This is a genomic window from Mesorhizobium erdmanii USDA 3471, assembly GCF_000472705.1.
GTDB lineage: Bacteria > Pseudomonadota > Alphaproteobacteria > Rhizobiales > Rhizobiaceae > Mesorhizobium > Mesorhizobium erdmanii.
This window is the reverse complement of the sequence record NZ_AXAE01000021.1, coordinates 7501-63877: the sequence shown is the minus strand read 5'-3', so window position 1 is coordinate 63877 and position 56377 is coordinate 7501. Positions and strand designations below refer to the sequence as shown.

Below are 56377 nucleotides of genomic sequence, written 5' to 3'. Positions count from 1 at the left end.
CTGGCAGACCTGCCGCCTGGATCATCGGCGCGGTTTCCAGGCCGTAGAAAAGGACGGAATCACGCCGGACGACATTCGGGATATCCAGACGCCAGCCGCTGGCTTCTGTAAACAGGGCTTCCAGAAGGACAGCCAACTCTGCCCGCGCAACGTGCTGACCAAGGCAGGCGTGAAGCCCGGTGCCGAATGCCAGCGCAGATGAAACACCCGAGCGCAGATCGAGGCGGTCGCCGGCCGGGAAGACCGAAACATCCCGGTTGGCGCTCGCCAGCACCGGTACAACCGCTTGGCCAGCCGTGATGGTCGCGCCGCCGATCTCCAGGTCCTGCGCGGCAATGCGGGCCCCGGCAAAATGCACCGGCGCACAAAAACGAAGCAGTTCCTCCGCTGCAGCCGACCAGCCGACAGTCCCGCCTTCGAGCAACGACAATTGGTCCGGGGCCTCTGCCAGTGCGGCCAGCGCATTGCCAAAGGTATCGACCACAGTGGCTTGTCCGGCAAAGAGCAGGAAGACGATGTTCGCAATGGCGTCGTCTCTGCGCCAGCGACCAGCCTCAACCTCGGCGAGCATCTGGGCCGAAATGCCGTTTGGGCGCACGCCGCCTCCCTCGATGGCTTGCGACGCCCATGCCTCCAGCCGGCGGCAGGCCTCATTGGCGTCGTTGTCGACATTCCCGGTGCGGATATCCAGGGCCTTGGCCATGCGCTGGGCGTCGCTTCCGATCAGCCAGGGATCGTCGATATCGATGCCGAGGATCTGTTCAAGGCCCGAAAACGATAGCGGCAAGCCTATGTCGCGAATCGCGTCGAACCAAGGCTTGCCCGCCGCTGCCCGGGTCAGCTCCGATGCCTTGGGCATGAGCTGGCTGAACAGCCCTTTGCCGGCGGAAAACGTCAGGGAGCCAGCCAGGGGACGCCGCAGATGCATGTGTCGCGGCGGGTCGGACAGAAGCATCGAGCGTGTCAACAAATCCAACGCCGGATTGGCGCTGATCTTCTGCCTGACTTCCTGGTAGGTGCCTGGAGGTGCCTGCAACAAAAAGGGGTGTTTCAGGGCCTCGGATACGAGAGCGTGGCTGAACACGTACAAGGCCACGCCGACCTCCGGATAGGGAGGCTTGCCCCAACTGGCGCCACCCTCTGCCCGACGACGAGCGAATTCAGGAAAAGGATCGCTGCCAAGGGCGAAAGGATCGAAAAGATCGGGCTGGATCGTCATGGGGCGAGATCAACGGCAAAGATGACGCGAAACCCGCCAGAACTGATGTCCTGCGGCAGAAAATCGGGCGCTAGGTGAAGGAATTCGCACTGCAGAACGCGCCTGTAGAACCGCAGCAGCGGGTCCCTCGTTAGAGCCTCGACCGCGGGCGTCACGCCGGTCCGATGCCAATGGTCGATGGTCCGGCGAAACGCTGGATTCGGCCGAACCTTGTCGGGGAAATCGTCCTGGGCTCCCGCATAGGACGGACATCGCCCATCGCCGACCAGCCAGCGGGCTCCAACCCGACGGCCGTGCTCGGTCAGTTGCGACAAGAGGCGGCGTGCCATGTCGGTGCCGCGAAAGTCAGGCCGCAAACCAAGGTTGTAAACGTAGAGCGATCTGGCCGGTCCGGTCCGGGCTAGCGAAGAATAAGCGGAGAAGGTTTTCGGGAATTCTTCCCTGTCGTGAGGGTCCTGGCTGGTCTCCACGAAACCGATAGCGCCGGCAACGAGATGTTCGGCCACGGCGATGATCGTTGTATGTCCCAAGGAAAGACGGCGCCTGATCGTTTCTTGGCTGGCGCCGAGAGGCCCCCAGGCCGCCGCCTCCATCGCGGCCATGTCTGGAATATCATTTTCAACGAGCTGACGAAAAATGACAGGTCCCATCGTGGAATGCGGCCTCACCAATCCGCCGTTGAATGATTTACATTAGCTGCTAGTGAGTCCATGGGGAGGGTGTCCAGTGATTTTCTATTTATGCCATCGCCTACATGCCAACACGCTCGCAAGTCTGCTCATCTATTTCCGGCCCGACCTCCAGGATTTTGTCCGCATTGTTCCTTATGAAGAGAGGAATCACCTGCTGGCGATATCCAGTGCTACTGTCATCTGGACCGATTTGGATCGCCTGAGCCAATCCGAGATACAGTCGGGCGCCGAACTCAGCGAACAATTGAGGATAAGGCAACCTGATATTGTGCAGCTCAATCACCCGGCAAAGACCCTCCAGCGGTTCGACCTGCTGCGTTTGCTCTACGCCGACGGCAGCAACCGCTTCAACGTGTACCGACCGGAAAAGCTGCCTGACGAATTGCGTTTTCCTGTGTTTCTGCGCGACGAGGCAGGCGCGACGTACAAAACGCCAAGGCTGTTGAATACCCCGGAACAACTCCGCGTCGAGATCGCCAATCTGGGCGCCGCGCGCTTTGTGCGCCCGATGGTGGTGGAATTTGAATCGAAGCCTCTTCGCGACGGGTATTACCGGAAATACGCCGCCTATCGCATCGGTGACCACAGCTATGCGCAGCACTGCTTCGCCAGCCGGGACTGGTTCATCAAGGATCCAGGCAAGGGGATGGCGGGAGCGCATCTGGCAGAGCATGCGGCCTATGTTCGTGACAACCCGCACGCGGCCGAGTTAATGCCCATTTTCGAAAAGGCTGCGGTTTCCTACGGCCGTATTGATTACACCATCGTCGATGCGCGCATCCAGGTGTTCGAGATCAATACCAACCCAACCGTGCTGAACTATCCGCCGACCATTTTCGATTCGTACGATTCGTTGCCTTACGCCAACATGCATGCCGATGCCTTGATGCGTCTCCCGCATGCGCAAGACCGCGTATCCCATCCTGACATCGACAGGGCTCATCTGCACCTTCTCGGCCGCCTGCGCACAAAGTACCGCAGGCGACGGGTCAAGCTGACGGTGCGCAAGGGCTTCAGCTTGTTCAGGGACACTGTCCTGGGAGCCAAGGCGTCGACGGATACGGGCAATCAAAGCAGATGACGCGCCGACGTCAGGCGCGGCCCCTCAAACTTTCTTGATTTGCCGGTACTTTGGCTTGGACATTATTTCGCCGGCCACGTAACAAATCAGTGCCGAGGCACGAAATCGGGGGAGTGAACTCTTGTGAGCGGCAAGGACGAGGCCGAACTTTCCCGGCTGTTGCGGGCCGCGATCGCCGGAGATGAAAAGGCCTATGCCGACTTTCTGCATCGGATTGCCGCGCTGATGCGCGGCTTTATCCGGCGCAAGATCGTGCAAGGCGGAGTCGATCCCGAGGATGTCGTGCAGGAAACCTTGCTGGCCATTCATGTGAAACGGCATACCTGGCGCCAGGATGCGCCGGTGCTGCCGTGGGTCTATGCGATCGCCCGCTTCAAGCTGATCGATGCGTTCCGGCGGCGCGGACGGCGCATCGAGATCGATGTCGACGATATCGCCGAGACCTTTGCCGAGCCGGAAACCGAAACCGCCAGCGAGCGCGACATCAACAGGGCCCTGGACGGGCTGCCGCCGGCCCAGCGTTCCGTGGTCTCGGCCGTGTCGGTGGAGGGCCGCTCGATCGGCGAGACGGCGGCGAAGTTCGGCATCAGCGAGACGGCTGTGCGTGTGTCGCTGCATCGCGGGCTTGCCGCGATAGCCAGGCGATTCGGGCAGGGCCGAGTTGGACGGGAATGACATGAGGACCGAGGATCTCATCAAGGCGCTCGACGCCGATGCAAGCAGCAAGGCGATGCCATTACGCTCGGCCTGGTGGCTGGCCGCCGGCGCCGCCATTGTCATGGCGGCGATCGTCTTCATGCTGACGATCGGCCCGCGCCCCGACTTCATGGTCGCCGCGCACACGATACGCTTCCTCGCCAAGTTCGTTTTCACCATCGTGCTGGCCGTCAGCGCCTTCGCCTCGATCCGGGCCTTGTCGACGCCAGGTGCCTCGACAGGCCGGGCGATGGCGTGGATGCTGGCCGCGCCGCTGCTGGTGGCCGTGGCGGTGGTGCTGGAGCTTTTCATGGTGCCGGAGGCGTTGTGGGGCACGCGCATGGTCGGCTCCAACATGATGATCTGCATGGGCTTCATCCCGCTGATCGGCATCGGCCCGCTGGCCATCTTCCTGTGGATGCTGCGCTACGGTGCACCGACGCGGCCTGTGCTTGCCGGCGCGGTCGCCGGTCTGCTTGCCGGCGGACTGGCGGCGACCTTCTATGCCGCGCACTGTTTCGACGATTCGCCACTCTTCGTCGCCACCTGGTACACGATCGCGATTGCGGCACTTGCCCTGTTTGGCGCGCTCGGCGGGCGGTTTTTCGTGCGCTGGTAGCAGCCTATCCGCGACCACGGCCCCATGCACACCGATCCTTAATCATGCCGGCAATTGTTTGCCGGTTATCCCTGTCGCCAGAACTCCGGGCGCAACCTTTCCTTAAAATCGATCCTTCAGGGTTTTAACGGGAAAAGGCGATTGCCCACGGGGGTGGCACGGATCGTGACTTTGCGTGGAATGATTGGGCCGGGACCCTACAGGCGTGCAGCGCTGGCGCTGCTTGTGGCTGGTTTTGGCGTGGTGTCGGCGTTGCTTGCGCTGTCGAGGCTGGACCTTGGCGCGGAAGCGCTCAGACTTTGTCTTCAAGTGTCGGTAGTTGTGACAGCGGGCGCGCTTTTCCTCGCCGGCCTGTTTGTCGTTCGCATGTCGGACGACCGGCGGCAGATCGCGCGGAGCGAGCAGCGCTTCCGCCGGGCCATGCAGGATTCAGCGATCGGCATCGCCATTGTCGGGCTGGACGGGCGCATTATGGAAACCAATCCGGCCTTCGCCTCGATGCTTGGCTACAGCCGTGAAGAGATCGAGGCGCTGACCTTTCTCCAGATCACCCATCCTGACGACCTGCACATCGGGCGGGAAACCATGGAAGGCATCGAAGCGGGCACGGTCGACGCCTTCCAATTCGAAAAGCGTTACCTCAAGAAGGACGGTACACCCGTCTGGTCGCATCTCGCCGGCTCGGTCATTCGTGACGACAAAAACGGGCGCCCGCTCTACCTGGTCTCTCAGATCGAGGACATCGACGCGCGCAAGCAGGCCGAGGCGCGCATCGCCGAGGCGGAGACGCGCTGGAACTTCGCACTCGCCGGCGCCGGCCAGGGCGTCTGGGACCTCGATATGCGAAGGGGTGGCACGACCTACTCGTCGACGTGGGTCAAGATGCTGGGTTATGACGACGGCGAACTTAATGGCGATCCCGACCATTGGCTGACGATGATCCATCCCGACGATCGCGAGGCCGTCGCCGACGCTGATCGCGAGCACCTTGCCGGGAAGACCGATTTTTTCGAAGCCGAGTTCAGGATGCGTCACAAGGATGGCCGCTGGATCTGGATTCTCGACCGCGGCAAGGCCATCGAGCGCGACGGGGACGGGCGTCTGATCAGGGCCATCGGCAGCTTGACCGACATCACGCGGCGCAAGGAGACCGAGGAGCGCCTGACGGTGTCGGCGGCGATGCTAGCCGACGAGAAGGAGCGGCTCCGGGTGACGCTGCAGTCGATCGGCGACGCCGTTATCTGCACCGATGCGGCCAACCGCGTCACCTTCATGAACCCGGTTGCCGAGAAGCTGACCGGCGTTTCCGGGGAGGCGGCTCTCGGCAAGACGCTCGGCCATGTCTATTGGGCGGTCGACGAAGAGACGGGTCACAGGATCGGCGTGAGCCGGCCGGCGATCGGCGCGGAGGTGCCCTCCGACCAGAACAGCCGCGCCGTGTTGATCCGCCGCGACGACACACGCTGCAGCATCCGCCAGGTCGTGTCGCCGATCATGAACGAGCGCCACGAGTTCTGCGGGCTGGTCATCGTATTCCAGGATTTTACCGATGCGCGCGCCCTGCAGCGGCAGCTGGCCCACGCCGCCGCGCATGATGCGCTGACCGGCCTTGCCAATCGCTCCAGTTTCATCCGTACGATGGAGGAGATCGTCGATCAGGCGCGCAAGGATGCTGCCGCGACCGGCAGTAGCGGGCGTCAGTTCATGTTCATCGACCTCGACCATTTCAAACTGGTCAACGACACGGGTGGTCACGCCGCGGGAGACGCCTTGCTCAAGCGAGTCGCCGAGGCCATGCGCGGCGTGCTTGGGCCAGAAGACATCGTCGCGCGCCTGGGCGGCGACGAATTCGCGGTCATCCTGAAATCGGGTTCGACCGCCAGCGCCAGGATCGCGGCACGCTCGGTCCTCGATGCGATAGCCGGACTGAACTTCACGTGGGATGGCCGGCCGCACGCGATCGGCGCCAGCATCGGGCTGGCGGCCATCAATTCCGATTGCGGCGAGGCGGACGAGATCATCGCAAGGGCCGACGCCGCCTGCTATGCGGCCAAGGCCTCTGGTCGGGGATGCGTTTGCGTGGCGCCGGACGGGATGATCACAGACGACAGGTCGGAACGGCCGCTAGCGGCCGCGTCGTGAGCGCCGGGCCGGACAAGGATCGTCTGGCTCAGCGCGTCGGAACGGGATGCTCGCCGCGATAGTCGTAGAAGCCGCGCCCGGTCTTGCGGCCGAGCCAGCCGGCTTCGACATATTTCACCAGCAGCGGGCAGGGGCGGTACTTGGAATCCGACAGGCCGTCATGCAGCACCTGCATGATCGACAGGCAGGTATCCAGGCCGATGAAATCCGCCAGCTGCAGCGGTCCCATCGGATGGTTGGCGCCGAGCCGCATGGCGGTGTCGATGGCGTCGACCGAGCCGACGCCCTCATAGAGCGTGTAGATCGCTTCGTTGATCATCGGCAGCAAGATGCGGTTGACGATGAAGGCCGGGAAATCCTCCGAGACCGTGATCGTCTTGTCGAGCTGCTTCACATAGGTCTTGGCCGCCTCGAAGGTCTGGTCCTCGGTGGCGATGCCGCGCACCAGTTCGACCAGCTTCATCAGCGGCACCGGGTTCATGAAATGTATGCCGATGAAGCGCTCCGGCCGGTCGGTCTGCGCCGCAAGCCGCGTGATCGAGATCGATGAGGTGTTGGTCGCGAGTATGGCTTCGGGATTGAGCTGCGGACAGAGCTGCGCGTAGATCTTGCGCTTGACCGTCTCGTCTTCCGTCGCCGCCTCGATCACCAGATCGGCGCCGGCCAGATCAGCCATCGCCGGTGCCGAAGCAATTCGCCCCATCGCCTCGTTGCGCAGCTTTTCGTCAAGCTTGCCGGACCCAACCTGGCGGGCCATGTTGCCGCTGATGGTGGCGATGCCCTTCTCGATACGGTCGGGCGAAATGTCGTAGATGAGCACCTTGTAGCCCGAAAGCGCGGAGACGTGGGCGATACCCCCACCCATCTGCCCTGCGCCGATGATGCCGATCGTCTCGATCTTGCTCATTACACCGATCCCGTCGAAAAAGGCCTTTGCGGCCTGCTTTTTGTGCGGTGCAAACTAAAAGGGCGGGGCGACTTCGTCTACCCCACCCCAGGCATTTAATACGCTTTGCCAGACAGCGTCAAAGCGCCTTCTGCAACTCCGGCAGGACGACGAAGAGATCGCCTACGAGGCCGTAGTCGGCAACCTGGAAAATCGGCGCCTCTTCATCCTTGTTGATGGCGACGATGACCTTGGAGTCCTTCATGCCGGCGAGGTGCTGGATGGCGCCGGATATGCCGACCGCGATGTAGAGATCGGGAGCGACGACCTTGCCGGTCTGGCCGACCTGCCAGTCGTTCGGAGCGTAGCCGGCATCGACCGCCGCGCGCGAAGCGCCGACCGCCGCGCCGAGCTTGTCGGCGACGGGCAGGATGACCTCCTGGAACTTCTCCGAGGAGCCGAGCGCGCGCCCACCCGAAATGATGATCTTGGCCGAGGTCAGTTCCGGGCGGTCCGTCTCCGAGAGCTTGTTCTCGACAAAGGTCGAGAGGCCGGGATTGGCCGCCGCCTTGACGGTCTCGACCGCTGCCGAACCGCCCTCGGGCGCTGCCTGGAAAGAGGCGGTGCGCACGGTGATGACCTTCTTGGCGTCGGTCGACTGCACGGTCTGGATGGCGTTGCCGGCATAGATCGGCCGCTTGAACGTGTCTGGCGAGACCACTTCGATGATCTCGGAGACCTGCGCGACATCGAGCAGGGCCGCGACGCGTGGCGCGACGTTCTTGCCCGACGAGGTCGCCGGCGCGATGATGGTATCATAGCCGCCGGCCAGCGACACGACCAGTGCGGCCGTCGGTTCGGCGAGGCGCTCGGCGAGTTCGTCGGCTTCGGCGAGCAGCACCTTGGTGACGCCCTTGAGCTTGGCTGCGGCATCCGCTGCACCCTTGGCGCCCTTGCCGGCCACCAGCACATGCACGTCCGAGCCGATCTGCAGGGCGGCCGAAAGCGCCTTGGCGGTCTGGTCGGAAAGGCTGGCGTTGTCGTGTTCGGCGATGAGGAGAATTGCCATTTTATCTATTCCTTCCGATCTCAGAGCACGCCGGCTTCGTTCTTGAGCTTGTCGACCAGTTCGGCGACGCTCTTGACCTTGACGCCCGCCTTGCGGCCGCTCGGCTCCTCGGTCTTGATGACCTTGAGGCGCGGCTTGACGTCGGCGCCGTAGTCGGCGGGCGATTTCTCGTCGAGCTGCTTTTTCTTGGCCTTCATGATGTTGGGCAGCGAGGCATAGCGCGGCTGGTTGAGGCGAAGGTCGGCGGTGACGATCACCGGCATCTTCAGTTCCACCGTCTGCAAGCCGCCATCGACTTCACGCGTCACTTTGGCCTTGTCGCCGTCGATCACCACCTTGGAAGCGAAGGTGCCTTGCGCCCAGCCGAGCAGCGCCGCCAGCATCTGGCCGGTCTGGTTCGAATCGTCGTCGATCGCCTGCTTGCCGAGGATGACGAGGCCGGGCTGTTCGGCATCGACAACACCCTTCAACACCTTGGCGACGCCGAGCGGCTCGGTCTGTTCGTCGGTCTTGACCAGGATGGCGCGGTCGGCACCCATGGCGAGCGCGGTGCGCAAGGTTTCCTGCGCCTGCTGCGGGCCGATAGAGACGACGATGATTTCCTCTGCCTTGCCGGCTTCCTTGAGACGGATCGCCTCTTCGACCGCGATCTCGTCGAACGGGTTCATCGCCATCTTGACGTTGGCGAGTTCCACCGCCGAACCATCAGCCTTCACGCGAACCTTCACGTTCGCATCCACAACCCGCTTCACGGGCACAAGGATCTTCATTTGCCTGTCACCTCTTCACGCTAGTTGGGCGCGCTATAACAGCTTGCGCCCTTTCTGAGTTGTCGAAAGCCGACATTCCTGACGGAATTCCGGCCAGACGGAATTCCGGCCGGATGGAAATTCTGGTCTCTGCTCGCCTTGGGCTGCTCCTTAACAACCTTGGGCTCAGACGGAGACGTTTCCGTAGTTGGGGCAATCCCTGACGTCAATACGCTGCAAGCGCCTCAAATCGGTTCAGTTTGAGCCAGAAGGGTTTCCCCGGCCCCAGCGCGCCGCGGTGGCCGGCGGCTCGGGCGCCGCCGGTTCGGCGGCAACCGGCGGCTGGTCTGGGGTGGGAACCACGGCATCCTCGTCGGCGGCGGCAAAAAGCGGCACGCCACGGCTGCGCAGGACAAGCACCAGCACCGCACCGGCGATGATGCCGCCGATGTGGCAGGCCCAGGAAATCTGGTCCTCGCCACCGGTTGCGAACATGACGACCTGGAACAGCACCCACAGGATGAGCGGGATGAACGCCGGAATGCGCAAAGGGATGCGGGCAAAGGCCAGCACCCAGACCTTCACCCTGGGATAGAGGATGAGATAGGCGACGACGACGCCGGCGATGGCGCCGGAGGCGCCGATCAGGGGCACTTGCGAATCCCAGGCGACGAGCCCTTGGAAGGCAGCGCCGGCGACCGCACACAGGAGATAGAAGATCAGGTAGCGGACGTGACCGAGCGCGTCCTCGACATTGTCGCCGAACACCCACAGGAACAGCATGTTGCCGCCGAGATGGAGGATGTCGGCATGCAGGAAGGAATAGGTTAGGTAGCTCAGGCTTTCCGGGATGACGACGAAGCGAGGGTCGAGCTCGGCCGTGTTGTGAACGACCGATGGAATGAAGCCGAGGCCAAGCACCGCCGCATTGGTGAAATTCTCGCCACCGAGTGCGGTGGCGCAATAGACCAGCGCGTTGAGCACGATCAGGCCGATTGTCACATATTGCAGGCGGATATGGCGCAGCCTGTTGGTATCGTAAAGCGGGATGAACATCGGTCGCCGGCCCCCTCCGCTTTTCGATCCGTTCAGCGGTTCTTGCCGGGAACCCATAGCACGTCGGCATTTCCATTGTCATTGACCGCCCGGGCGGCGACAAACAGGAAATCCGAGACGCGGTTGATGTATTTCAGCCCGTCCTGGTTGACATGTTCCACCGGATTCTGGGCGAGCGCCACCATCAGACGTTCGGCCCGACGTGCCACTGTGCGGGCGAGATGCAGTGCCGCCGCCGCCGCCGTGCCGCCGTTGAGCACGAAGGATTTGAGCGGCTGGAGGTCCTTGTTGAGGAGGTCGATGTCCTTCTCGACGCGGTCGGTCTGCACGGCCACGATACGCAGCGGCTCATAGCCGAGCGGCTTGCCGTCATCGGGCACGGCAAGGTCGGCGCCGAGGTCGAAGAGATCGTTCTGGATGCGCGACAGCATGGCATCGATCGCCGGGTGGCTGGCTGCCGTGTGCACGCGCGCCATGCCGATGCAGGCGTTGGCTTCGTCGACCGTGCCGTAGGCATCGACCCGCAGGTCGGATTTCAGCCGCCTTTCGCCGGTGCCGAGACCCGTCGTGCCATCGTCGCCGGTGCGGGTGTAGATCTTGTTGAGCTTGACCACGTCGTCTCCCCCGCCGCCGATATTCTTACTTGCGCGTGAAATACACGGCCAGCAGGATCAGCACCAGCGCCACGGCCTGCAGCATGACGCGCGCCTGCATCAGCTTGTTCGAAGTGACGCCGGAACCGCCACGCATCATGTTGATCAGGCCTCGGATCAGCACGATCACCACGGCGGCCATGACCAGAATGGCGAGGATGTTGAAGACGGTTGCCATTGTTGCGTTTCCAGTTGTTTCGCGTTCAGGCGCGCTTGGCCATCAGGCGGTAGAGTATCGATGCCGGCAGGAAGCGTTTGAGCGCCGCGCCGATCTTGGCCGGCACCGTTACCACATAGTGCGGGCGCGGGCGCCGCGACAGAAGTGCATGTCGCAGAACCTTGTGGACCACTTCCGGTCCAGGCTTCAGCGCCGATTGGCTGCCGCCGGCGCGCAGCCGTTCCAATTGCGCGGTATAGTCGGCGCGGTGCACGGAATTCTCGATGTCGATGTTTTTCAGGAACCAGGGCAGGCCGTTGCTGGCGATCCTCGATTTCACCGGCCCCGGTTCGATCAGCGAAACATGGACGCCGCTGCCTTCCAGTTCCTGGCGCTGGCAGAGCATCAGCGCCTCGAGCGCGTGCTTCGATGCCGAATAGGCGCCGCGAAAGCGCACCGGCACCAGGCCAAGGATCGACGAGCAATGGACGAGACGGCCATGGCCCTGGCGGCGCATCACCGGCACCAGCCGGCGGGTCAGGTCGTGCCAGCCGAAGAAATTGACCTCGAATTGCCCTTTCAGCGCGGCCACCGAGAGATCCTCGACCGCGCCGGCCTGGGCGTAGGCGCCGTTGTTGAAGAGTGCGCCAAGCCTTCCGTCCGTGCGGTCGAGCACCGAAGTCACCAAAGCGGCGATGGAGTCCGGTTCGCTGTAGTCGAGGTAGAATGCCTCGATACCGTCCGCTTCGAGCGCGGCGATGTCTTCCGGCTTGCGCGCCGTCGCGAACACCCGCCAGCCTTCCGACTTGAGCGCCCGGGCGCAATAGGCGCCTATGCCGGAGGACGCACCGGTGACGATGATGGTGCGCAACTCTGTCGCTGGCGAATTCGTGGTTTGATGAAGGGTTGCCATTTGCCGCATTCACTTCCCATATTCGCGGCGTCGAGACAATCGAAGGGAGCGCGGGTTCTTGCTGCGGAATATTGTCGCCCTGCGCCGCGTGCTCTACGACGCGCTCGGTCATTTCAACACCGACGACGGCTGGGCGATGGCCAGCCATCTGGCTATCACCTCGCTGATGGCGCTGTTTCCGTTCCTGATCTTCGCCACGACGCTGGGCAGCTTCCTCGGCGCCCAGGCCTTCGCCGACACGGCGGTGCACCTGGTCTTCGACACCTGGCCGGACCAGATCGCCAAGCCGATCGCGCACGAGGTGCTGAACGTGCTGACGGTACGGCGCACCGACCTTTTGACCTACGGCGTGCTGCTGGCCGCTTACTTCGCATCAAACGGCATCGAGGCGCTGCGCACCTCGCTCAACCGCGCCTATCGGGTCACCGAAACGCGCGGCATCATCTACCGCCGGGTGCAGAGCATCTTCTTCGTGCTGATCGCGACGGCCGGGTTCCTGGCGATCAGCGTGCTTTTGGTGTTCGCACCCTTGCTGGCGCGGTTGGCGGAAGCCCATTTCGAATGGATCAAACCCTATACCGGGACGATCACGCTGTGGCGTTACGTCATCGCCTCAGCCGTCATCATCGGCGGGTTGTTTGCCGTGCATTACTGGCTGCCGGCCGGCAAGCGCCGCTTCGTCTCGCTGGTGCCGGGCATCATCTTCACACTGGCCGCATGGCTTGTCGGCTCGACGATGTTCGCCACCTATCTCGACCATTTCTCGTCCTATGTGACAACCTATGCCGGTCTCGCTTCGATCATGATCGCGGTGGTTTTCCTTTACATCGTCTCGGCGATCTTCATCCTCGGCGGCGAGCTCAACGCCGCGATCAGCCGCTATCTGGAGGCGCGCGCGCGGGTTGGGTGAGGCGATAGCGGCGCCAGAAACGGCTGTTAATTCCTCAACTCTCTCTTTGCCTGCCGCGCCGTTGCCAGGCCGACGCCGAAGGTGGTGATCGCCATGCCGACAATCTGCAGCGCGTTGAGCTGCTCGTCGAACAAGGCCCAGGCAATGATCGCCGTCACCGCCGGCACCAGGTAGAACAGCGAGGCGACTTTCGACATTTCGCCGTCGCGGATCATCACCATCAACAGGAAGATAGCGCCGAGCGACAGCACCAGCACCAGCCAGGCCATGGCGAAGATCAGTTCGCCGTTGATGACGACGGTGTGCGTTTCGAAGGCGAGCGCGGCCAGGATCATCAGCGCGGCGCCGCCGACATATTGCCACATGGTCGCCGCCACGAGGTCGCCGCCGGAGGCAAAGCGCTTCTGCCAGATGGTGCCGGCGCTCATGCCGAGCACCGAGACCAGCGAGGCGGTCAGCGTCGCCGTAGTGACGCCGCCGCTAAGCGCCCCGAGCTTTGGCCACAAGACGATGACGATGCCGATCAGGCCGATGCCAAGGCCAAGCCAATGGCGCGGCAGGATGGCCTCGCCCAGAAACTTGCCGGCAAGTACCGCGGTGATCAGCGGCTGCAGGCCGACGATCAGGGCTGAAAACCCGGCCGGCATGCCCCTGTGGATGGCCCAGAAGACGGCACCGAGATAGACGCCGTGCATCAGCACGCCGGCGCCGGTGGCGTGCAGCGCCTCCTCGCGGGTGGCCCGCTTCGACCCCAGCACCAGCATCAGTACGGCCAGCAGGATAGCGGCGATGACGAAACGCGCGGCAAGGAAGGTGAACGGCTCCGCCCAAGGCATGGCGTAGCGCGCGCCGATGAAGCCGGTCGCCCACAGGACAACGAAGGTGGCGGGGATGAACCGCTTGATGCTGTGCATTTTCCGGAAACCGCGACGCTGGTGAGACCTGACCGTGGCGTTGCTCTAGTCCGGTTCAGCCGGGCGCGCAAAATGAAACGATTGATCCATGCATCACGGGAATTCAATCGCTGGTGAAGGCCCCCCGTGTTTTTCCCGGAATTTCGCCGGATCAGAGGCCAATCATCCGCCTGATGTCGTCAGGTGTCGCCCCGGCCCCGCGCAGCGTGGCAAGTCCGGTGTCGCCGAGGCTCTTAGACAGTTTTCGGCCGTCCGGTCCGAGGATGAGCCGATGGTGGAAGTAAGCGGGCCGCGGCAGGCCAAGCACTTCCTGCAGCAGGCGCTGCACGCCGGTGGCGGAAAACAGATCCTGGCCGCGCACGACATGGCTGATGCCCTGCAGCGCATCGTCCATGACGACGGCGAGGTGGTAGCTGGTCGGGATGTCGCGGCGCGCCACGATCACATCGCCCCAGTCCTGCGGGCGGGCCTCGACCGAACGCGTCGCCGATAGCGTCTCGTCGGTGAATTCGGCCCATGCGAGATCCCTGCCGACACGCGCCATGACAGCATCGGTATCGAGCCGCCAGGCGAAGGGTTCGTTATCGGCGATGCGCCGTTTGCGTTCCTTCATCGTCAGCGCCTTGTCGGACGGGGGGTAGAGCGGCACGCCGTCGGGGTCGCGCGGCCAGTCGCGCCCGCGCCTTTCGCTGTCGGCGATGAAAGCCCTGATGTCGCCACGGCTCATGAAGGCGGGATAGACCAGTTCCTCGCCGATCAACTGCTGAAGCACCGCCTGGTACTCGCCAAAATGCTCGGACTGGCGGCGGACCGGCTGTTCCCAATCAAGGCCCAGCCATTTCAGATCGGCGAGCACGCCGGCCTCGAATTGCGGCGTGCAGCGCGCCATGTCGATATCCTCGATACGCAGCAGCAGGCGGCCGCCGCCGGCCCTTGCCAGCTTCTGGTTGAGCAGCGCCGAATAGGCGTGGCCGAGATGCAGGTCGCCATTGGGGCTGGGCGCGAAGCGGAATGTCAGGAGCGTCATGTCTCGAGCGGCAATCGGGTTGTGCAGCGGTTTTGGCCGTTGCTACTTTGCGGCACATTCGCGGACAAGGATATCATGCAACGCATCGCGACACTGGACGACATTGCGCGCGGGCTCGATGCGCTTTGCATCATCGATCCGCGCCTGGAAAAGGTGCGCGGCATGGCCGGCGAAGTCCCACTCAGGCTTTCCGAACCAGGATTCAGGAGCCTGGCCTCGATCATCGTCTCGCAGCAGGTCTCCCGCGCCAGCGCCGATGCCATTTTCGGCCGGCTGACGAAGCTCGTCGATCCGCTGACGCCGCAGGCGATCCTGGCCGCCGGCGAGGACATGTTTCGCGAGGCCGGCCTGTCGCGGCCCAAGCAGCGCGGCCTGATCGCGGTTGCCGAGGCCGTTGCCGGCGGGCTCGACCTCAACCATTTGTGTTCGCTCGATGCAACCGAGGCGATCACGACGATGACGGCCGTGCCGGGTATCGGCCCCTGGACGGCGGAAGTGTACCTTCTGTTCGCCGCCGGGCACCCCGACATTTTCCCGGCGCGCGATGTCGCGCTGCAGAGCGCGGTCGGCCATGCGCTCGGCATAGATCCGCGTCCGCCGGAGAAAACACTGATCGCACTGGCCGAATCATGGAGCCCGTGGCGAGGTGTCGCATCGCGGCTTTTCTGGTCCTATTATCGCGAAACCAGGGGCAGGGACGCCGCGCCGCCGTCCTGAATCCGCAAAAAAGCATAAAAATCGAGGGTTTTTGACGCTTCGGGCAAACGACAATCCGCTTCACATCCCTGTCATGTCGGGCTTACAGTATCCGCGCCGTTCGGGTCTAGAACCAAGGAGGTAAACACGTGACGGTTGCCGTATCTCCGGATGGGCTTCCAGCACTGGTGCTGAATGCGGATTACCGTCCGCTCAGCTATTACCCCTTGTCGCTCTGGTCCTGGCAGGACGCCATCAAGGCGGTGTTCCTCGACCGGGTGAACATCGTCGCCGAATACGAGCACGCGGTGTCCTCGCCGACCTTCTCGATGAAGCTGCCGAGCGTGGTCAGCCTGAAGGCCTATGTGAAGCCGTCCAGGCACCCGGCGTTCACCCGCTTCAACGTCTTCCTGCGCGACCGCTTCCAGTGCCAGTATTGCGGCACGCCCGACGATCTGACCTTCGATCATGTCATTCCCCGCCATCGCGGCGGCGCCACGACCTGGGAGAATGTCGTTGCCGCCTGTTCGCCCTGCAATTTGAGGAAGGGCGGCATGATGCCGGCGCATGCCAAGATGTGGCCGCTGCAGAAGCCGTACCAGCCGACCGTGCATGACCTGCACAACAATGGCCGGCTGTTCCCGCCCAACCATCTGCATGAAAGCTGGATGGATTATCTATACTGGGATGTCGAACTCGAACCATAGAGTTCGGCACAAATTCGCCATGCTGGCCGCCTGACGCGGCTTTCTGCGCTTTCGCGTTCTACTGCGTCGCAGTAGAACCGAGCTCACGTACTTCAGTAAGCTCCGCTCCAGTTCTCGAAAGCCGCGCCATTCGACTCAGCCTTCCGAATTTCTGGCTGCCGATTTCTGGACGAACTCTGCGCCGCGCCGGTTCAATCACGGGCCAGCGCGCCGCGGAAGGCGACGGCCGCCAGTATAAGGCTGGCGATGGCGTTCCAGCCGGCGAGCGACAGGCCCAGTATGCGCAGGGCGGCCTTGTCGCAGGAGGGCGGCACGAATTTGTCGAGCGCGTCGAGAACGCCCTTGCCACCGGTGTCGACCGGCCCGGCGCCCGCCGTGCAGTCGGTCGGGCCGGCCCACCACTGCCATTCGACACCGGAATGGTAGACGCCGAGATAGAGGCCGTAGAGCATCAACAGGCCGCCGACAGCCAGCAGGCCGCGCGTCAGCCAGGCCGGCGCGCGCAGCATCGAGGCAATCACCGCCAGCACCATCAAAGGCGCGCCGACATAGTAGGGAGTGCGCTGTTCCAGGCAGAGGTGGCAAGGGATATAGCCGCCAATGTACTGGAAGCCGAGCGCCGAACCGACGGTCGCGGCCATCGCGACCGCGAGAAACAAGGCTGCCCGCGTTCGCTGGCGTCCGGTGTCGGCAGTCATGGTCGCTGTCATGGTTCTTTTGTCCGTTGAATTCGTCGGCCGCCTAAAATGCGTATCTGACGAGGATATAGAGCAAAATCAGGGCAGCGGCGCCGGCCCCGACAATCAATCCCAAGCGCTTTTCGATGAACTCCCGGATCGGTTCGCCATAGCGGCGCAGCAGCCAGGCCAGCAGCAGGAAGCGGGCACCGCGCGCCAAGATGGCCGAGACGACGAAGACAACAAGATTGACGTGAAGCGCCCCGGCCAGAATAGTGACCACCTTGATCGGCGGCAGGTGCGCAGCGCCGGATGTTACGAGCAGCACCAGCATCAGCCCGGTGCCGGACGACTGCCACTTCTCGAAAGTGGCAATGCCGCCGAAGTGCTCCAGGATCGGCCGTGCTATCGTGTCATAGGCATAGTAGCCGATCAGCCAGCCGGCAATGCCGCCCAGAACGGACGCAACAGTGGCGGTCAGCGCGTAGCGATAGGCACGTTCGGGGCGCGCCAACGCCATGGGCAGGAACAGCACGTCGGCCGGTATGAAAAACACCGAGCTTTCAACGAAAGCGATGAAGGCCAGCCACCATTCCGCGGATTTGCGCGCCGCCAGCGACAGGGTCCAGTCATACAGTCCGCGAAGCATCGGCTCTCCTATGCGTGTCGCCCAAAAGTCGTCAGATGCCCGAGGCAAAAGCATGCGCCGCCTGTCTAGAAAGATTTTCCGCGCTGCACAATGGCAGCACTGTCACCAAATCAAAAGGCGAAGATTGGTCGCAGCCGGGGCAACTGAGAATTGGCCAGTTGACGAACAGGCCTCCAACCGTATAGTCCGCGCCCATCCAGGCCGTCCGGCCTGAGCCCCTATGGCGGAATTGGTAGACGCGCTCGACTCAAAATCGAGTTCCGCAAGGAGTGCTGGTTCGATCCCGGCTAGGGGCACCACCCTTCGCTCTCCGAGCTTCGGATGGCGAGCCACTCGCTGACGTCGTAAATATCGCGCACTTGCCTAGGGCTGCGGCAGGCCTTTTCCGCAACCGGCTGCGACACGCGTTCGAGGCAGGCCTCTTGGCGGAATGCCGCCCTACCGCATGTTGCCGGTATGGCCCTGCGAGTATCTGCCGGGCTGAGGCCAGACCGTCAGTCCATGAGGCTCGACGCCAACCGGAATCTTCGTGACAGCGCCCGACATGGTGTCGATCATGTAGACCTCGCTGTCGAAGCGGCCGGATAGCCACAATTGCTTGCCGTCGGCGCTGACATTTCCCATGTCGGGGCTGCCGCCACCCGGTATGGGCCATTGCGCGATGACCGAACGGGTGGCGAAATCGATGACGGTCACGCTGCCGGGCCCCTTTGCACGGCCTTGCTCCATCTTGTGCGAGCCGCGGTTGGAAACGTAGAGCTTCGTTGCGTCACGGCTGACGACAAATCCATGCGTGCCGATGCCGGTGGCGATGAAGCCGATCTCGGAAAAGCTGTCTCCGTCGATCAGGAACACGCCGTCGTTCATCATGTCGGCGACATAGAAGACCTTGCCGTCGGGGGAGAGCCTGACGTCCTGCGGCATGCCCATCTTCGACAGTGCGAGGTGGCCGAGCACCTTCTGATTTTTCAGGTCGACCTTCAGAAGGCCGCCGGCGCCATATTCGCAGGTGAAGATGGCATAGGCGTTGTCGGCTGAAAAATCGGCGTGATTGATGCCCGGGCAGGTTGGCGTCGGGATGGTTGATTTCAGCGCCATGGTCTGCGGATCGCGCAGGTCGAGCCGCTGGTAGGCTTCATCGACAATGATCGCCGAACTTCCATCCGGCATGAAGTATATGTTGTAGGGATCATCGACCGGAATTTCGTGACCCGCCTTGGCGGTCTTGGGGTCGATGGGCGTCACGCTGCCCTTGCTGGTGCCGCTGGCATTGTTGGCGACCCAGAGCGTCTTCAAATCCCAGGACGGAACGACGTGCTGGGGTCTGAGCCCGACAGTGAACCTGTCCACTTCCTTCAGGGTCGTCGTGTCGATGACCGATACGCTGTTGGACGAACGGTTTGGCACATAGACGCGTGGCAACGCGCCGGCGGTAGCTGGGCTCAAATGATCGGCCGTCGTCTGGCTGTAGATGTTGACGGGATGGCGCGAAGGCGGGGGCTCGCTACAATCCTCTGGGCATGAGCCAGCCGAGGCCGGCGCCGACAAGAGCGCGAGCGACAACACGAGCGGCGCGCAGAAGCTCGTGAAACACCGGTATGTCTTGATCATTTGGGCGGCTGCTTTGCGATGAACCCGCGGATTGCTTCGGTCGTGCCATTGACGATCAGATCCACGCCGATCTGGCCAAACTCGGCCGATGATCGTGCCGGGTCGCCACCATAGACGCCGTCGCTGGCATCGAGCTTCGGCGTGGCCTCGAGCCGGTCCTTGCGCACCATGGAGGGATCGATGGCAAGCATGAGCGATGTGTCGGCCAGGCCGGCATGCGTCCCGATCTCCGGCCGCGTCGCGCCGGCCGACAAAAGCTTGTCGATGTAGGCGCCCTGGGTGATCTGGTAGTATTCGCGCGCCGCAAAGACCCGGACCGGGGTTTTGCGCCATTCGGCATTCAAGCGATCGGCAACGAGGCTCTCGTCGGCTTGATAGCCGCCATGGTCTCCGATCAGGACGATGGTCGTGAAGCCGTGGAGCTTGAAGCTGCGGGCCGCGGATTCGAGCAGCTGCTCGAAGGTCTTGTCGCTGATGGTGATCGTTCCGGGAAACCGCATATGGGCGGTCGGCGGATCGATGCTCCCTTCCGGCACATAGGAGATCACCGGGGCAACCAGGGCGTTGCCCAACTGGCTGGCGATCTTTCCAGCCAGGAATCTGACCCGTACATTGTGCTTGCCCAAGGCCATGGCAGGACCGCTCTGTTCGGTGCCGCCTATCGGGACAATGATCGTGGTCGTGCCGGCGCCGACCAGATCGCGCAGTTCGGTCCAGGTCTTGTCTTCGAGGAAGACCGACCCATTGGCGGCGTTCGCTGCCGACAAGGGAGCCGACAGGGCCCAAACTGCGACAGCGGCGCTCGCGAAACTGAACCTGTGCCGTGCGATCATTCCTGCCTCATACCTCACAGCGGAACGGGCAAAGCCGCGCGCCGATTTGTGGAGTTTTGCGATTGCCGTGAGCCTCGGGACGTCGGCCGCCTATGCTGTCGCGGTCGTTCCGGATCATGGATTATCGCCGCCGTAACAAACTCTTCATGCGATTGCGCAGCAGGCGGGCCATGTTGCGGGTTTCGCGGTAGAGATGCAGCTGCGAGGCGGCTTGCCGCGCCAGGCGGTCGGCGTCCGGCGTCAGCCCGATCACCAGCGTGCCGATCGGCTTGCGTTCGCTCCACAGCCTGCTCATCACCGGATGGTCCGGCACCGCGCAGGAATCGGTCATCATGATGTTGGGATCGTCGAGATGCTGCCTGGTGACCTCGATCATCAGCAGCGTGCCGGGCGAATAGGCAGCCAGCGTCTCGTCGTAGGCCGTCTTCCAGGTATAGGCGACGCCGGCCTCGACGAAGACGATCAGGCAGGCGATGGTGCGGCCGTCGAGCGTCAGTGAATGGATGCGGCACATGTCCTGCTCGGCGAGCCGATGCACGGCCTCGCGGGCGAAGGCGGCGCGGAAGCGGTCGATCGCCATGGCGGTGCGCTCGCGGCCTTTCCAACCTGACGCTTCCAGCGTCAGGAAGCCTTCGATGGCATGGCGGATTTCTTCCGGACCGCGCGCCACCAGATGCTCCAGCTTGCCGAGGTCGGCAAGGCGGCGCTTGAGGCGGCGGAACTCGCGATAATGGTGCGAGCGCAGCGAAGCCTTCAGATAGTCGTCGCCATCGGCCTGGCTCTCAAGAACCGGGCGCATCGTCTGGCTGGTGGGGACCAGCGTCAAGCCACGGGTCTCGGCGACGGTGCCGATCAGGCTCGCCACGGGACCATCCAATCTGATGTCGGGCAGGACGAAGACTTTCGGCAGCTTGAGGTGTGGGCGTGACAGCATCGAGAAGAAATCCTCGACGACGCCGACCGGGTCGTCGCGGTCGATGAGCGGCGTGCCGAGCGGACCGAACGGGCTTGCCCAGGTGCGCATCACCGGTACGCCGAGCGGCACCACCGGGCGCTCCACCGAAATCGGAACCAGCAGGCGCAGCCGGTTGCGGTATTCGTCGCCGTCGCGGATCACCGCCAGCCGCACCTCGCGATCCTCCAGCCGGGGCATGGCCGGCGCCAGGAAGCGCGGGTTGAAGAAGACGTTGGGCTCGATCGTGCGGGCGCAGAGATAGTCCAGTTCCTCGACCAGATCGAAGCCGGCGGACGCCGGATAGATGGCAAGCTTGCGCTCGGGCCGGTTGTTGGCGAGGATTTCGATATGGGCGGGGTCGGGGTCGCGCGCCAGTCCGGCAAGGCCGGACACCATGGCGCCGGCGGTGCCGCCGCTGGTTTCCTCGAGCAATGGGATGGCGGCCATCAGGCGGCTCCTTTGGCTGGCACGAAGATCGCCATGACGATGCCGAGCTTGCGCCACACCGTGAAGGACAGGGCGCTGGCCTCGAAGACCATGGCAAAGGCGGTGGCCATGGCCGCGCCCCACAGGCCGAACATCGGGATCAGCACCACGTTAAGGCCGATGTTGAAGGCCAGTGTCATGGCATAGACGGCGGCGCAGATGTTCTGGTTCCCGCTCATGGTCAGCAGGCTTTCGCATGGACCGACGGCGGCGCGCGCCACGACGCCGAAGACGAGCAGGAACAGCAGTGGATAGCCCGACGTGAATTCCGGGCCGAACAGCACCAGCATGGGTTCGCCAAGCACCAGCACCAGCAGCGCCATCAGCAGCGAAGGCCAGAAGGTCCACGACACGGTCTCGCGGGCAAAGGCGGCGAGCTTTTCCGGCTCGCCATGGGTGAACTGCGCATAGCGCTGGGCAACGCCAGCCTTGACGGCGAAATAGACGAAATGCACCAGCGCCAGCGTCTTGACCGTGGCGAAATAGACGGCCACGTCATTCGGATCCATGTAGGCGCCGACCATCAGCACGTCGGCATTGGTGAGCAGGAAGAAGAAGCCTTCGACCAGGAAGATCGGCAGCGAGACGATGAACCATTGCGCGAAATGCACCTTCATCGGCCCGGCCGGAATCTGCCTTTCCATCCGGTGCGTGACGCCGATCAGCTGCGCGAGCGTGGTGACATAGGTGGCGGCGATCGAGGCGAAGATCGCCGTCCTGGCATCAGCGGCGTAGCCGGCACGGAGCATCAGCGCCATGAACAGCAGGATGAGGACGGGCCGGATCAGGTAGGTTGGCGACAGGGCGAACAGCGCCCATGAATTGGCGCGCGCCTGGCCTTGCAACAGATCCGACACCGCGATCATAGGCAGGCAGATGACGCCGAGGATGAACGGTATCACGTAGTAGTTCTCGATCCATGGCGCCGCCAGCCAGACGCCCAGCGCGCCGAGCCCGGCGATGGACGTCGAGGCGATCAGCACGAACAGGCGGCTGGCCACGACGATGCCGCGCAGCTCGTCCATCAGGCCGCGCTCGCGATATTCGGGAATGAAACGGATGACCGAGGTATGGAAGCCGAGGCAGGCGAGATTGCCGACGATGACCATCGTCACCCAGACAAGCACGAAGATGCCGTATTCGAACGAGCCGATCCAGCGCGCCATCAGCACCTGGCTGATGAAGGCGATGACTGCGCTGACGATGCGGATGGAGAAGGCGATGACCGACATGCGGCCGGCCTCGCCGCGTTCATCGGCGGTGAAAAGCACGGCGTCGATGCGGCCAAGCAACGGCTCCACGCGCAGCGCCAAACGCTGCGGCAGGAACCGCCCGGCTGTCGTGGCCGCGGAAAAGCGCACCCCGAATATTCTCCGTTTTCCGCCTCTTTTTCAGGCTGTGGTGTAGCGGAGACACCTTAAGAAACGGTTGGGTGGGGAGCAGTCCGCGCAGCGGACGAACAGCCAACGATTTGGCTTTTCGAGCGACGAACGCCCGGAGCCATAGCGGAGGGCCGGCAGGCGCCTAAGTGGGTGAAGCCAAGAAACCGCTTTCCCAGATCCGCCGTGTTGCGGACACCAACGGCGATACGATTAGAGCGAAATAGGCGGAATCTTGAAAGTAGCGCCGCCCCTCATCCGCCCTTCGGGCACCAGCCTTTCGCTATCGCTCCGGGCGTTCGTTATTCGAAAAGCCAAGCAATTGGCTTTTCGTCCGCTGCGCGGACCACGCCTCACCCCCGTGGAACGGGGAGAAGGAAGAGCGCTACGCCTTTACGCGAAAGCGCCGTGGCAGTGCTTGTATTTCTTGCCGGAGCCGCAGGGGCAGGCTTCGTTGCGGCCGACCTTGCCCCAGGTGGCCTGGTTGTTCGGGTCGCGGTCTTCGGGGGCGACGATGACGTTTTGATCCTGGCGCACCAGAAGGGCCGTTTCGCCGCCTTCGAAATCGTTCTCGCCGGTGGTGCCGTCAATGTGCGTGCCGAACATGTCGGGTGTTTCCGGAGGCGGGGCTTCGGCGGCCTGGCGGACCAGTTCGACGCGCATCAGCTGCGCGGTGACAGCTTGGCGCAGATTGCCGAGCATCGCCTGGAACAGCTCGAAGGCCTCGCTCTTGTACTCCTGCAGCGGATCGCGCTGGGCGTAGCCGCGGAAACCGACGACCGAGCGCAGATGGTCGAGATTGACGATGTGCTCGCGCCACAGATGGTCGAGCGTCTGCAGCACGACGGAGCGTTCGACATAGGTCATCACCTCGGGACCGAAGCGATCGGCGCGCTCCTTGGCGGCGGCGTCGGCGGCCTGCGTGATGCGCTCGCGAATGTCGTCCTCGGCGATGCCTTCTTCCTTGACCCAGTCCTCGACCGGGAGGTCGAGATTGAGGAATTCGGTGACCTCGGCCTTCAGGCCGGCGACGTCCCATTGCTCGGCATAGGCGTTTTCGGGAATGGCCTTGGCGACGATCTCGTCGATGACGCCCTCGCGCATTTCGGCGATGGTCTCCGACAGGCCTTCGCCGTCCATCAGCTCGATGCGCTGCTCGAACACCACCTTGCGCTGGTCGTTGGAGACGTCGTCATATTTCAACAGGTTCTTGCGGATGTCGAAGTTGCGCGCCTCGACCTTCTTCTGCGCCTTTTCCAGCGCCTTGTTGATCCATGGGTGGATGATCGCCTCGTCTTCCTTGAGGCCGAGCTTCTGCAACATGCCGTCCATGCGCTCGGAGCCGAAGATGCGCATCAGATCGTCCTGCAGCGACAAGAAGAATTTCGAGCGGCCGGGGTCGCCTTGGCGGCCGGAGCGGCCTCTGAGCTGGTTGTCGATACGGCGCGATTCGTGACGCTCGGTGGCGAGCACGTAGAGGCCGCCGGCGGCGAGCGCCTTTTCCTTCAGGCGCTCGATGTCGGCGTTGATTTCCTTCTCGCGCGCCTCTCGCTCGGGCCCCGCGGGCATGTCGCCCAGTTCGTCGGCGATGCGCATCTCGGCATTGCCGCCGAGCTTGATGTCGGTGCCGCGGCCGGCCATGTTGGTGGCGATGGTGATGGCGCCGGGCTTGCCGGCCTGAGCGACGATCGCCGCCTCACGCTCGTGGTGGCGGGCGTTCAGCACCTCGAAATCCTTGAAGCCTTCCTTGCGCAGGCGCTCCGCCAGTTGCTCGGACTTCTCGATCGAGGTGGTGCCTACCAGCGTCGGCTGGCCCTTGGCGCTGGCCTCGCGGATCTCCTTGACGATCGCCTTGTACTTCTCCTCGACCGTCCGGTAGACCTCGTCGTCCTCGTCCTTGCGGATGACCGGCAAATTGGTCGGGATCTCGGTGACTTCGAGACCGTAGATGTTGCCGAATTCCTCGGCCTCGGTCAGCGCCGTGCCGGTCATGCCGGACAGCTTCTTGTAGAGGCGGAAGTAGTTCTGGAAGGTGACGGAGGCGAGCGTCTGGTTCTCCGGCTGGATCGCAACATGCTCCTTGGCTTCCAGCGCCTGGTGCAGGCCTTCCGAATAGCGGCGGCCCGGCATCATGCGGCCGGTGAACTCGTCGATGATGACGATCTCGCCGTTGCGCACGATATAGTCCTTGTCGCGCTGGAACAGCCGGTGCGCCTTCAGCGCGTTGTTGACGTGGTGGACGATGGCGACGTTCTCGACGTCGTAGAGCGACTCGCCCTTGAACAGGCCGGCATCGCGCAGCAGGTTCTCCAGCTTCTCGGTGCCTTCCTCGGTGAAGATCGAGGTCTTCTGCTTCTCGTCGATCTCATAATCCTGCGGCTGCAGCTGGATGATGAAGGTGTCGATGGTGTTGTACATTTCCGAGCGGTCCTCGAGCGGACCGGAAATGATCAGCGGCGTGCGCGCCTCGTCGACCAGGATGGAATCGACTTCGTCGACGATCGCGTAGTTGTGGCCGCGCTGCACCATCTGGGCGCGCTCGTACTTCATGTTGTCGCGCAGATAGTCGAAGCCGAGCTCGTTGTTGGTGGCATAGGTGACGTCGGCCGCGTAGGCGGCGCTGCGTTCCTCGTCGGAAAGGCCGTGGACGATGACGCCGACCGAGAGGCCGAGGAATTTGTAGACGCGACCCATCCATTCGGAGTCGCGGGTGGCGAGATAGTCGTTGACGGTGACGACGTGGACGCCCTTGCCGGCGAGAGCGTTGAGATAGACCGGCAGCGTCGCGACCAGGGTCTTGCCCTCGCCGGTACGCATCTCGGCGATGCCGCCATTGTGCAGCACCATGCCGCCGATCAACTGGACGTCGAAGGGGCGCATGCCGAGCACGCGGCGTGCCGCCTCGCGGGCGGTGGCGAAGGCCGGGATCAGCAGGTCGTCAAGGCTGGCGCCGTTGGCGATATCCTGGCGGAATTTTTCCGTGCGCCCGGCGAGTTCGGCGTCGGAGAGCGCCCGCATCTCGTTTTCCATGGCGTTGATCGCCTCGACACGGGGCCGGGTCGATTTGACCCGACGGTCGTTGGAGGAACCGAAAACCTTACGGGCGAGACCGCCGAGACTGACCATCCAATGGCCCTTTCGATAGAATTCTCAATCTTGAGACAGGCGCCGGCCGGCCCCATCAAATCCGCGTGAACGCACCGCCTGAATGCGGGCAAACACAAAAAGCGCCCGGAAAACGGTTCTGGACGCAAAGTCGTTGGACAGATAAGAGGGGGCTCAACTGATGTCAACGCCGCGCTGGCCCTGCCGGTCGCGCCAAATTCCGCCACAATCTGGCTGATCTGGAAGCCACCCCTCCTTACAATCCTCCACCGGAGTCATCCTTATGCCCTTGTTGTTCCGCCGTGCGTCGCTTGCCAGCCTTGGTTTGGCCTTCGGCCTGTCGGCTCTTTGCCTGTCGCCCGTCATGGCGCAGGAAACCGCTCCTGCTGCTCCGGCCGATGCCGCCGCGGCCCCCGCGGCAGCGCCGGTCGATCCAAACGCGGTGGTCGCCACGGTCAACGGCCAGCCGCTGACTGAAGCCGATCTGGTGCTTGCCGAAGGCGAACTGTCGCAGCAATTCGCGCAGCTGCCGCCCGAACAGCGCCGCGCCGCGGCCCTATCGGCCGCCATCGAGATCCGCGTCATGGCCGCCAAGGCCGTTACCGACGGCCTCGACAAGGACCCCGACTTCCAGCGCCGCATGGCTTTCCTGCAGCAGCGCGCGCTGCATGGCGAGATGGTCGAGAAGGGTGTCGTGGCCAAGGTCACCGACGCCGAGATCCGCGCCCGCTACGACCAGGAAATCGCCAACACCCCGCCGGTCAACGAAGTGCATGCCCGTCACATCCTCGTGAAGACGAAGGAAGAGGCCGAGGCGATCATCAAGCAACTCGACGGCGGCGCCGATTTCCAGAAGCTCGCAAACGAACACACCAGCGATCCCTCGGGCAAGTCCAATGGCGGCGACCTCGGCTGGTTCGGACCTGGCCAGATGGTGCCGGAGTTCGACAAGGCAGCCTTCGCGCTCGAGGTCGGCAAGTACACCGAGCAGCCGGTGCAATCGCAGTTCGGCTGGCATGTCATCAAGCTCGAGGACAAGCGCGCCAAGCAGCCGCCGGCCTTCGACGACGTCAAGGACCAGGCCAAGCAGGCTGTCATCCGCGACAAGTATTTCGCACTGGTCAAGTCGCTGCGCGCCGGCGCCAAGGTTGAGATTCCGGACGCCAAGCTGAAGCAGGCCGTCGATACGATGGAAGCCGGCAAGTAAGCCTGGACGATTTTTTCATGGAAAGGGCGCGGCAGCCAAGGGTTGCCGCGCCCTTTTTGTTGGCCGCCCCAGAGCGGTTCAGCGTTTGATGGAATCGCCGAACCGCTCTAACTCCTTGTTTTTACGCAATTCCCAAGGGGAAGCGCTATGCGCTTCTCCTGGGAAAACCGTTACACACTTTTCCTGGAATTGCTCTAGCGCTGTCCGCCGGGCGCCTCTATGCCTTGCAGGAGGTAGCGGACCATCTTGCGTATCGTCGCCTCGGGCTCGTCGAGCCGGTTGATCAACAGATGCCGCCAGGCATAGGAAGCGACGAGATCGGCGACCACGGCCGGGTCGATATCGCCGGCGATCTCACCCCGTGCCTTGGCGCGTTCGACGATCTGGCCGGTGTGGGTGCGGCGCCCTCCGGCATAACCTGCAAGGGCCGCGGCGGCGGTTTCATCTGACTGCGCCTCGGCGATCAGCGACTTGAAGATACTGCCCGACGATGTCTCGCGCCAGTGCGTGAACAGGTTGATCAGGAAGCCGACGAGATCCTCTTCCAGGCTCGCGGTATCGGGGATGTCGACGCGCTTCTGGCGCTGATAGACCTCCAGCAGCAGGGCCGCCTTGCTCGGCCACCAGCGATAGATGGTCGGCTTGCCCGCGCGCGCACGCCGCGCCACCGCCTCGATCGAGAAACCGGCATAGCCGGCCTCGATCAGCACGGCTTCGGCAGCCTCCAAAATCGCATCGGCGCTGTCGGGATTGCGCCGGGCGCCAATCGATTTGCGTGCTGGATCGGCGATTTTGCCCATTAACCGTTCCTCCCAAAGCGGTTGCTCGTCCCGGCTGAAACGACAACCTGCCGGCAACTGTTCGCCTGTCCCGCCCCGGGAAAAGCGCGCGTTCCTTTGCAGCATCCCAGCGGACGCCAATAAGCCATCTGGCCGCAAAATGTGCCGACGCCAAGAGACGTTCATACATCATCGCTTGACGAAACGGAACGGTTCGTTCTATTCAACGAAACGTTCCGTTCCGATGGGTATCGCCATGACGACCATTATCGCATCCGGCTCAGCCCCCGCCGAGACGACAATCTCGAATTGGATGACCTTCTTGCTGGCGGCCGCCTGCGGGCTGATCGTTGCCAACATCTATTACGCGCAGCCCTTGATCGGCCCGATCGGTGCCGAGCTTGGCCTGCCGCCACATGCGGCCGGCCTGATCGTTACGATGGCTCAGATCGGCTACGTGGTAGGCCTGCTCTTTATCGTGCCGCTTGGCGACCTTATGGAGAATCGCAGGCTAGTGCTTGGCATACTCGCCGTTGCAACGCTCGCCTTGCTGGGCGCGGCGATTTCAACGCGGCCGGCGGCCTTTCTGGCCGCGATGCTGTTTGTCGGCCTGGGCTCGGTCGCGGTGCAGAGCCTTATCCCCTATGCCGCGCACCTGGCGCCGGAAGCCAGGCGTGGCCGCGTGGTCGGCAATGTCTCGGTCGGGTTGTTGCTGGGGATAATGCTGTCACGCCCGTTCTCCAGCTTCATCACCGCGCTGTCGTCCTGGCATGTGGTCTACTTCACCTCCTGCACTGTCATGATCCTGCTGATCGTGGTGCTGCGGTTTGCGCTGCCCAGGCGCGTGCCGACCGCACGTCTGAGCTACGGCGCGCTTTTGTCGTCCATGGTCGACATTGCGCGCACGACGCCGGTGCTGAGACGCCGGGCGCTTTATCAGGCGTTCCTGTTCGCGGCTTTCAGCCTGTTCTGGACGACGACGCCGCTGCTGCTGGCCGGGCCTGATTATGGCTTGACGCAGAGCGGCATCGGCTTGTTCGCGTTGGCCGGCGTCGCCGGCGCGATCGCCGCGCCGCTCGCGGGAAGGGTTGCCGACCGCGGATGGAGCCGGCCGGCGACCGTCTTTGCCATGCTGTGCGTCGCCGTGGCGTTTCTCATAACCCACATCGCCCGCAGCGGTTCGCCGCTTTCGCTGGCGTTGCTGGTCGCGGCCGCCATCGTGCTCGACTTCGGGGTGCAGGCCAACCTTGTCCTCGGCTATCGCGACCTGTTCGCGTTCGGCGCCGCGCATCGCAGCCGCCTGAACGGGCTTTACATGGCGACATTCTTCATCGCCGGTGCGATCGGCTCGGGCGTCGGCGGTTGGGCCTACGCGCAAGGCGGCTGGCCGCTGGTGTCCTGGATCGGCCTGGCGCTGCCGGTTGCAGCGCTGCTCTGTTTCGCGGCCGAGTTCATTTCGCGCGAAAGCGCGTGAATTCGCGCCCGGATCAACGCGTCATTGCATTGCTTGCGAGGTTTCGGATTCGATGCGCCAGCCGTCCTCGGCCTTGACCAGCCCGAGCGTGACCCGCGCCTTGCCGGTCAGCCGCGCCGCCGCCTTGTCCTTCGGCACATAGTCATAGCGCATGGCAAAGGCGGCATCGGCGCGGTCCGCGCCATGCGGGGTGATCTCCAGGCTGCCCGGTTCCAGCCCGAGCGACCACGAGGCCCATTGCGCGAACCAGTCGGTCTTCACCTTGACGATGGCATCGGCGTCGTAGCGTGAACCGAAAATGGTGGCCGACGAGCCGTAGATCCGCCTGACGGTCTCGCTCATCGCCTTGGCGTCCGGCGTCAGGTAGTCCCGGCGCAGGAATTTTTCGATCGAGGCCTTGTCGTCTCCCACCGAGCGCTCCAGCGCCGCAACCTGCGAGGCCGGCGCCGGCTCGGCCGCCGCCTTGGGCTCCGGGGCAGGCCCATCACCTGGGACGAATTCAAAGCGTTCGAGCAGCGAACCCTGCTCCCAGGGGCGCTGGCCTTCGCGGGTTTGCGAAACCACGTCGCGGCGCACCGTGATCATCATGTCATTGATGCTCTGGCCCGGCTCGGCGATGTGCCGCAAGAGGGCGGCGGCAAAAGGCGAGTTGCGCCCGGTGCCGTCCATGGCGACGGCGCCCGGCGCCGTCGAAAAGGCGATGAACGAGCCGCGCGTCGAATCGAACTGCGCCAGGCCGGCGAGCGCCGTCGCCGAGCGCGTGGTGGCGGTGCGGCTTAGACCGCGGGCAAACGGGTTGTTGCGGCAGGCGTCGAGAAACACCAGGCTGACCTTGGTCTGCTGTTCCATGATGTCGAGGACTTCGTCGATCGGCACCGCTTCGAGCTGCAGCTTGACCGGCATGTCGAGCCTGGCGTCGACCGGTACGATGTAATTGCGTCCGTCGACCTGCAGGCCGTGGCCGGCATAATAGAAAAGCCCGACCCCGGCACCTGCGAGGGCATCGGAGAATTCTCCGATGCTGCGTTCAAGCTCGCGCTTGCCGAGATCATTGCCTTCGATGACCTCGAAACCGATTGAACGCAGCTTGTCGGCGATATCGAGCGCATCGTTGACCGGATTGGCCAGCGTGCCGGCCTCGGCATAGGTGCCGTTGCCGATGACGAGCGCCACGCGCCGCGCCGGCTCAGCGTCGGCGCGCAACAGAAGAAGACCCAGAAACGCCCACGCGAGGATCGCAAGCCTGCCCATGGGCACGATCATAGCGCCACAGGCCCTGGCGACGCCAACGGATTTGAAATGCAGGCTTAATCCGGCTTGGTCCACCGCCCGGCAGGCGCGGCGAAAACGCCCTTGCGCCGGCGCCCCGTATCGGGCAAACCGGCCTTCCCTTTGCGATTTTCCCGCCCGAGGTCCCCATGTCCACGACGATTTCGCCGCTCGCGCCGAAGAAATACCCCAAGATGCCCGTCATCGAAGGGGTGCGCATCGCCACCGCCGAAGCCGGGATAAAGTACAAGAACCGCACCGACCTGCTGGCCATGGTCTTCGATGCCGGCACCACGGTCGCCGGCGTGTTCACCAAGTCGAAATGTCCCTCGGCGCCGGTCGATTTCTGCCGGCAGAACCTTGCCGCCGGCAAGGCACGAGTGCTGGTCGTCAATTCCGGCAACGCCAACGCCTTCACCGGCAAGAAGGGCCGCGAATCCACCGCGCTTACGGGCGAGGCGGCGGCCAAGGCGGCCGGCTGCACGCCAGGTGAGGTTTTCCTGGCGTCGACCGGCGTCATCGGCGAGCCGCTCGACACGACCAAGTTCAGCCATCTGCTCGGCGGGCTGGTCAGCGACGGCAAGCCCGATCTGTGGACAGAGGCGGCGAAGGCCATCATGACCACGGATACCTATCCGAAAGTGGCGACGCAGACGGTCAAGCTTGGCGACACCGACGTCACCATCAACGGCATCTCCAAGGGCGCGGGCATGATCGCGCCCGACATGGCGACGATGCTGTCCTTCGTTGCTACCGACGCGCCGATCGCGGCCCCCGTGCTGCAGGACCTGTTGTCGCGCGGCACGGCCAAGACCTTCAACGCGGTCACCGTCGACAGCGACACCTCGACCAGCGACACGCTGCTCATCTTCGCCACCGGCAAGGCCGCGAAGCGCGGTGCGCCTGAGATAACCGACCCGAAAGATGCCCGCCTTGGCCAGTTCCGCCGGGCGCTAGGCAAGGTGCTGAAGTCGCTGGCGCTGCAAGTGGTGCGCGACGGCGAGGGCGCCCGCAAGCAGGTCGAAGTCACCGTCACTGGCGCCAAATCGGCCCGCTCGGCCAAGCGTATCGCCCTGTCGATCGCCAATTCGCCGCTGGTCAAGACGGCGGTCGCCGGCGAGGACGCCAATTGGGGCCGCGTCGTCATGGCCGTCGGCAAGGCCGGCGAGCCCGCCGACCGCGACCGGCTGTCGATCTGGTTCGGCGACAACCGGCTGGCACATGAGGGCGAACGCGATCCGGCCTATTCGGAAGAAAAGACTTCGGCCTACATGAAACGCGACGATATCCGCATTCGCGCCGATATCGGCATCGGTCGCGGCAAGGCGACGGTGTGGACCTGCGACCTCACCAAGGAATATGTCGCCATCAACGGCGACTACCGGAGCTGACGGTTTTGGCTTCCAGGCATCCGGCAAGCATGCTCGCGATCGTGCGCCGCTACGAGGCGGCCGGCTTTCGCGCCTGGCCGGCGGCCGCCGTCCACTATGACGGCACCTGGGTGGTGCGGCTGACGGCCGGCCATCCGGCCAAGCGGCTGAATTCGGTCAACCCGCTCGATCCCGGCGACACCCAGCACATGGCCGACCGTATCGGCCGGGCCAGCCGACGTTTCGATGCGTATGGCAGGCCGCTGACGTTCCGCATGTCACCACTGTCGGGTCCCGATCTGGCCAGTCATCTCGACAAGGAGGGCTGGAGCCGGTTCGACGAATCGCTGGTCATGCGGCTGCCGCTGGCCGATGCCCAGCTCGATGCCGCCATGGACCAGATTCCGCTCAAGGACATCAGCCGCTTCATCGGCGCGTCGCTCAAGGTCAGCGGCTCGGACGTGTCGCTGCGGCCAGGCCTGTCGGAGATCATCGGCGCCATCCAGCCGGAGGCCGGGTTGTTCGCGCTCGAAGATGGAGCCGAGGCGCTGGCGACGCTGATCTGCGTGCATGATGGCGATCTCGCCGGCCTGTTCGAGGTCGCCACCGACAAATCGGCCCGCAACAAGGGCCACGGCCGCAACCTGATCCTGTCGGCGCTGAAATGGGCGCGGCTGCGCGGAGCGCGGGAAGCCTGGCTGCAGGTCGAGGCCGGCAATATGCCGGCGCTGGCGCTCTATCGGTCGCTCGGCTTCGAGGAAGTCTATCGCTATCACTATCGCCGGCCGCCCGGCCATGAGTGAAGTCGACGACCTGACGAAAACCGGCAAGCGCCTGCTCCTGGTCGCCGCTTGTGCGCTGGTCGACGCCGACGGTCGCGTGCTCCTGGCGCAGCGGCCCGAGGGCAAGCAGCTGGCCGGCCTGTGGGAATTTCCCGGTGGCAAGGTCGAGCCCGGCGAAACGCCGGAACAATGCATCATCCGTGAACTGCACGAAGAGATCGGCATCGAGACCGAGATCCCGTGCCTCGCGCCACTCACCTTCGCCAGCCATTCCTATGACGACTTCCATCTCCTGATGCCGCTGTTCGTCTGCCGCCGCTTCCGCGGCATTGCCCAGCCTCGGGAAGGGCAGGCGCTGAAATGGGTGCGGCCGAAAGAGATGCGCGGCTATCCGATGCCGCCGGCCGACGCGCCGCTGATTCCGTTCCTCATCGACCTGCTTTGACTATCTTTTGATGCATTCCCAAGGGGAAGCGCTATGCGCTTCTCCCGGGAAAACCGCTTCACACTTTCCTTGAATTGCTCTGAGGACCGGCTCCCGGTCCATATCAGCCAGCGTTAATGGAAGATTTATCTGATCATGAAAAATTGATGGATGGCCGTGGTTTCGCGGCCATGTCGCCGATTTGCTGGGGAGCGATACTATGAGCCTGGACAGGGATTGGGATTCGATCCGGCCCGACCGCGGCTTCCGTGCCGCCGATGCGGGCATGGGCATCCTGCGCATCACGCTGCTGTTCGGGTCGGCCGTGGTGGCGCTGGCGTTGATCGCCACCCCTTTCCTCGACAACCAGACGCGCTCGCAATCGGCGCGCAACGATTTTCCCGGCCTCGACATGACGGCCACCGGCTCGATCAGTCATCGCAGCACCTATACGGTTCGGCGCAGCGTTCTGCAGGCAAAGCCCGGTTCGGTCTGCATCATCGGATCCGACGGGAGGACCAGCGGCGACTGCTGACATGGTTAAGATATTTGCGAAAAGGCGGCGGCTTCACCGCCTGTTAAGGCTTTGCCATTAACCTTTCTTAACAGATCGGCGGTAAGGTCCTGGCAAGAGGGATCGAGGGCTATGAAAACAGTGCTGCTGCGTTTTCTGAAAGACGAGACCGGCGCGACGGCGGTCGAATACGCCCTGATCGTCTGCGTTTTGTCGCTGACGATCATCGGCGGCATCGGCCAGGTCTTCAATTCGATCACATGGCTGTTCAGCGACAACACCAGCAGGCTTGCGAACGCATTCGCTGCGCCTTGAGCGCAATCGCGACGGCCGTTCAGTGTTCGTCGGACCCTTCCAGGATCGTCTTCAGCGAAACCTTGGCTGAACCGGGCTTCAGCGGTTTCTGCTGCGACGCATCGGGGGCCCAGCCGGACATCCAGACCATCGAGAAACTTGCCCGGATCCGACCGTCGGGGTCGGAAAACCGCTCGGCGTAGATTTCAGCGGCACGGGCAAACAGCCCGCGTGTGCCCGGCCGCCGGCTGCGATCGGCGAGCGCGCTGGTTTCACCCATGGCGCGCAGATCGGCCATCAAGGCAAACAGATTGGCATAGCGCACCGTCACGGTCTCGACGTCGGCGACCGGCAGAGCGAGACCGGCGCGCTGCAGCAGCGCGCCGGCATCGCGCACGTCGGTGAAGGGGATGACGCGCGGGCTGACGCCGCCGTAAAGCTCGGTCTCGGCCGCAAGCAGGCTTTCGCGCAACTCACCGAGCGTGCCGGCGCCGGCAAAGGCACCAAGGAACAGCCCGTCCGGCCGCAGTGCGCGGCGGATCTGGATCAGCATGCCGGGAATGTCGTTCATCGCCTGCAGCGACAGCAGCGACACCGCCAGATCGAGGCTTTGCGGCTCGAAGGGCACGGTTTCCAGCGGCGCGATCAAGCCGGCGGCACCATTCAGGAAGGCCGCGTCGGTCTCGACGCGGAGGATATCCGCCACCTTGCCGCTCGCCGCGAGCACGCCGGCCGCGGCCGATGTCTGGCAAAACAGCACCGCCGCCTTGCCGAACCGGCGCTCGACGGCGCCCAGCCGGTCGGCAAGGTCATCGGCGGCACGGTCCATCAGGAAATCGGCGCCGTCGAGCGGCTGGGCGAGCGCGCGCCGCTTGTGCGCCAGCCACAAAGAGGTATCCATAATAGGCTGCAACGGGCGCGTCCTTGTTTGTCCGCGCCTTGAAACAATTGGTATGGTGGCGCGGAGAACCATCCACGTGGCCGATCCGATGCCGGAGATCAAGTCCATCGAGATCAGGAACCTCACCCGCTCGGCAGCCCGGTCAGCCCTGGCCTGGCCGGCACGCATCTTGTTTCCGCCCGTCTGCGCCGGTTGCCGCCGTCATGTCTCGCAGCCCGGCGTGCTGTGCGGCGCCTGCTGGCCGAAGTTGCGGCTCCTGGAACGGCCCTGGTGCCCGGTGATGGGCACGCCGTTCACTCACCATATGGGCGAAGGCTTTCTGTCGGCCGAGGCGATCGCCGATCCGCCGCCCTTCGAGCGGGCGCGTGCAGCCGTGGCCTATTCCGGCGTCGCCCGCCAGATGGTGCAAGGGCTGAAATACCAGGATCGCACCGACCTGGCGCCGTGGATGGCGCGCTGGATGGTGCGCGCCGGCGCCGATCTCATCGCCGAGGCCGATGTGGTGGTGCCGGTGCCGCTGCACTGGCGACGCTTTTTCAGGCGGCGTTTCAACCAGTCGGCGGAACTGGCTCGTGCGGTTTGCGAGCTGAGCGGCCTGTCCTTCGCGCCTTCCGCCATGCGGCGCGTGAAGCTCACCCGTCAGCAGGTCGGACTGGAGCGGCAGCAGCGCGAGGAGAACGTGCGGGCCGCCTTCCGCGTGCCTGCCGAGGCGGAAATCGAGATCGCCGGGCGCAGGGTGCTTCTGATCGACGACGTCTACACCACGGGCGCCACGGTGCGCGCGGCGACCAAGGCGTTGAAAAGGGGAGGTGCGGCCGCGGTCGACGTACTGACCTTTGCGCGTGTGTTACCGGGGGACTTCCGGGCGGACGAGTCCGCGACTATATAAGTCGGCAACGCAAACGGAAATTCGTCATGGTCGATGTCACGATCTATACGCGCATGATGTGCGGTTACTGCACGGCGGCCAAGCGGCTCTTGGAGCGCAAGGGCGTCGCCTATACCGAGCATGATGCATCGTTTTCGCCGGAATTGCGCCAGGAGATGATGTCGCGCGCTCACGGACGCACGACCTTTCCGCAGATTTTCATCGGTGACACGCATGTCGGCGGCTGCGACGACCTCCATGATCTGGAGGCCGAAGGCCGGCTGGACAAACTGCTCGCCAACGGCTCGGCAATCTGAGGGTGTGACGATGGGTGTTTTCAAGGCCGCCGCGGTCCAGATGCGTTCAGGCGAAAGCCCGGAACGCAATGCGGTCGATCTAGAACGGCTGGTGCGTGACGCGGCCGCCCAGGGCGCGACCTACATCCAGACGCCGGAAATGACCGGTGCGCTGATCCGCGACAAACAAGCGCGCGCCGCCTCCTTCACCTCCGAGGACAAGGACATCATCGTCGCCACCGCGCGCCGACTGGCAGGGGAACTCGGCGTCTTCCTGCATATCGGCTCGACCGCCATCCTGCGCGCCGACGGCAAGCTTGCCAATCGGGCACTGCTGTTCGGTCCGGACGGTGCCGTGCTCGCCACCTATGACAAGATCCACATGTTCGACGTCGATCTCGACAATGGCGAGAGCTGGCGCGAATCCGCGGCCTACGAACCCGGCACCGAGGCCGTCGTGACCGGGGTTGCGGGCGCGAAGCTCGGCTTTGCGGTCTGCTACGATCTGCGTTTCCCGCAATTGTTCCGTGCCGAGGCGCTGGCCGGCGCCGATGTCTTGACCGTGCCCGCCGCCTTCACCCGTCAGACCGGCGAGGCGCACTGGCATGTGCTGCTGAGGGCCCGCGCCATCGAGAACGGCGCTTATGTCATTGCGGCCGCGCAAGGCGGCTTGCATGAGGACGGCCGCGAGACTTTCGGGCATTCGCTGATCGTCGATCCGTGGGGACGCATCATCGCCGAAGCCGCGCATGACGAGCCGGGCGTGATCGTCGCCGAGATCGACCCGGCTCAGTCGCTTGCGGCGCGCAAGAAGATCCCGAACCTCAAAAATGCGCGGGATTTCACCGTCAATACCGATGGAGTGGACGCGCCGCGCCTCAGGGGTGCCGCCTCTTGATCCGCTTTTCCCTGATCTGCGAGAACGAGCACGAATTCGAGGGCTGGTTTCGCAGCAACGACGATTTCGACATTCAGAAGAAGCGTGGCTTTGTCGATTGCCCGAGTTGCGGCTCGCACAAGGTAGAGAAGGCCCTGATGGCGCCCGCCGTTTCGACGGCGCGCAAGCAGGAGACCATAGCGCTTGCCATGGGAGAGGCGCAGAAACAGGCCCTGGCGCAGCTGAAGGCGATGGCCGAGAAGGTGCGCGAGAATGCCGACTATGTCGGCGACAAGTTCGCCGAGGAAGCGCGAAAAATCCACTTCGGCGAAACCGATGCGCGCGGCATCTATGGCGAGGCGACGCTGGACGAGGCCAAAAGCCTGGCCGATGACGGCGTGGAGTTCATGCCGATCCCGGTGTTTCCCGACGACCGCAACTGAGCGGTCAGCTCACGCTGCCAATCAATTTCTCCAGCAGACTGGCCAGCGTCTCCCGTTCAGCCGGCGTCAGGGCCGCAAGGATTTCGTGCTCGTTGGCGACATGGGCGGTGACAGCCTCGTCGATCAGGGCCAGCCCCTTTTCAGTCAACTGCACGACAATCCCGCGCCTGTCGTTGGGGTGCGGTCCGCGCAGGATCAATCCGGCCTTTTCCAACCGGTCGAGACGGTTGGTCATGGCGCCCGATGTCACCATCGTGGCTTCATAGAGAGCGGTCGGCGTCAGCGTGTAAGGCGACCCGGAGCGGCGCAGCGTCGCCAGCACATCGAATTCGCCGGCCTGCAGTGCGAAACGGGCAAACAGCGGGGCGAGGCGGTCGCGCGCGATCAGGGAGGATGCTTCGTTCAATCGCCCGAGCACCGCCATCGGCGAAACATCAAGGTCCGGCCGCTCCCGTTTCCACTGCTCGATCGCCTTTGCCGCGCGATCCATCTATCTCATCGTTAAATATCTTGACGTTAAGAATCTTTTTGTTATTTTAACTGAAGATACAGAACCGGCCAAGCGCCGCAAGTTCCAATTTCGAATGGCGTGACGGGACATCGGATGAAATATCTTTGGGATTCGGCGCTCGGCCTGCTGGTCGTCACCGGCGGCCTGCTCGGCCTGACGCTGCCCTTCGGCAAACTGGCCACGGCCGCCGGCGTCCCAGCCATGGTCTGGGCCTTCGTCATCTCGTTGGGCGCCGGCGGCGTGCTTCTATGCGTGCTCCTGGCACGCGGCGAACGGATCCGGCTCACCGCACACAAGCTGCGCTATTTCTTCGTCACGGCCGCCGTGTCCTATGCCGTCCCCAATCTCTTGATGTTCTCGGCCATTCCGCACCTTGGCGCCGGCTATACGGGCATCATGTTCACGCTGTCGCCAGTCATCACGCTGGTGTTCTCGATCCTGCTGCGTGTGCGGCGCCCCAACATGCTGGGCGTCATCGGCATCGCCGTCGGCTTCGTCGGCGCCATTATGGTGGCGGTGACGCGCGGCGAGGCCGGCCAGCCGGCCAATCTGTTCTGGGTGGTGATGGGGCTGCTGATCCCGGTCAGCCTTGCCGCGGGTAATATCTACCGCACCGTCGACTGGCCTGATAGCACCGGTCCGATCGAGCTTGCCGTCGGCAGCCATCTGGCGTCAGCGGCGCTGCTTTTTGCCGGTATTCTTGCCCTGTTCGGCCTCAAGGCCTTCGCGACGCTCGGCGGCGTGCCGACGGTCGTCGTCGCGCAAGTCGCATCGGCGTCGGCGATGTTCGCCTTCTTCTTCCGGCTGCAGGCGGTCGGCGGCCCGGTCTATCTCAGCCAGATCGGCTATGTGGCGGCCGCGGTCGGGCTCTTTGCCGGCACGATCTTCCTTGGCGAGCACTATCAGTTGCTGACCTGGGCGGGCGCCGTCATTATCACCGCCGGCGTCTTCATCACCACCAGGGCGCAAAACCAGAAAGCGTAGCAACTGTCGATTGCTCGACTTCTGAACAGCTCAACAGGATCAGACCGAGCCCTTTTCCGCCAGCACCATGTAGTTGACGTCCATGTCCTTCGATCGCGCCCACCGATCGGCGAGCGGATTGTAGGAGACGCCGGTGCGGTCGATGATCGTCAGGCCGGCGCCGCCGAGGGCCTTCTCAAGCTCTTCCGGGCGCACCAGCTTGCCGAACTGGTGGGTGCCGCGCGGCAGCCAGCGCAGCACGTATTCGGCGCCGATGATGGCCAGGCCGAGCGCCTTCAGCGTGCGGTTGATGGTAGCCACGAACATGATGCCGCCGGGCCGGACCATCTGCCCGCATTTAGCGACGAACAGGTCGATGTCGGCGACATGCTCGACCACTTCCATGTTGAGGATGACGTCGAATGTCTCGCCGGCGTCAGCGAGGTCCTCGGCCGTCGTGGCGCGGTAGTCTATACTCACATTGCCTTCGGCCGCGTGCAGTTTTGCCACTTCGATGTTTGTTTCCGAGGCATCCGCTCCCACGACGTCGGCGCCAAGTCGCGCCATCGGCTCGCACAACAGGCCGCCGCCGCAGCCGATGTCGAGGATGCGCAGGCCTTCGAAAGGCCGCGCTGCGCGTGGATCACGGCCGAAGCGCGTCGCTATCTGGTCGCGGATATAGGAAAGTCGGACTGGATTGAATTTGTGCAGCGGCCGGAACTTGCCGTTCGGGTTCCACCACTCGGCGGCAAGGGCGGAAAAGCGTTCCACTTCTCCGGCATCGATCGTCGATCGTCGGGCTTCTGGCATGGATTGGTCTCCTCGAACGCTAGGAAGTCGGGCGTGGGGGAGGGAATGTCAAGGCAACAATTTTCCATGGTGACAAAGAGACCGGCTGACCTGAACGCGCAGCCTATTTCACGTCAAGCGCTTCGCGTAGCTTGGCCCCGAGCTGCTCGATGGTGAAGGGCTTGGCCAGGAAGTGCACGTCATGGTCGAGCACGCCGTTGTGGACGACGGCATTCCTGGTGAAGCCGGTGGTGAAGACGACCTTCAGACCAGGCTGGCGCGCCACCGCTTCCTCGGCGAGCTTGCGGCCGTTCATCACCGGCATGACGATGTCGGTGAAAAGCAGGGCGATGTCAGGGGTCGCGGCCAGTTTCTGCAGCGCCTCCTCGCCGCTTTCGACGTGGATGACCGTGTAGCCGAGTTCGCGCATGGCGTCCGTGGTGGCGGCCCGCACGCGGGCGTCGTCCTCGACGACGAGGATCGTCTCGGTGACGTTGGCGGTACTCTTGCCACGTCCGGCTGACGTCGCCGGCTCCTCCGGGCCGAAGAAACGGGGCAGATAGATCCGGATCGTCGTGCCTTGGCCCGGTTCGGAGTAGATCTTGACGTGACCGCCCGACTGCTTGACGAAGCCGAACACCTGGCTCAGCCCAAGACCCGTGCCCTTGTTAACCGGCTTGGTCGTGAAGAAGGGTTCGAAGGCCTTGGCGATGATGTCGGGCGACATGCCCGTGCCGGTGTCGGTCACCGCGATCATCACATACTGGCCTGATGTGACTTCGGCATGCGTCGCGGCATAGGCCTCGTCGAGATGGCTGTTGGCGGTCTCGATGGTCAGCTTGCCCTCATTGTCCATGGCGTCGCGGGCATTGACGGCCAGGTTGAGGATCGCGTTCTCGATCTGGCTGGGATCGGCGTGGGTTTTCCAAAGGCCGCCCGCCAGCACCGTTTCGATGCGGATGCCTTCGCCGAGCGCCCGGTGCAGAAGGTCGGACATGCCGGTGACGAGCCGGTTGGTGTCGACCACCTGAGGCGCCAGCGGCTGCAGACGGGAAAAGGCAAGCAGACGCGAGGTCAAATTGGCGGCACGGCTGGCCGCGTCCGTCGCGGCCTCGATGAATTTCTCGATATCATTCTCGCCGCGCTTCAATTTGCGCTGGGCAAGGTTCATGGCACTGAGGATGACCGCCAGCATGTTGTTGAAATCGTGGGCGATGCCGCCGGTCAGTTGCCCGACCGCCTCCATTTTCTGCATCTGGCGGATCTGGGATTCGGCCTTTTCACGCGTGTCGATCTCGCTGCCGAGCTCGATGTTCTTGCGCATCAGCTCTTCCTGGGCCGCGGCGACCTCGCGAAAGCGACGGCGGGATTGGCGGATCGTGTAGGCGCCGAGCAGGAAGATCGCGATAAGCGCCGCCAGCGAAGCGATGCGCAGCCAGGCCTCGACCTTGTCCGTGTGTTCGTCGCGCGCGGCGATGTCGGCGGCGCCGATGCGCCGGATCGTGTCCATGCTGGCACGGATCTCGTCCATGGCCGCCTTGCCCTGGCCGCCTCGGACGAGTTCCAGCGCCTTCGTCGCATCGCCCTTGTCGTAGAGCGCGATCGTTTCGGACAATTCGGCCTGCTTTTGGGAAAGTGCGTCCTTGATGTGGCTGATCTGTGGGGCAAGCTGATCATTGGGTGGCGTCATGGCGTCGATGCGGGCTAGTTGCCCCGGGATCGCATCGACAGCCTTCTGGTACGGCTCGAGGTAGGGTGTCTCGCCGGTCAGCAGGTAGCCGCGCTGGCCGGCCTCGGCATCCTGCGCCAATGAAAGCAGCCCGGAAAGCTGTTCCTGATACTCGATCGTCTCGCGAGCGGCGGCACGGTTGGCCCGCTGTCCTTCGACCAGCAGGGCGCGGGTGCCGACGATCAGGGCCAGCACGGCGAAACCGACGACAAGCGGCAGCGATTGCAATCGCATGGCGCGCCGAAGACGAGCAATCATCTGTTATGCCGGACCAAAAGCAATTCCCCCGCGGGCAGCATTTGGTAAGCGGCGCCGTCCGCCAAGGCAATATGCCATCTTGTTGAAGCCGGCATATTGCCGCCAGCCTTGCGAAACCGAAAGCATTTGGCTAAGGAGGCCGCGCATTCAGCGGCCGGCGTCAGCCGGGCGCTTTCCTCCGCTTTCGGCTCCCGGTTCTTGGCAGGGAGTGGCTTCAGTCAAAGGCATTTCGCTTCCATGGCGCGTATCGTGATGAAATTCGGCGGGACCTCCGTCGCCGACATCGCCCGCATCCGCAATGTGGCGCGTCACGTCAAACGCGAGGTCGACGCCGGCCATGAGGTGGCGGTGGTGGTTTCGGCGATGGCCGGCAAGACCAACGAACTGGTCGCCTGGACGCGCGAGGCCTCGCCGATGCACGACGCACGCGAATATGACGCGGTCGTCGCTTCGGGCGAACAGGTCACCGCCGGCCTGCTGGCGATCACCTTGCAGAACATGGGCGTGCATGCCCGCTCCTGGCAGGGCTGGCAGATCCCGATCAAGACCGACAATGCGCATGGCGCGGCGCGTATCCTCGACATTGACGGCGCATTCCTGATCAAGCGCTTCGGCGAGGGTCAGGTGGCCGTCATCGCCGGCTTCCAGGGCATCGGCCCCGACAATCGCATCGCCACGCTCGGTCGCGGCGGCTCGGACACAAGTGCGGTGGCCATCGCCGCGGCGGTCAAGGCCGATCGCTGCGACATCTACACCGACGTCGACGGGGTCTACACAACCGATCCGCGCATCGAGCCGAAGGCGCGGCGGCTGGCCAAGATCTCGTTCGAGGAAATGCTTGAAATGGCTTCGCTCGGCGCCAAGGTTTTGCAGGTGCGTTCGGTCGAGCTTGCCATGGTGCACAGGGTGCGTACCTTCGTGCGGTCGTCCTTCGACGATCCCGACGCGCCCGGAATGGGGGATTTGCTCAATCCTCCGGGAACGCTCATTTGCGACGAGGAAGAGATCGTGGAACAGCAGGTCGTCACCGGAATTGCCTACGCCAAAGACGAGGCGCAGATTTCGCTGCGCCGCGTCGGCGATCGCCCTGGCGTCGCCGCCGGCATCTTCGGTCCGCTGGCCGAGGCCAACATCAATGTCGACATGATCGTCCAGAATATCTCCGAGGACGGCAAGCTCACCGATATGACCTTCACCGTGCCGTCCGGTGACGTCGACAAGGCGTTGGCCGTGCTCCAGCGCATCAAGGCGGATGTCGGCTACGATGTCGTGCAGTCCGAAGCCGGCATGTCGAAGGTTTCGGTCATCGGCATCGGCATGAGGAGCCATGCCGGTGTCGCGGCGACCGCCTTCAAAGCGCTGGCCGACAAGGCGATCAACATTCGCGCCATCACCACCTCCGAGATCAAGATTTCGATACTGATCGACGGTCCGTACACCGAACTGGCAGTTCGCACTTTGCATTCCGTCTACGGTCTGGATAAGCAGTAGCAAGACTGAATCAGTTGTTGCGCGCGTGCCGGCAGCGGCGGAAACTGCGCCGGCAAGTGTTCATTGGAGAAGAAGCCGCGATGCGTGACCAGGCCAGTGGCCCGCGCGTTTTGCTGAAACGGCTCCGCGAGCTCATGCAAGAGCCGCTGGAGCCGCAGGAGCGGCTTGACCGGATCGTGCGCGACATCGCCTCCAACATGGTCGCCGAAGTGTGCTCGCTCTATGTGCTGCGCGCCGATTCAGTGCTCGAACTCTACGCCACCGAAGGTCTGAACCCGAACGCCGTCCACTTGGCGCAGCTGCGGCTGGGACAAGGCCTTGTCGGCACGATCGCCGCTAGCGCGCGGCCGCTCAACCTGTCCAACGCGCAGGAACATCCGGCTTTCGCCTATCTGCCGGAGACCGGGGAGGAGATCTACAATTCCTTCCTTGGCGTGCCGGTGCTCAGAGCAGGGCGCACGCTGGGCGTCCTGGTCGTGCAGAACAAGACCATGCGCCATTACCGCGACGACGAGGTCGAGGCACTGGAGACCACGGCGATGGTCATCGCCGAGATGATCGCAACAGGCGATCTGGCGCGGCTGACCCGGCCGGGCCTCGAACTCGACCTGCGCCGGCCCGTCAGCTTCACCGGCCTGTCGTTCAACGATGGTGTCGGGCTTGGCCATGTCGTGCTGCACGAGCCGCGCATCGTCGTCACCAATCTGTTCAATGAGGACAGCGAGGAGGAGGTGCGTCGCCTCGATGGCTCGCTCGGTTCGCTCCGACTCTCGATCGACGACATGCTGGAGCGCCGCGACGTCGCCTTCGAGGGCGAGCATCGCCAGGTGCTGGAAGCCTACCGCATGTTCGCCAACGACCGTGGCTGGGTGCGGCGCCTTGAAGAGGCAATCCGCAACGGCCTGACCGCAGAGGCCGCGGTGGAAAAGGTGCAGAGCGACATGCGCGCCCGCATGCTGCACATGACCGATCCCTATCTGCGCGAGCGGATGAGCGATTTCGACGACCTCGCCAACCGGCTGCTACGCCAGCTGATGGGGCGCGGGCCGGAGGACGTCGCGGCCTCGCTGCCGAAGGATGCCATCATCGTCGCCCGCTCGATGGGCGCGGCCGAACTGCTCGATTATCCCCGGGACAAATTGCGCGGACTGGTACTCGAGGACGGTGCGGCCACCAGCCACGTCGTCATCGTCGCGCGCGCCATGGGCATTCCGGTCGCCGGCCAGATGAAGGGCGCCGTTTCCATGGCGGAAAACGGCGATGCCATCATCGTCGACGGCGAGGAAGGCACGATCCATCTGCGGCCGCAGTCGGATCTCGAAGCCGCCTATGCCGAAAAGGTACGGTTCCGTGCCCGCCGGCAAGAGGTCTACCGCGAGCTGCGCAAGAAGCCGTCGATGACCCGGGACGGCGTTCAGGTCGACCTCCTGATGAATGCCGGGCTTGCCGTCGACCTGCCGCAGCTTGCCGAGGCTGGTGCAGCCGGCATCGGCCTGTTCCGCACCGAACTGCAGTTCATGGTCGCCTCGACCTTTCCGCGCGCCGAGGCGCAGGAAAAACTCTACCGCGACGTGCTCGAGGCGGCGCGCGGCAAACCGGTCACCTTCCGCACCATCGACATCGGCGGCGACAAGGTGCTGCCCTATTTCAAGGGCGCCATCCAGGAAGAGAACCCGGCGCTCGGCTGGCGGGCGATCCGGCTGACGCTCGACCGGCCGGGGCTGCTGCGCACCCAGATCCGCGCCCTGCTGAAGGCCAGCGGCGGGCGCGAGCTCAAGCTGATGCTGCCGATGGTGACCGAGCTCGGCGAGATTGCGCAAGCGCGAGAGATCATCGACCGCGAGGTGCGGCATCTGTCGCGCTTTGCCCATCATCTGCCGACCAGCCTCAAGCTCGGCGCCATGCTGGAAGTGCCGTCGCTGCTGTTCCAGCTCGACGAGTTGATGAAGGCGGTCGATTTCGTTTCGGTCGGTTCGAACGATCTGTTCCAGTTCGTCATGGCGGTCGATCGCGGCAACACGCAGCTGGCCAACCGCTTCGACACGCTGTCGGCGCCGTTCCTGCGCGTTCTCAAGCAGATCGCTGATGCCGGCGCGCGCAACCACACACCGGTGACGCTGTGCGGCGAACTCGCCGGCAAGCCGATCTCGGCCATGGCGCTGATCGGTCTTGGCTTCCGCTCGATCTCGATGTCGCCGGCCTCGATCGGACCGGTCAAGGCGATGCTGACGGAACTGCCTCTGGATGAGCTGACGGCGTTTTTCGACGACAACCTGATGGCGCCGGCGCAGGGGCTGCCGATGCGGGCGCTGCTCCAGGCCTTCGCCGACGACCGCTCGATCCCGTTGTAGCGCCCCCGTCATGGTCAATTTGCCCCGCGATCGTATGGATCAAGTCGTCAAGCGTTTCGAGATGCTCGAAGCGCAGATGTCGGCCGGCCCGGCGCCGGATGCCTATGTGAAAATGGCATCGGAATATGCCGAGCTGCAGGACATGGTGGGCAAGGTTCGGGAATTGCGCTCGGCCGAGCATGAGCAGGCCGACCTCGAGGCGATGCTTGCCGACAAGGGTACCGATGCCGAGATGCGGGCGCTCGCCGAGGCGGATCTGCCCGGTGTGGAGGAGCGTATCGAAGCGCTGCAGAAGGACATCCAGGTTCTGCTTCTGCCCAGGGATGCCGCCGACGACAAGAACGCCATCCTCGAAATCCGCGCCGGTACCGGCGGCGATGAGGCCGCGCTTTTCGCCGGCGACCTGTTTCGCATGTATGAGCGCTATGCCGCCGGACGCGGCTGGCGGTTCGAGACAGTGTCGGCCAGTGACGGCGATGCCGGCGGTTTCAAGGAAATCATCGCCACTATTTCCGGCAGGGGGGTCTTTGCCCATCTGAAATTCGAATCCGGCGTGCATCGGGTGCAACGCGTGCCGGCGACCGAGGCGAGCGGGCGCATCCACACGTCCGCGGCGACCGTCGCCGTGCTGCCGGAGGCCGAAGAGGTCGATATCGAGATCCGGGCCGAAGACATCCGCATCGACACGATGCGCGCCTCCGGCTCCGGCGGTCAGCATGTCAACACCACCGATTCGGCCGTCCGTATCACCCATTTGCCGACCGGCATCATGGTGGTGCAGGCGGAGAAGTCACAGCACCAGAACCGGGCGAAGGCGATGCAGATCCTGCGCGCCCGGCTCTATGATCTGGAGCGCAGCAAGGCGGATGAGGAACGTTCCGAATCACGCAAGTCCCAGGTCGGTTCGGGCGATCGCTCGGAGCGCATCCGCACCTACAATTTCCCGCAGGGCCGCGTCACCGACCACCGCATCAACCTGACGCTTTACAAGCTCGACCGGGTGATGATGGGCGAACTCGACGAAGTTATCGACGCATTGGTCGCCGATCATCAGTCGAAACTGCTGGCCGATATCGGCCTGGATGGCTGACAAGCTGCCCGACACGCTGGGGCTTCTGCTGCGGGAGGCGCGGGCCAGGCTTGTGGCGGCAGCTGTCGATGATCCGGAGCTCGATGCCCGGCTGATCTTCGAACATTTTTCCGGGACGACCCGCACGCAGGCCATCGCCGAGCCCGGACGCGAGATCGACAGGAACGCCATCGCCGCCATCGAAGCCGCCCTGACACGGCGAGCCGGCGGCGAGCCGGTGCATCGCATCCTCGGCTATCGCGAATTCTACGGTCTGCGCCTGTCGCTGTCGCCAGAAACGCTGGAACCGCGGCCGGACACCGAGACGCTGGTCGAGGCGATCCTGCCCTTCGTCAAGGCAACCGCCGTGCGGGAGGGCGTATGCCGTATCCTTGATCTCGGCACCGGGACGGGTGCCATCGCCCTGGCCTTGCTGAGTGCGGTGCCAGCCGCCACCGCCACCGGTGTCGATATTTCCACCGGCGCGCTGGCTACGGCGGCCCATAATGCCGTACAGCTTGGGCTCGGCGGCAGGTTCACGACCGTCCGGTCGGACTGGTTCGAAAAAGTTTCCGGCCGATACCATGTAATTGCCGCAAACCCTCCCTATATACCTTCACGAGACATTGGAAATCTGCAGGACGAGGTCCGCGATTTCGACCCGCGTCTAGCCTTGGATGGCGGCGTGGATGGGTTGACCCCCTACAGGATCATTGCCGCCGAGGCGGCCTGGTTTCTAGAAGCCGAAAGCAGGATTGCGGTCGAGATCGGCTACACGCAACGCAATGAGGTTACGGATATATTCAAGGCGGCTGGTTACGCATCGGCCGTTGCCATGCGTGATCTCGGCGGAAACGATAGGGTTCTTGTCTTTCAAAGGGGATAAGCCTTGACGCAGTGCGAAAAAACCGCTTGGCAATACCGGGGAATGCGGCTAGGGTCGCCTCAACCGGATGAGACGAAGCAGGCAGTGCTCTTAGCGATTCGGTCCTCCTTGGAAATAGCTGCCTTCTTGCGCAAACGACGCCCAAGCTTCGTGCGGGAATCGTCCGGCAAGTGATGTAACCGGAACAGGATGGCACGTGGCGCCAACGCAATTGATGCGGGCGAACGCCGGTGAAGAAACGAAACGGCTGGCTGCATGAGCGCCTCCGTTCGTGACGAGTTTTCGAAAATTTCAAGATGAAGAGAGTCGAATGAGGCCACAACAGCAGAACAGGCGCATGCGCGGTCGCAACAACAATGGCGGCGGCGGTGGCAACAACAATAATAACAACAACAACCGCAAGGGCCCGAATCCCCTGACGCGCAACTACGAGAGCAACGGCCCGGACGTGAAGATCCGCGGATCGGCTCAGCAGATCGCCGAAAAATACGCCACTCTGGCCCGTGACGCGCAAAGCTCCGGCGACCGGGTGATGGCGGAGAACTATCTCCAGCACGCCGAACACTACAATCGCATCATAGCAGCCGCGCAGGCGCAGATGCCGATCCAGAACACGCAGCAGAATCGCGACGATTTCGACGATGACGGCGATGAGGATCGCGACGATTTCGACAATGCCGGCAACAGCGGGGCGGGCAACAGCGGCAACACCGTTTCCGACCCACAAATTCCGGTGATCAACCATGGCGCCGGGCCGCAGCCGGTGATCGAAGGCATGCCGGCCGAGGTTGCACTCAACCGCGAAAACGGTCGCGACAATCGCGACAGTGGCGGGCGCGACAGTGGCGGGCGCGACAATAATGGGCGCAACAATGGCGGCCGCGACAACAATGGCGGGCGCCACCGCGATCGCCGTCCCAATGGCGGCTATGGCCAGAACGGCCAGCGCGACTACGGTTCTTCCGCGGAACAAGGCGGCCAGCAGCAGCGCAGCGAGGCCCCGGTACAGGCAGAGTTACAGGGCGAGCCCGGTACGCCGGTCGAGACCGTTGCGGCGGCCGAGCCGGCTCCGCTGTTCGGGGGTTTTTCGCCGGCGGCTCTTGCCGCCCAGGCCGAGCTTAACGAGGCGGCTGCCGAGAGCGGTGCTGCCCGTCGCCCCCGGCGTCCGCGCCGTCCGCGCGCCAATATTGACCAGGTCGACGGCGGTAACGACAATGCGAATGCCGGCGAGGTGGCAGCGACCCCGGCCGACAGCGGCAATGCGGAGCCGGTGATTGTCGACATCGACAACTGATCGAACAGCATTTCAAGGCGTTGAACGGCGGGGAGAAATCTCCGCCGTTTCCGTTTGGGCTGACGTGCAATATTATGCATTGACCGATATCAAGGCGTCTTGAGACGGAATGGTCCATGCACCATATCTCGGCTGAACAGGATCCGGCTCGAACGGGCGGGTCCGTCACCGCAATCTGATCCGGTGCCGCAAAGCGGGCCGGTGACGGAAGGAGACAGATATGAACCTTGAGAAATACTCCGAGCGCGTGCGCGGCTTCATCCAGTCCGCGCAGACGATGGCGCTCTCCCGCAATCACCAGCAATTCACACCCGAACATATTTTGAAGGTGCTCGTCGACGATGATGAGGGCCTTGCCGCGTCGCTGATCGAACGCGCCGGCGGCAACGTCCGCGACGTCAAGCTCGGTATCGAGACCGCCCTCGAGGCGATGCCGAAGGTGGAGGGCGGTAATGGCCAGCTCTATCTGGCACAGCCGTTGGCCAAGGTGTTCTCGACCGCCGAGGAACTGGCCAAGAAGGCCGGCGACAGCTTCGTCACCGTCGAGCGGCTGTTGCAGGCACTCACCATGGAGAAGTCGGCAAAGACCGCCGATATCCTAGCCAAGGCAGGTGTCACCGCACAGGCGCTGAATCAGGTCATCAATGATGTCCGCAAGGGCCGCACCGCCGATTCGGCGAGCGCCGAGCAGGGCTATGACGCGCTGAAGAAGTACGCGCGTGACCTCACGGCCGACGCCCGCGCCGGCAAGCTCGATCCGGTCATCGGCCGCGACGACGAGATTCGCCGTACCATCCAGGTGCTGTCGCGCCGCACCAAGAACAATCCGGTGCTCATCGGCGAGCCCGGAGTCGGCAAGACGGCGATAGCCGAAGGCTTGGCGCTGCGCATCGTCAATGGCGACGTGCCGGAATCGCTGAAGGACAAGCAGCTGATGGCGCTCGACATGGGCGCGCTGATCGCCGGCGCCAAATATCGCGGCGAATTCGAGGAGCGGCTGAAGGCCGTGCTCTCGGAAGTCACCTCGGCCAACGGCAACATCATCCTGTTCATCGACGAGATGCACACGCTGGTCGGTGCCGGCAAGGCGGATGGTGCAATGGATGCGTCGAACCTGTTGAAGCCGGCGCTTGCGCGCGGCGAACTGCACTGCGTCGGCGCGACCACGCTTGATGAGTACAGAAAACATGTCGAGAAGGATCCCGCCCTTGCCCGCCGCTTCCAGCCCGTCTTCGTCGACGAGCCGACGGTGGAGGATACGGTCTCGATCCTGCGCGGCCTGAAGGAAAAGTACGAGCAGCACCACAAGGTGCGTATCTCGGATTCGGCGCTGGTGGCGGCGGCGGCGCTGTCCAACCGCTACATCGCCGACCGTTTCCTGCCAGACAAGGCGATCGACCTGGTCGACGAAGCCGCGTCGCGGCTCAGGATGCAGGTCGATTCCAAGCCCGAGGCGCTAGACGAGATCGACCGCCGCATCATGCAGCTCAAGATCGAGCGCGAGGCGCTGAAGGTCGAGACGGATGATGCCTCGAAGGACCGGCTCGCACGGCTCGAGAAAGAACTTGTCGGCCTCGAAGAGGAATCGGCGGAGATCACTTCGAAATGGCAGGCCGAGAAGCAGAAGCTCGGGCTCGCCGCCGATCTGAAGAAGCAGCTCGACGAGGCGCGCAACGAACTGGCCATTGCCCAGCGCAAGGGTGAGTTCCAGCGCGCCGGCGAGCTTGCCTATGGCAAGATCCCGGAACTGGAAAAGAAGCTCAAGGAAGCCGAGGCCCAGGATGGCAAGGCCGGCATGGTCGAGGAAGTGGTCACCCCCGACCACGTCGCCCATATCGTCTCGCGCTGGACCGGCATTCCGGTCGACAAGATGCTGCAGGGGGAGCGCGACAAGTTGCTGCGCATGGAAGACGAGATCGGCAAACGCGTCGTCGGCCAGGGCGAGGCAGTGCAGGCCGTTTCGAAGGCGGTGCGGCGCGCCCGTGCCGGCCTGCAGGATCCGAACCGGCCGATCGGCTCGTTCATCTTCCTCGGGCCGACGGGCGTCGGCAAGACCGAACTGACCAAGGCGCTGGCAAGCTTCCTGTTCGACGACGACAGCGCCATGGTGCGCATCGACATGTCGGAATTCATGGAGAAGCACTCGGTCGCCCGGCTGATCGGCGCGCCTCCCGGCTATGTCGGATATGAGGAGGGCGGCGCGCTGACCGAAGCGGTGCGGCGCCGGCCCTATCAGGTCGTGCTGTTCGACGAGATCGAGAAGGCACATCCCGATGTCTTCAACGTGCTCTTGCAGGTGCTCGATGACGGCCGGCTCACCGACGGGCAGGGCCGCACGGTCGATTTCCGCAACACGCTGATCATCATGACGTCGAACCTCGGCGCCGAATATCTGGTCAATCTCGGCGAGGACCAGGATGTCGACGCCGTGCGCGACGAGGTGATGAATGTGGTCAAGGCATCGTTCCGGCCGGAGTTCCTCAACCGCGTCGATGAGGTGATCCTGTTCCACCGGCTGCGCCGCAAGGACATGGACCGCATCGTCGAAATTCAGCTCAAGCGGCTGGAAAGCCTGCTTGTCGATCGCAAGATCACGCTGTCGCTGGATCGTGAGGCGATCGAGTGGCTCGCGGCCAAGGGTTACGACCCGGCCTATGGCGCGCGGCCGCTGAAGCGGGTGATGCAGAAGGAACTGCAGGATCCGCTGGCCGAGAAGATTCTGCTCGGCGAGATTCTCGATGGCTCGACCGTCAAGGTCACGTCTGGTTCCGACCGGCTGAACTTCCGCTCGAAGCCAACGGTCGTCGCGACCGAGGCTGCGGCCTGATCAATATATGTCGCCCAAAACTGAACTCGGTTTTGGGTGAACGACATGCATAAAAACAAGGATGCCGCGCGTCCATCCCGGACGCGCGGCGTTTTCACAGCAATGTTGGGGGGTGGATGACGCCGGACGACTACAACAGCTTCTGCGCCTCGCTGGCCGCGACAAACCACGTCGTGCAGTGGGGCGGCGCCCACGTCTGGAAGGTCGGGACCAAGGTTTTCGCGATCGGCGGCTGGGACCAGGGCGAGCAGCTCTTCGTCACCTTCAAATGTTCCGATATTGCCTATGATGTGCTCAAGGAGCAGCCCGGGCTGCGGCCGGCGCCCTACCTTGCCTCGCGTGGGATGAAATGGATCCAGCGTCGGACAAGCCAGAGCATGGATGATGCCGCGCTGAAGGACTATCTGCGCGAGAGCCATCGCCTTGTCGCCCTGAAGCTGACCAAGCAGGCGCGGAGGGAATTGGGGTTCGCCGCAAACTAGCTATTCGTCGACATGCCGGAAAACCGCCATCTTCATGCCCGGTTCATGTTGGAACCATATGGTAGGGTAAATGGTTTGCTGGCGAATGGGTTCGCTGGACAATAATGCCGGACGGCGGCAATTACGGACCGGAGAGTTTGGCCACGATGTTCCGCACGATCTTTGCCCTTACGGCGCTTGCCACCGGGTTTGTGCCTTTTGCCGCGCTTGCCTCGCCGACACAGGACAACGCGACAAGGGTTGTCCGCGCTGCCGATAATGGCGGCATTCTCGTTGCCCAGGATGGAAATCTGGACATCTACTACGACGCCCGCGGCAACCGCGTCATCGTCGATGCCGATACCGGCAAGGTCATCGCCATCCAGCCGCCGCAAACACGGCTCGACCGCCGCGCGCTGCGCCGCGAGACAAGGCTGCGCGAGTTGGGCCGTGCCCCCAGCGGCGATGATCGCTACTATCTCGACGATCCGGAAGACATGGCTCGGTTCCGTCGCAAGCAGCTGGAAGAGGAGGGCCGGGTCATCCCGCCGCCGGCCGACGAATATGACGCCAATGGCGACAATTCGGTGGACGCCTATCCGCCGGCGCCGCAGGACGACGGCACTTACGACAATACTTATCCCGATGCGCGGCCGCCGGCAAAGCCGGGCAGCATCAAGCGTCAGCCGCTCAACGAGGCCTCGATAGACCCTATGCAGCCGTCGGCCCCGGCGGAACAGGCCGCGCCCTCCGACCAGACAGGCCTGCCGCCCAAGCTAGGCGGCAAGACGACGGTCGATCCGTCGCTGGCGCTGGGAGCACGCCAAGATGTCGCGGCACTGCAGGTGCTACTCGACCGGGGCGGTGCTTCGCCCGGCGTCATCGACGGCCGCTTTGGCTCGAATGTCGACAAGGCGCTCGCCGCCTACAATGAGATTACGGGCAGCAATTTGAAGTCGACCGATTCGACCGGCATCCAGGCGGCCCTTTCGCAGTCCGGCGGTGACCCCTTTGCCAACTACACGATCACAGCCGAGGACGCAGCCGGACCCTATGTCGCCTCGATCCCGGAAGACTACAGCCAGAAGGCGCAGCTCAACTGCATGTGCTACACCTCTGTTACCGAGGCGCTGGCGGAGCGCTTTCACATGGATGAGAACTATCTGAAGTCGATCAACAAGGGCCTCGACTTCAACAGCCCCGGCACGATCATCAAGGTCGCCAATTTCGGCAAGCTGGTGTCGACGCCGGTAGCGCGCATCGTCGCCGACAAGACCAAGAAGGAAGTGTACGCCTACGATGCGGGCGGCAAGTTGGTCGCGGCCTATCCCGCAACCATCGGCTCGGCCGATACACCGTCGCCCACCGGCATCCACGCCGTGTCACGCATCGCGCTCGACCCGAATTACACCTACAACCCCAACATCAACTTCAAGCAGGGCCAGAACGACAAGATTCTGACCATTCCGCCAGGCCCCAACGGACCTGTCGGATCGGTCTGGATCGCCTTGGACAAGCCGACCTACGGCATCCACGGAACGCCCGAGCCGTCGAAGATCGGCAAGACCGAAAGCCATGGCTGCGTGCGCCTGACCAACTGGGACGCGCGCGAACTGGCCAAGCTGGTCTCGCCAGGCGTTACCGTGGAATTCGTTGGCGGACCTTCAGCCGATGACGTTGCGCAGCAATGAGCCGCGCAGTGCAGCGGCATAGACCAGCTGCACGACCAACGAGCCGGCGCGACCCTGACCTTGTGGCCAGTTCTATCTGGTTTTAACGAGATCGACTTGCTGGCTTGTTGTTGGGCGTATGCCAACGGTCTAAGCAAGCTCATGCAATCCTCTGGCGAAGCCGCAGTTCCCATGACCGCGACCAACGGGACGTTCTGTTCGCAATCGCAGCGACGTTACGTGTTGATCGCGGCGATCCTGGCCTCGGCGCTCGGCTTTATCGATGGGTCCATCCTGGCCATCGCCATGCCGGCGATCCGGATCGATCTCGGCGCCAGTCTTGCCGAGGCGCAGTGGATTTCCAATGGCTATGCGCTGACGCTGTCGGCGCTGATCCTCGCCGGAGGCGCCGCTGGCGACCGGTTCGGGCTGCGCCGCGCCTTCGTGGCCGGCATTATGCTGTTCGTCGCAGCCTCGCTCGCCTGTGCGCTGGCGCCGAATGCTGTCGTCCTGATCGCGTTTCGCGCACTTCAGGGCATAGGCGCGGCGATCATGGTGCCGGGCAGCCTCGCCATCATCGCCAAGGCCTATCCGAAAAAAGAACGCGGCCGGGCGATCGGCATCTGGGCCGCCGCCTCGGCACTGACCACCGCGCTTGGCCCCGTGCTCGGCGGTTTGGTACTTTCAGCTTTCGGCGGTGGTATCTGGCGGGCGATCTTTGCCGTCAACTTGCCGCTTGGCCTGATCTCCATCTATCTCCTGCTCTTCAAGGTCCCGGCCGATGCGCCGACGGAAAAACGCAGCCTAGATCTTGGCGGTGGGGCGTTGGCGACGCTGGCCTTCGGCGCGCTCGCCTATGGGCTGACTTCGATGAGTTCCAGCGGCGAGGGCCACATGGCGGGGCCGAGCATCGCCGCCGGCGCCGTGCTGCTTGTCGTCTTCATCCTGTTCGAGCAACGGCGGCGCGAGCCGATGATCGACCTCAGCCTGTTTCGTATCGGGGCTTTCGCTGGCGCCAATGTGGCGACTTTCTTCCTCTATTTCGCGCTGTCGGCCAATCTGTTCTATCTGCCGATGCTGCTGATTGCAGGCTGGGGATTGAGCACGGCCGAGGTCGGCTTCATCTTCCTGCCGCTGTCGGCATCGATCGCGCTCCTGTCAGGACCGGTCGGCCAATTGTCAGACCGGATCGGGCCGCGTTTCCCGATTTCGTGCGGGAGCCTGGTCGTGGCTTTCGCCTTCGCCGGACTTGCCCTGCTCAGCCATGGCGGCATCCACCATTTCTGGACCGGAACATTTCCGCTGATGGCGTTGATGGGGCTCGGCATGGCCCTGGTCGTCTCACCACTGTCGACGGCGATCATGACGGCGGTGGAAGACAAGGATACGGGGGCCGCCTCCGGCATCAACAATGCCGTCTCGCGTATTGGCGGCCTGATCGCGGTGGCGGCAATGGGATCGCTTGCCACCTGGGTCTATTCAAGGATGCTCGACACCAGCATCAGGCCGGGCATTCCGGGTTTTGGCGAACCTGTATCGACAGGCCTGCCGCCCGAACTTGAAGCAACGCGGCTTGCTGCCAGCGACATGGCTTTTTCGGCCGTATCTTTGACGACCGCCGTGCTCTGCCTGCTTGCAGCGATCATCGCCTGGATGACCGTTCCGGGTCAGGCACTGCCCTGGCGGCGTCGCCGAGAAATTGATTCGCCCCTGCCGGATCGGTAGAGGTTCAGCCGTCGATCTTGGCGCTGGCGACCTTCAGCGAGTTGCCATCTTCCTGCTTCAGCAGATCGTCGATGCGCTCGCGTTCGCGCTTGAAGGCAACGAGGTCGTCGCCTTTCAGCACCTTGCCGACCGGCAGGCGGACACGCATCGAATCAACCTTGGTGCCGTTTACGATTAGCTCGTAGTGAAGATGCGGTCCGGTGGAGAGGCCCGTTTGACCGAGGTAACCGATAACCTGGCCTTGGCGGACGCGCACGCCGACGGCAATGCCTTTGGCGAATGCGCTCTGATGGTTATAGGATGTCTCGTAGCCATTGGCATGGCGGATCATTATCTGTTTGCCGTAGCCCCCGGCCCAGCCGGCTTTTTCGATGACGCCGTTGCCGGCGGCAATGATCGGGGTGCCGATGGGGGCCGCCCAGTCCGTGCCGGTGTGCATGCGGACATAGCCCAGGATCGGATGCTTTCGAGCGCCAAACCCGGAGGTGAACCTGCCGTTGGGCAAGGGGTTGCGCAGCAGGAATTGCTGGGCGCTCGAACCGTTCTCGTCGAAATAGTCCGAGCTGCCATCTTGCATCTGGAAGCGGTAGAAGTTGCGCGTCGTGCCGCCGAAGGTCGCCGAGACGTACAGAAGCTCGGAATCGTCCGAGGTCTGGTCGTCGCCATCGGGCTGCGAGAACAGCACTTCGAGGCGATCGGCCGGATTGAGGCGGGATTGGAAGTCGACATCGGAGGCCAAGAGCTTGATCAGCCGCTGGGTCATCGCCTTGGACATGCCGTAGGAATAGGCGGTGCGGTAGATGCCGTCATAGACATTGGGCAGGTTGCCACGCACCACGACGGGTGCCGACGAATCGTCGAACGCCGTCAAAAGTTCGGGATTCGGGTCCGGCTCCTGCGCGGGCACATATTGGCCGCGGTCGTCCAGCGCGATGGTGACGATATGCGTGGTCTTGTCGTAGACGCTGGTGCGC

The 56377-nt window shown here is 63.7% G+C and carries 53 protein-coding genes and 1 tRNA gene (2 of these 54 running past the window's edge); 29 read left to right on the top strand and 25 right to left on the bottom strand.

Annotated features, from left to right (window positions below):
- Both A3AU_RS0117790 and A3AU_RS0117785 read right to left on the bottom strand, forming a co-directional pair.
- On the bottom strand, positions 1–1219 hold the 5' portion of the coding sequence (locus tag A3AU_RS0117790) for a cytochrome P450 (protein WP_027054059.1). 8 nt of this gene lie to the left of the window's left edge; 1219 of the gene's 1227 nt are visible here — the first part of the coding sequence; its start codon is at positions 1217–1219; its stop codon lies beyond the left edge, outside the window.
- Positions 1216–1821 (bottom strand): N-acetyltransferase, encoded by a 606-nt coding sequence (locus A3AU_RS0117785; RefSeq protein ID WP_154674612.1) that lies wholly within the window; start codon positions 1819–1821, stop codon positions 1216–1218. Before A3AU_RS0117785 ends, A3AU_RS0117790 begins: the two co-directional genes overlap by 4 nt.
- A 124-nt stretch (positions 1822–1945) precedes the next feature.
- Here A3AU_RS0117785 and A3AU_RS01000000135630 point away from each other — a divergent pair, with 124 nt between their 5' ends.
- The 4 genes from A3AU_RS01000000135630 (at position 1946) to A3AU_RS0117765 (ending at position 6449) form a co-directional block, all read left to right on the top strand.
- A complete protein-coding gene (locus A3AU_RS01000000135630) occupies positions 1946–2992 on the top strand; it encodes a hypothetical protein (protein WP_154674611.1) in 1047 nt (348 codons plus the stop codon).
- A 123-nt stretch (positions 2993–3115) separates the two neighbouring features.
- Complete coding sequence (locus A3AU_RS0117775) at positions 3116–3667, top strand: sigma-70 family RNA polymerase sigma factor (protein ID WP_027054057.1); 552 nt, start codon at positions 3116–3118, stop codon at positions 3665–3667.
- A gap of 1 nt (position 3668) precedes the next feature.
- Entirely contained in the window at positions 3669–4307 is a 639-nt protein-coding gene (locus tag A3AU_RS0117770; protein WP_027054056.1) for an NrsF family protein, read from the top strand.
- 180 nt (positions 4308–4487) lie between these two features.
- Positions 4488–6449 (top strand): PAS domain S-box protein, encoded by a 1962-nt coding sequence (locus A3AU_RS0117765; RefSeq protein WP_051355394.1) that lies wholly within the window; start codon positions 4488–4490, stop codon positions 6447–6449.
- 28 nt (positions 6450–6477) lie between these two features.
- On the opposite strand, the gene A3AU_RS0117760 is transcribed toward A3AU_RS0117765, so the two are convergent.
- The 7 genes from A3AU_RS0117760 to A3AU_RS0117730 form a co-directional block, all read right to left on the bottom strand.
- Positions 6478–7356 carry a 3-hydroxybutyryl-CoA dehydrogenase gene (locus tag A3AU_RS0117760; RefSeq protein ID WP_027054054.1) on the bottom strand — a complete coding sequence of 293 codons (879 nt, stop codon included), beginning with the start codon at positions 7354–7356 and terminating at the stop codon, positions 6478–6480.
- Positions 7357–7474: 118 nt separating this feature from the next.
- Positions 7475–8404 (bottom strand): electron transfer flavoprotein subunit alpha/FixB family protein, encoded by a 930-nt coding sequence (locus tag A3AU_RS0117755; RefSeq protein ID WP_027054053.1) that lies wholly within the window; start codon positions 8402–8404, stop codon positions 7475–7477.
- Positions 8405–8424: 20 nt separating this feature from the next.
- The gene (locus tag A3AU_RS0117750; protein WP_027054052.1) at positions 8425–9174 is read right to left on the bottom strand and encodes an electron transfer flavoprotein subunit beta/FixA family protein; all 750 of its coding nucleotides are present in this window, start codon (positions 9172–9174) and stop codon (positions 8425–8427) included.
- 234 nt (positions 9175–9408) lie between these two features.
- On the bottom strand, positions 9409–10209 hold the full coding sequence (locus A3AU_RS0117745) for a rhomboid family intramembrane serine protease (protein WP_027054051.1): 801 nt from the start codon (positions 10207–10209) through the stop codon (positions 9409–9411).
- Positions 10210–10241: 32 nt separating this feature from the next.
- Positions 10242–10823 carry a cob(I)yrinic acid a,c-diamide adenosyltransferase gene (locus tag A3AU_RS0117740; RefSeq protein WP_027054050.1) on the bottom strand — a complete coding sequence of 194 codons (582 nt, stop codon included), beginning with the start codon at positions 10821–10823 and terminating at the stop codon, positions 10242–10244.
- A 25-nt stretch (positions 10824–10848) separates the two neighbouring features.
- Positions 10849–11040 (bottom strand): twin transmembrane helix small protein, encoded by a 192-nt coding sequence (locus A3AU_RS0117735; RefSeq protein WP_027031242.1) that lies wholly within the window; start codon positions 11038–11040, stop codon positions 10849–10851.
- Between the two features lie 25 nt (positions 11041–11065).
- Positions 11066–11932 carry an SDR family oxidoreductase gene (locus A3AU_RS0117730; protein WP_081709576.1) on the bottom strand — a complete coding sequence of 289 codons (867 nt, stop codon included), beginning with the start codon at positions 11930–11932 and terminating at the stop codon, positions 11066–11068.
- A gap of 58 nt (positions 11933–11990) precedes the next feature.
- Here A3AU_RS0117730 and A3AU_RS0117725 point away from each other — a divergent pair, with 58 nt between their 5' ends.
- A complete protein-coding gene (locus tag A3AU_RS0117725) occupies positions 11991–12842 on the top strand; it encodes a YihY/virulence factor BrkB family protein (RefSeq protein WP_027054048.1) in 852 nt (283 codons plus the stop codon).
- Positions 12843–12868: 26 nt separating this feature from the next.
- Here A3AU_RS0117725 and A3AU_RS0117720 read toward each other — a convergent pair whose 3' ends face one another.
- Together A3AU_RS0117720 and gluQRS are read right to left on the bottom strand one after the other, a co-directional pair.
- Positions 12869–13756 carry a DMT family transporter gene (locus A3AU_RS0117720; protein WP_027054047.1) on the bottom strand — a complete coding sequence of 296 codons (888 nt, stop codon included), beginning with the start codon at positions 13754–13756 and terminating at the stop codon, positions 12869–12871.
- 151 nt (positions 13757–13907) lie between these two features.
- Entirely contained in the window at positions 13908–14783 is an 876-nt protein-coding gene (gluQRS, locus tag A3AU_RS0117715) for a tRNA glutamyl-Q(34) synthetase GluQRS (RefSeq protein WP_027054046.1), read from the bottom strand.
- Positions 14784–14858: 75 nt separating this feature from the next.
- Between gluQRS and A3AU_RS0117710 the strand changes: the two genes are divergently transcribed.
- Positions 14859–15500, top strand: a complete 642-nt coding sequence (locus A3AU_RS0117710; RefSeq protein ID WP_027054045.1) for a DNA-3-methyladenine glycosylase family protein — start codon at positions 14859–14861, stop codon at positions 15498–15500.
- A gap of 128 nt (positions 15501–15628) precedes the next feature.
- Entirely contained in the window at positions 15629–16186 is a 558-nt protein-coding gene (locus A3AU_RS0117705) for an HNH endonuclease (RefSeq protein WP_010911702.1), read from the top strand.
- A 191-nt stretch (positions 16187–16377) separates the two neighbouring features.
- Here A3AU_RS0117705 and A3AU_RS0117700 read toward each other — a convergent pair whose 3' ends face one another.
- Both A3AU_RS0117700 and A3AU_RS0117695 read right to left on the bottom strand, forming a co-directional pair.
- Positions 16378–16896 carry a disulfide bond formation protein B gene (locus A3AU_RS0117700; RefSeq protein WP_027054044.1) on the bottom strand — a complete coding sequence of 173 codons (519 nt, stop codon included), beginning with the start codon at positions 16894–16896 and terminating at the stop codon, positions 16378–16380.
- 31 nt (positions 16897–16927) lie between these two features.
- Positions 16928–17512 carry a YqaA family protein gene (locus A3AU_RS0117695; protein WP_027054043.1) on the bottom strand — a complete coding sequence of 195 codons (585 nt, stop codon included), beginning with the start codon at positions 17510–17512 and terminating at the stop codon, positions 16928–16930.
- A 214-nt stretch (positions 17513–17726) separates the two neighbouring features.
- Here A3AU_RS0117695 and A3AU_RS0117690 point away from each other — a divergent pair.
- Positions 17727–17811: transfer RNA gene (locus A3AU_RS0117690), tRNA-Leu, on the top strand.
- A gap of 139 nt (positions 17812–17950) precedes the next feature.
- On the opposite strand, the gene A3AU_RS0117685 is transcribed toward A3AU_RS0117690, so the two are convergent.
- The 5 genes from A3AU_RS0117685 to secA form a co-directional block, all read right to left on the bottom strand.
- Positions 17951–18958 carry a YncE family protein gene (locus tag A3AU_RS0117685; RefSeq protein ID WP_245235515.1) on the bottom strand — a complete coding sequence of 336 codons (1008 nt, stop codon included), beginning with the start codon at positions 18956–18958 and terminating at the stop codon, positions 17951–17953.
- Between the two features lie 161 nt (positions 18959–19119).
- On the bottom strand, positions 19120–19890 hold the full coding sequence (locus A3AU_RS0117680) for a creatininase family protein (protein ID WP_245235514.1): 771 nt from the start codon (positions 19888–19890) through the stop codon (positions 19120–19122).
- A 187-nt stretch (positions 19891–20077) separates the two neighbouring features.
- Complete coding sequence (locus A3AU_RS0117675) at positions 20078–21358, bottom strand: GNAT family N-acetyltransferase (protein WP_027054040.1); 1281 nt, start codon at positions 21356–21358, stop codon at positions 20078–20080.
- Positions 21358–22758, bottom strand: coding sequence for a lipopolysaccharide biosynthesis protein (locus tag A3AU_RS0117670; RefSeq protein ID WP_027054039.1), 1401 nt, complete (start codon positions 22756–22758; stop codon positions 21358–21360). The genes A3AU_RS0117675 and A3AU_RS0117670 overlap by 1 nt, the downstream gene beginning before the upstream one ends.
- A 411-nt stretch (positions 22759–23169) precedes the next feature.
- Positions 23170–25902, bottom strand: a complete 2733-nt coding sequence (gene secA, locus A3AU_RS0117665; protein ID WP_027054038.1) for a preprotein translocase subunit SecA — start codon at positions 25900–25902, stop codon at positions 23170–23172.
- A gap of 262 nt (positions 25903–26164) precedes the next feature.
- Between secA and A3AU_RS0117660 the strand changes: the two genes are divergently transcribed.
- On the top strand, positions 26165–27088 hold the full coding sequence (locus A3AU_RS0117660; protein ID WP_027054037.1) for a peptidylprolyl isomerase: 924 nt from the start codon (positions 26165–26167) through the stop codon (positions 27086–27088).
- Positions 27089–27282: 194 nt separating this feature from the next.
- Here the strand turns inward: A3AU_RS0117660 and A3AU_RS0117655 are convergent, their stop codons facing one another.
- Positions 27283–27888, bottom strand: a complete 606-nt coding sequence (locus A3AU_RS0117655) for a TetR/AcrR family transcriptional regulator (protein ID WP_027054036.1) — start codon at positions 27886–27888, stop codon at positions 27283–27285.
- 235 nt (positions 27889–28123) lie between these two features.
- On the opposite strand from A3AU_RS0117655, the gene A3AU_RS0117650 reads away from it, so the two are divergent.
- Positions 28124–29341, top strand: a complete 1218-nt coding sequence (locus tag A3AU_RS0117650) for an MFS transporter (protein ID WP_027054035.1) — start codon at positions 28124–28126, stop codon at positions 29339–29341.
- A 21-nt stretch (positions 29342–29362) separates the two neighbouring features.
- Here A3AU_RS0117650 and A3AU_RS0117645 read toward each other — a convergent pair whose 3' ends face one another.
- Positions 29363–30592: a caspase family protein gene (locus A3AU_RS0117645; protein WP_027054034.1), complete on the bottom strand. Its 1230-nt coding sequence runs from the start codon at positions 30590–30592 to the stop codon at positions 29363–29365.
- Between the two features lie 167 nt (positions 30593–30759).
- Here A3AU_RS0117645 and argJ point away from each other — a divergent pair, with 167 nt between their 5' ends.
- The 5 genes from argJ (at position 30760) to A3AU_RS0117620 (ending at position 34015) form a co-directional block, all read left to right on the top strand.
- Positions 30760–32001: a bifunctional glutamate N-acetyltransferase/amino-acid acetyltransferase ArgJ gene (gene argJ / locus A3AU_RS0117640; RefSeq protein ID WP_027054033.1), complete on the top strand. Its 1242-nt coding sequence runs from the start codon at positions 30760–30762 to the stop codon at positions 31999–32001.
- A 29-nt stretch (positions 32002–32030) separates the two neighbouring features.
- On the top strand, positions 32031–32783 hold the full coding sequence (locus A3AU_RS0117635) for a GNAT family N-acetyltransferase (protein ID WP_027054032.1): 753 nt from the start codon (positions 32031–32033) through the stop codon (positions 32781–32783).
- The gene (locus A3AU_RS0117630) at positions 32776–33207 is read left to right on the top strand and encodes a (deoxy)nucleoside triphosphate pyrophosphohydrolase (RefSeq protein ID WP_032917600.1); all 432 of its coding nucleotides are present in this window, start codon (positions 32776–32778) and stop codon (positions 33205–33207) included. The genes A3AU_RS0117635 and A3AU_RS0117630 overlap by 8 nt, the downstream gene beginning before the upstream one ends.
- Positions 33208–33406: 199 nt before the next feature.
- Positions 33407–33721, top strand: a complete 315-nt coding sequence (locus tag A3AU_RS0117625; RefSeq protein WP_027054030.1) for a hypothetical protein — start codon at positions 33407–33409, stop codon at positions 33719–33721.
- Positions 33722–33832: 111 nt separating this feature from the next.
- The gene (locus A3AU_RS0117620; RefSeq protein WP_027054029.1) at positions 33833–34015 is read left to right on the top strand and encodes a Flp family type IVb pilin; all 183 of its coding nucleotides are present in this window, start codon (positions 33833–33835) and stop codon (positions 34013–34015) included.
- A 19-nt stretch (positions 34016–34034) separates the two neighbouring features.
- Here the strand turns inward: A3AU_RS0117620 and A3AU_RS0117615 are convergent, their stop codons facing one another.
- Positions 34035–34907, bottom strand: coding sequence for a methyltransferase domain-containing protein (locus tag A3AU_RS0117615; protein WP_027054028.1), 873 nt, complete (start codon positions 34905–34907; stop codon positions 34035–34037).
- Between the two features lie 64 nt (positions 34908–34971).
- Here A3AU_RS0117615 and A3AU_RS0117610 point away from each other — a divergent pair, with 64 nt between their 5' ends.
- From A3AU_RS0117610 to A3AU_RS0117595, 4 genes are read left to right on the top strand one after another with little or no spacing between them, the layout of a single operon-like run.
- Complete coding sequence (locus A3AU_RS0117610) at positions 34972–35784, top strand: ComF family protein (protein WP_027054027.1); 813 nt, start codon at positions 34972–34974, stop codon at positions 35782–35784.
- A 26-nt stretch (positions 35785–35810) separates the two neighbouring features.
- Positions 35811–36080: a glutaredoxin 3 gene (gene grxC / locus A3AU_RS0117605; RefSeq protein WP_027054026.1), complete on the top strand. Its 270-nt coding sequence runs from the start codon at positions 35811–35813 to the stop codon at positions 36078–36080.
- Between the two features lie 10 nt (positions 36081–36090).
- Positions 36091–36957: a carbon-nitrogen hydrolase family protein gene (locus A3AU_RS0117600; protein WP_027054025.1), complete on the top strand. Its 867-nt coding sequence runs from the start codon at positions 36091–36093 to the stop codon at positions 36955–36957.
- Positions 36954–37379, top strand: coding sequence for a DUF1178 family protein (locus tag A3AU_RS0117595; protein ID WP_027054024.1), 426 nt, complete (start codon positions 36954–36956; stop codon positions 37377–37379). The genes A3AU_RS0117600 and A3AU_RS0117595 overlap by 4 nt, the downstream gene beginning before the upstream one ends.
- A 4-nt stretch (positions 37380–37383) precedes the next feature.
- Here the strand turns inward: A3AU_RS0117595 and A3AU_RS0117590 are convergent, their stop codons facing one another.
- Entirely contained in the window at positions 37384–37869 is a 486-nt protein-coding gene (locus A3AU_RS0117590) for a MarR family winged helix-turn-helix transcriptional regulator (RefSeq protein WP_027054023.1), read from the bottom strand.
- A 114-nt stretch (positions 37870–37983) separates the two neighbouring features.
- Here A3AU_RS0117590 and A3AU_RS0117585 point away from each other — a divergent pair, with 114 nt between their 5' ends.
- Positions 37984–38874, top strand: coding sequence for a DMT family transporter (locus A3AU_RS0117585; protein WP_027054022.1), 891 nt, complete (start codon positions 37984–37986; stop codon positions 38872–38874).
- A gap of 39 nt (positions 38875–38913) precedes the next feature.
- Here the strand turns inward: A3AU_RS0117585 and ubiG are convergent, their stop codons facing one another.
- Together ubiG and A3AU_RS0117575 are read right to left on the bottom strand one after the other, a co-directional pair.
- Entirely contained in the window at positions 38914–39663 is a 750-nt protein-coding gene (gene ubiG, locus A3AU_RS0117580; RefSeq protein ID WP_027054021.1) for a bifunctional 2-polyprenyl-6-hydroxyphenol methylase/3-demethylubiquinol 3-O-methyltransferase UbiG, read from the bottom strand.
- Between the two features lie 103 nt (positions 39664–39766).
- Positions 39767–41605, bottom strand: coding sequence for a CHASE3 domain-containing protein (locus A3AU_RS0117575; protein ID WP_027054020.1), 1839 nt, complete (start codon positions 41603–41605; stop codon positions 39767–39769).
- A gap of 261 nt (positions 41606–41866) precedes the next feature.
- On the opposite strand from A3AU_RS0117575, the gene A3AU_RS0117570 reads away from it, so the two are divergent.
- The 9 genes from A3AU_RS0117570 (at position 41867) to A3AU_RS0117530 (ending at position 55403) form a co-directional block, all read left to right on the top strand.
- Positions 41867–43120, top strand: a complete 1254-nt coding sequence (locus tag A3AU_RS0117570; RefSeq protein ID WP_027054019.1) for an aspartate kinase — start codon at positions 41867–41869, stop codon at positions 43118–43120.
- 80 nt (positions 43121–43200) lie between these two features.
- Positions 43201–45471 carry a phosphoenolpyruvate--protein phosphotransferase gene (gene ptsP, locus A3AU_RS0117565; RefSeq protein WP_027054018.1) on the top strand — a complete coding sequence of 757 codons (2271 nt, stop codon included), beginning with the start codon at positions 43201–43203 and terminating at the stop codon, positions 45469–45471.
- 10 nt (positions 45472–45481) lie between these two features.
- On the top strand, positions 45482–46561 hold the full coding sequence (gene prfA, locus A3AU_RS0117560; protein WP_027054017.1) for a peptide chain release factor 1: 1080 nt from the start codon (positions 45482–45484) through the stop codon (positions 46559–46561).
- On the top strand, positions 46554–47426 hold the full coding sequence (gene prmC, locus A3AU_RS0117555) for a peptide chain release factor N(5)-glutamine methyltransferase (RefSeq protein WP_027054016.1): 873 nt from the start codon (positions 46554–46556) through the stop codon (positions 47424–47426). The genes prfA and prmC overlap by 8 nt, the downstream gene beginning before the upstream one ends.
- A 310-nt stretch (positions 47427–47736) precedes the next feature.
- Positions 47737–48720: a DUF4167 domain-containing protein gene (locus A3AU_RS0117550; protein ID WP_027054015.1), complete on the top strand. Its 984-nt coding sequence runs from the start codon at positions 47737–47739 to the stop codon at positions 48718–48720.
- 220 nt (positions 48721–48940) lie between these two features.
- Positions 48941–51547 (top strand): ATP-dependent chaperone ClpB, encoded by a 2607-nt coding sequence (gene clpB / locus A3AU_RS0117545; protein ID WP_027054014.1) that lies wholly within the window; start codon positions 48941–48943, stop codon positions 51545–51547.
- Between the two features lie 116 nt (positions 51548–51663).
- A complete protein-coding gene (locus A3AU_RS0117540) occupies positions 51664–52029 on the top strand; it encodes an MmcQ/YjbR family DNA-binding protein (protein WP_027054013.1) in 366 nt (121 codons plus the stop codon).
- A 146-nt stretch (positions 52030–52175) separates the two neighbouring features.
- Complete coding sequence (locus A3AU_RS0117535; protein ID WP_027054012.1) at positions 52176–53699, top strand: L,D-transpeptidase family protein; 1524 nt, start codon at positions 52176–52178, stop codon at positions 53697–53699.
- 141 nt (positions 53700–53840) lie between these two features.
- Positions 53841–55403, top strand: a complete 1563-nt coding sequence (locus A3AU_RS0117530; protein WP_027054011.1) for an MFS transporter — start codon at positions 53841–53843, stop codon at positions 55401–55403.
- A gap of 4 nt (positions 55404–55407) precedes the next feature.
- Here the strand turns inward: A3AU_RS0117530 and A3AU_RS0117525 are convergent, their stop codons facing one another.
- Positions 55408–56377, bottom strand: the final stretch of a protein-coding gene (locus A3AU_RS0117525) for a M23 family metallopeptidase (RefSeq protein ID WP_027054010.1). The gene runs 1001 nt beyond the window's last position; only the last 970 of its 1971 coding nucleotides appear in the window; its start codon lies beyond the right edge, outside the window; its stop codon occupies positions 55408–55410.

Excerpts from the sequence above, each read along its gene's own strand:
- A3AU_RS0117770 (WP_027054056.1), top strand. The coding sequence starts at position 3,669 with ATGAGGACCGAGGATCTCATCAAGGCGCTCGACGCCGATGCAAGCAGC.
- argJ (WP_027054033.1), top strand. The coding sequence starts at position 30,760 with ATGTCCACGACGATTTCGCCGCTCGCGCCGAAGAAATACCCCAAGATG.
- A3AU_RS0117530 (WP_027054011.1), top strand. The coding sequence starts at position 53,841 with ATGCAATCCTCTGGCGAAGCCGCAGTTCCCATGACCGCGACCAACGGG.
- A3AU_RS0117650 (WP_027054035.1), top strand. The coding sequence starts at position 28,124 with ATGACGACCATTATCGCATCCGGCTCAGCCCCCGCCGAGACGACAATC.
- A3AU_RS0117625 (WP_027054030.1), top strand. The coding sequence starts at position 33,407 with ATGAGCCTGGACAGGGATTGGGATTCGATCCGGCCCGACCGCGGCTTC.
- A3AU_RS0117550 (WP_027054015.1), top strand. The coding sequence starts at position 47,737 with ATGAGGCCACAACAGCAGAACAGGCGCATGCGCGGTCGCAACAACAAT.
- A3AU_RS0117720 (WP_027054047.1), bottom strand. The coding sequence starts at position 13,756 with ATGCACAGCATCAAGCGGTTCATCCCCGCCACCTTCGTTGTCCTGTGG.
- A3AU_RS0117760 (WP_027054054.1), bottom strand. The coding sequence starts at position 7,356 with ATGAGCAAGATCGAGACGATCGGCATCATCGGCGCAGGGCAGATGGGT.
- A3AU_RS0117675 (WP_027054040.1), bottom strand. The coding sequence starts at position 21,358 with ATGGCCGCCATCCCATTGCTCGAGGAAACCAGCGGCGGCACCGCCGGC.
- A3AU_RS0117540 (WP_027054013.1), top strand. The coding sequence starts at position 51,664 with ATGACGCCGGACGACTACAACAGCTTCTGCGCCTCGCTGGCCGCGACA.
- A3AU_RS0117600 (WP_027054025.1), top strand. The coding sequence starts at position 36,091 with ATGGGTGTTTTCAAGGCCGCCGCGGTCCAGATGCGTTCAGGCGAAAGC.
- A3AU_RS0117735 (WP_027031242.1), bottom strand. The coding sequence starts at position 11,040 with ATGGCAACCGTCTTCAACATCCTCGCCATTCTGGTCATGGCCGCCGTG.
- prmC (WP_027054016.1), top strand. The coding sequence starts at position 46,554 with ATGGCTGACAAGCTGCCCGACACGCTGGGGCTTCTGCTGCGGGAGGCG.
- secA (WP_027054038.1), bottom strand. The coding sequence starts at position 25,902 with ATGGTCAGTCTCGGCGGTCTCGCCCGTAAGGTTTTCGGTTCCTCCAAC.
- A3AU_RS0117620 (WP_027054029.1), top strand. The coding sequence starts at position 33,833 with ATGAAAACAGTGCTGCTGCGTTTTCTGAAAGACGAGACCGGCGCGACG.
- gluQRS (WP_027054046.1), bottom strand. The coding sequence starts at position 14,783 with ATGACGCTCCTGACATTCCGCTTCGCGCCCAGCCCCAATGGCGACCTG.
- A3AU_RS0117730 (WP_081709576.1), bottom strand. The coding sequence starts at position 11,932 with ATGGCAACCCTTCATCAAACCACGAATTCGCCAGCGACAGAGTTGCGC.
- A3AU_RS0117765 (WP_051355394.1), top strand. The coding sequence starts at position 4,488 with ATGATTGGGCCGGGACCCTACAGGCGTGCAGCGCTGGCGCTGCTTGTG.
- ptsP (WP_027054018.1), top strand. The coding sequence starts at position 43,201 with ATGCGTGACCAGGCCAGTGGCCCGCGCGTTTTGCTGAAACGGCTCCGC.
- A3AU_RS0117745 (WP_027054051.1), bottom strand. The coding sequence starts at position 10,209 with ATGTTCATCCCGCTTTACGATACCAACAGGCTGCGCCATATCCGCCTG.
- A3AU_RS0117655 (WP_027054036.1), bottom strand. The coding sequence starts at position 27,888 with ATGGGCAAAATCGCCGATCCAGCACGCAAATCGATTGGCGCCCGGCGC.
- A3AU_RS0117535 (WP_027054012.1), top strand. The coding sequence starts at position 52,176 with ATGTTCCGCACGATCTTTGCCCTTACGGCGCTTGCCACCGGGTTTGTG.
- A3AU_RS0117660 (WP_027054037.1), top strand. The coding sequence starts at position 26,165 with ATGCCCTTGTTGTTCCGCCGTGCGTCGCTTGCCAGCCTTGGTTTGGCC.
- A3AU_RS0117785 (WP_154674612.1), bottom strand. The coding sequence starts at position 1,821 with ATGGCCGCGATGGAGGCGGCGGCCTGGGGGCCTCTCGGCGCCAGCCAA.
- A3AU_RS0117695 (WP_027054043.1), bottom strand. The coding sequence starts at position 17,512 with ATGCTTCGCGGACTGTATGACTGGACCCTGTCGCTGGCGGCGCGCAAA.
- A3AU_RS0117750 (WP_027054052.1), bottom strand. The coding sequence starts at position 9,174 with ATGAAGATCCTTGTGCCCGTGAAGCGGGTTGTGGATGCGAACGTGAAG.
- A3AU_RS0117710 (WP_027054045.1), top strand. The coding sequence starts at position 14,859 with ATGCAACGCATCGCGACACTGGACGACATTGCGCGCGGGCTCGATGCG.
- A3AU_RS0117700 (WP_027054044.1), bottom strand. The coding sequence starts at position 16,896 with ATGACAGCGACCATGACTGCCGACACCGGACGCCAGCGAACGCGGGCA.
- ubiG (WP_027054021.1), bottom strand. The coding sequence starts at position 39,663 with ATGCCAGAAGCCCGACGATCGACGATCGATGCCGGAGAAGTGGAACGC.
- A3AU_RS0117630 (WP_032917600.1), top strand. The coding sequence starts at position 32,776 with ATGAGTGAAGTCGACGACCTGACGAAAACCGGCAAGCGCCTGCTCCTG.
- A3AU_RS0117575 (WP_027054020.1), bottom strand. The coding sequence starts at position 41,605 with ATGCGATTGCAATCGCTGCCGCTTGTCGTCGGTTTCGCCGTGCTGGCC.
- prfA (WP_027054017.1), top strand. The coding sequence starts at position 45,482 with ATGGTCAATTTGCCCCGCGATCGTATGGATCAAGTCGTCAAGCGTTTC.
- A3AU_RS0117635 (WP_027054032.1), top strand. The coding sequence starts at position 32,031 with ATGCTCGCGATCGTGCGCCGCTACGAGGCGGCCGGCTTTCGCGCCTGG.
- A3AU_RS0117645 (WP_027054034.1), bottom strand. The coding sequence starts at position 30,592 with ATGGGCAGGCTTGCGATCCTCGCGTGGGCGTTTCTGGGTCTTCTTCTG.
- A3AU_RS0117590 (WP_027054023.1), bottom strand. The coding sequence starts at position 37,869 with ATGGATCGCGCGGCAAAGGCGATCGAGCAGTGGAAACGGGAGCGGCCG.
- A3AU_RS0117570 (WP_027054019.1), top strand. The coding sequence starts at position 41,867 with ATGGCGCGTATCGTGATGAAATTCGGCGGGACCTCCGTCGCCGACATC.
- clpB (WP_027054014.1), top strand. The coding sequence starts at position 48,941 with ATGAACCTTGAGAAATACTCCGAGCGCGTGCGCGGCTTCATCCAGTCC.
- grxC (WP_027054026.1), top strand. The coding sequence starts at position 35,811 with ATGGTCGATGTCACGATCTATACGCGCATGATGTGCGGTTACTGCACG.
- A3AU_RS0117755 (WP_027054053.1), bottom strand. The coding sequence starts at position 8,404 with ATGGCAATTCTCCTCATCGCCGAACACGACAACGCCAGCCTTTCCGAC.
- A3AU_RS0117585 (WP_027054022.1), top strand. The coding sequence starts at position 37,984 with ATGAAATATCTTTGGGATTCGGCGCTCGGCCTGCTGGTCGTCACCGGC.